Consider the following 57,671-nt stretch of genomic DNA (forward strand, 5'->3'; position numbering starts at 1 on the left):
AGGCTCAATACGAGTGAGGCTGTAGTTGCTGTCTATGTGTGCACGATATAAGCCACCACAGTCTTCCACGCGATTGGATAATTGCATGTCTCCCTCATCGTCAATCATGGTGTTATCGATATCAGCGATACCAATATACATAAACGCTTCGGTGACGATTTCATCGGCAATCATATCTTGGCCAGTGATTGCTTCCATGACGCGGTCATGATTGATACTAATGCCTTCGAGCTTACGCCACTCTGCGGTGGCTCCTTTTAAGCGAGCTGCTTGGCGAGACTCTAAAAAGGCCGCACGGTCATCCATAGGCTCACCAGCGGTAACAGGGCTTCCGCCTTGTGCTTCGCTTGGGTAATGAGTGGCACCATCAGCCCAAGCCTGTACGTCAGCCATGCTCATATAGCTGGTTTTACCTGCAACATAATCACTGGTATCAATGCCATCATAATCAGCAATCCAAGCTGCAATTGTGGTGTTATCGCCACTGGCCAGAGCCACCCATTCAACATCAAATCCTGTGACCGCTGGGTCACTAAGGCCTTCATCCTGAGTCAATTTTGCCCCGTATAATGTGCCAGCACTCAAATCTTCCGGGGTATCGGCGACAAATTTAAACAACACCCCACCGGTATCATCTTGTGACGAGTAGACGGTTTTTCTATCCGGCATAACCACCGAGTTTTCATGCTCATAGCGACCAATAGTGTAGTGTTTTACCACTTCTGGATTGGCGCTGGTGGGCGCGGTGATTTCAGCAATGTAACCATAACGGTAGGGGTTAGGGAAATCCGGTGCTGTAAGCATCTCAAGACCATCGGTACTGGTGTCTGCTGGATCATTCCAGCTGGCATCGGTGGTTGAGTCAACGCTTGAGCGCACAATCCACTCTTCTGAGGTTAATGGGGTGCCCCAAGGAGACACTGAACCAAAGCAGTTAGCAGCGGTGCCCCAAACATTATCGAAATCAACCATCATGGCTTCAGCGATTGACCAAGTACCTTGAGCATTTTTGTTTAGCTTTAAGCGGCTAACTCCCCCAGGGTATGACTCCCAGTTCGTGAATAAGTAGCCCTCATTGTCGCTAGTAGGGATAAAGCCGTTAAAATCTGGGTTTTCATTCTCAATAATTTTCTCATTACCGACCATGGAGTAATGTACACCTAACCCACCGGGCAAGCCTTTATCACCTAAATCAGCAAAGGTATCACCGGTCTGGCCTAATACTTGGTATTGGCCAACCGCTGACACTACGGTTTGACGCTCATAATCCGATTCTGGCACTGGTGAGCTAACGATATTTTTTGGCAGTTGGTTGAAGTTTACGCCCGCTAGTACGCCTACGGTACCACGATTAATAGCGCGGCCATTGAACTCATCCATGGCAGCATTGGTGTCATCAGGGTGCTGAACATTGAAAAACAAATCGCCCTGACGAGTTAAGAATGCCCCGGTCACTTCAGCTCCAGCAGGTACCGTTGCCAAGCGTGTTAATTTACCACTTGCTTGTGCATTTGCGCCGTCTTCGCCACTTGCTCCATCTTGGCCATCGGCGCCATCCTGTCCAGCTGGGCCTTGTTCGCCAACTGGGCCTTGCGGACCTTGTTCACCGTCGTCGCCATCGCAGGCTGCCAACGCTAAGACCATGGAAGCAGTCAAAAAAGATAATTTTAGCTTAGTATTAAGCATGTGAAACGCCCCTTCACTTATAGTTATTTAATCAATGTTGCAGTCGATACTGCGACCTAAGGTCTCGCTGCAGCGATATAATTGCCTGTTGAAAGCGGGGCTTATACTAGGGAGCGGTTATTGCAAAGTGATGGACAAAAGAAGACCTTTTTGTGGTACTTATAATACACTAATGTGACTTTATAACGTTTTTGTAGAGAGGTATGCGCATCCGCTATATCATAATAGAGGCGCTGAGTTTAGCTAAATATCAGCCATAGCAACGGCATTTTTTTGCTGGTTTTTTAGCTTGTACATGGCTTGATCGGCGGCAATCACTAGATCTTGTAAGGTGGTACCGTGCCCAGGGGAAGTGGCGATACCTATGCTGGCGCCGACACTCACTTGCTCGCCATTGTCCAATCGTGTGGCTTGGCTGAGCGCCTCTCGGAGTTTGTCGGCAAGGTGTAACGCCGGTGTTTGTTCAAGCGCATCGAGAATGATGACAAACTCATCACCACCCCAACGAATACATACATCCTCTTTGCGCACATGGTGTTGTAGTTGTGTTGCCACATGGCAAAGGATGTCGTCGCCTGCGTCGTGGCCATACACATCATTGATCGGTTTAAAGCCGTCAAGATCAATCAACATCAAGGTAATGTCTTGGTCGTTATCAAGGCGTTGTTGCGCCGCCTGTTCGCCTCCTAGGCGGTTAAATAAGCCTGTTAAACGGTCTGTGGTGGCTGCTTCGTTAAGCTCAGCGACCATTTTTTTGTGGCGAGTAATATCATTAATAAAAATCTGTAGGTAGGTATCTTGTTCCTTACCATAGCTGCGGGTTACAAGAATATGAGCCCAAATGCAATCTTGTTGGCAGTCAGTGCATAGCTGGTACTCACCGGTGGCAATATCATGCTGATCTAAGGAGTTGCGAATAGAGCGGATGATTTTTTCAGGCTCATTAAAAGTGCGCGCCACAAGCTGATACAAATCCTTTTCCAAAGGAATACCGAGGCGGTTAAACAGCCGCTCTGTGGACGCGTTATAAAGGATGATATTGCCTTCGCGGCGGGCGAGGATCATTGCCGACGCCGCATGCTCGAATAATAAGCGTAGCCGACCTTCTAGCTTTTGTACCTCAGAACGCAGAGCCCGCTCTTGGTTAAAGAGCCGCTCTGTTTGCGCAAGCATAGCGTTAATACTGTGGGTAATTTCGCCTATTTCACTGGCGTTGTGCGCGAATGGGGTATGCAAGCGATTATCGCCGCCGGGGGGGATGCCCTTAAGCTGAGTGTTAAGTCGCGCCATTGGCTTGGTAATTATAAAATAAGCCAAAATCGTAAAGGTGAGTAATACCGCGAGGGTTTGAAAGACCAATAGTTGCGCACTGGATTGCGCTATCGACCGTGCTCGCTGTTCTATCATTGACCACGCCGGCAATAGGCGCATTTGTCCGACCGCCTCATTGGCGAAAAAGGGATTATACAAGGTGAAGGTTTTTGCTTGCTGCCAATCACCTACGCCTTGACTGGCTAATGGCTGAGTGCCTTGGATTTGCGCGGCAAGAATACTGTCGTTTTTTAACAGGCCACTGATAACTTCGATTGCTAAGTCTTCGTCTTGCAAGTAAGCGGCAATAGAGGCAGTGCTTGAGACTGTCATATGCAGCTGAGCAATAGCAAGGTTGGCTTTCTCTACCTCCTGCTGGTAGACGCTACGGTAATAGTATTTCACTGCGATAACGCCAACGATTAACGAAGTGAGTACAAGCGCAATGGCTAAGCGCAGGATCAGGCTATGTTTATTGAACAAGAGTATAAACTACCTTCACGTCGTTAGTGACTTCTTTAAGCTTTACATAGCCGATGGCATTGTCAATTTCTCGGACCCTTTTTATTACCTCAGCGCTGCTTGCCATAGTTAAAGGCGGTTTTGCATGGCCACTGAACTTGACCCGTGACCAATAAGCATTAATGCTGCCAATCGGACGCTTAGTTAGACCTTGATAGAACTGCTCACGCAGCAATGAATCCGGTTGCATGTCCAAAGGTGCGGCATGTTCCCCAGAGGGAAAGGCGATAAGTCGACCCATATACAAGTCAACTAACTGCTTGGTGGTTAAACTTTGCGTAGGGTTTGCCTTATTAACTATAACGGCTATTTTTTCTTGTCCGTAGGCAACCGCGCTCAATAAAGCGTAAAGTGCGCACGTGATGATGAAGGCTCTCATACTAGAACACCCAATCAATCGTCGCGCTTACAACGGTGAATGATTCTGGCGTAGTAAGCAATTCGCGGCGTAGCATAAATTGGTTATCGCTGCTGTCTAAATCAATGTACTCGAGCTGCAGTTTAGCCGCCATATCAGCGCGAAAATCATAGCGGGTGCTGAGCGAGGTCGTTGACTGATCGTTGACGTAGTAGTTAAATCCGCGCTCAAGCTGAAAATGCAGTTCATCGGCGAGGGGGTTTGTTAGTCGTGGTTTATCAATCTGCTGGCGTTTGCCATGCGTCACTGAGTAACCCAGTTGCACCGTGAAATCTTGCCATCTTGTGCCGAACACGACATAACCGTTGTGCAAATGTGTGAGAATGTCTGAATCAGCACTGACACGGGCAATTTCCGATTGCACATAGTACTGACCGTTATCGTACTTTGTGCCTAAGGTCACGTACTGCAACCGTGTATTCACCGTTTTTAAACGCTTGGCAATATCTTGTGCTTGAGGCCAGATTTGTTCAGGCACACTTTGCGCCAGCTCGCGTAGTTGGGCGTAATGGTCGGGCTCATTATCGATATAGGCTTGGGTATAATTGGCTCGCCAAAGCCAGTTGCCTTGCTCTAGTGTGAGCGTAGCGCCGGCGATATCATCAAGAGCAATTCGCCATTGAAAATCGAAATTTGTAAGGTAATCCTTTGACTTGCCGTAATACCAGCGTGTGGAGAACATCCCCTGATCGGTGGCGTGGGCTGAAGATAGTTCGATACCATCAATGCTGCGATGGGGAATAAGGCCATAAAACTCAATGGGTGCGTGGGTCGCTGTATAGGCATAGCCTATGTTGCGATAAGGACTCATCATAAATAAATCAAACGCGGTACGCCCGGCTTTGATGGTCCAGTTTGGCTTTGGTGAGTAACTTAAAAATGCCAGTTGGGTAACATCGCCAAGGCTATAGTCGGGGTGGCTTTTGAGTACCCACTGACCCGTAAAGCCCCACTGAGTATTAAACTGCTTGTGTAACTGAATGCCTAATCGCGACAACGAGGAAAAGTCTAATTCAGAGTTTGTTTTACCATCGGTTACCGATACATCAGTACGAAACCCGTATTGCTCGGATTCATTATAGCTTACGCCGACAGTGGCAAAGCCGCTAAGTTGAGCGGGTTGTGCCAGTGCTGCCGCGCTACTAATAAGCAATGAAAAACCACTAAGTGAACGAAATAAGCGCATGATGCCTCTGAAATTTAGCCATAAAAAAAGGAGCCTGATGTGGGCTCCTTGCTTACGAATCGCGGCGAATTATAAGAAGGTTAGCTGCAACTGGCAACTAAGTGGTCAGTCCTGTTTGCTATTTGAGCACCTGAGTTGATTAAAAATAGTGCACTATGTACTTGAATTGAATGATGATTCCACCTAGCCTGAGAGCCTAGAAAAAAATATAAGAAAAACCCATGCAGTTAGTGAATTATGCGCAGTATGTAAAGGCTTTAGGGCCGGGAATATTAATGGCGACCGCCGCCATCGGCGGCTCACACCTGGTTGCTTCGACCCAAGCCGGGGCGTTATTTGGATGGCCGTTGTTATGGCTGATCATCGCCGTGAATGCGCTTAAATACCCTTTTTTTCGTTTCGGCGTGCATTACACCTTGGCGACCAACGACAACCTAGTCGAGGGTTACAAAAAGCAGGGGCCTGGATTTTTTTATAGCTTTGTGGCTTTGAACCTGATTGCAGCGGTTGTTAACACTGCTGGGGTACTGCTATTAACGGCGGCGCTGGCCCATTATATGCTCGGTGGAGCGCTTGGGTTAACGGCGTTATCAGCCCTGATACTGTTGTTTTGTCTGATATTGCTATTGTTAGGCCATTATCGCGCCTTAGACAGCGTGGCTAAAGTGATTATGGCGGTACTGGCGTTGAGCACGCTAGGTGCATTGGCCATTGCCTGGGTGCAAAGCGGCGGTGCACCGATGGCGATGAGCGCAGAGTTTCAAGCGCCCGACCTCTTTTCTCTGGCGGCGCTGAGCTTTATTGTAGTGATGATGGGGTGGATGCCCGCACCTATCGAAATCTCCGCGCTCAACTCATTGTGGCTGCAAGCAAAGCGGCGCAATACCAGGATAACTACAAACACTGGTTTATTCGACTTTAACTTGGGGTATGTGGTCACCGCGCTCTTGGCAGTGGTATTTTTTGCCTTAGGGGTGTTGATACAATACGGCAGCAGCAGTGAGATTGCTTTGGCTGGGGTCGCGTTTGCACAGCAGCTCATCGATATGTATACGCAAACCATAGGTGAGTGGTCGCGTTGGCTGATTGCCGCCGTGGCGTTCTTATGTATGTTGGGGACCACGCTTACGGTGCTAGATGGGTATGCCCGCACGCTGTTTACCAGTGCCAAGTTAATTAACCGTCAGTTGCTACCACGTCATCTCCACTCCTGGCTGATACTGCAAGCGGGTGCCGGGATGGCAGTGATCTTATTTTTTAAAAGCAACTTAAAAGAAATGCTTACCTTTGCCATGACCCTTGCCTTTTTAACCACGCCGGTATTTGCATGGCTTAATATGCGTTTGGTCAAACAGGCAAACATCAATCAACCAACTTGGTTAAAAGCGTTAAGTTGGTTGGGCATGGCCTATTTAATTAGCTTTAGCCTGGGTTTTGTCGCCCTAGAGTTTTGGTCGAGTTAAACACCTATTTAGCACGGTTTTTTTGTAAAGTCCGGATGTCTTGCATCTCCTTGAAAGAGCCATAGGAAAGAACTTTTTTAACAATTTTATCTTCACACAATGCTGTGTCTTTAACCCAAGCGGTGCGACCTGATTTATCGATTAGTAGCGTAAATGCAGGGCAAGGTTGATAGCCTAACGCCGTTGCTTTATCGCGCCAAAGCAGTTGGCTCGAAATAATAGTGGTGATGGCGACAACAGCAATAACACCTAAAGCGATGATCACCTTTCGCTCCATGACGGGGATTTTCTCGACTTGCTTCTTAAGACGATAATAGATCGTACCTAAAAGAAATATATTTGCGGCTATAAATACCAAACATAGGCTGACATAACCGATAGCGTAAGGTTTTTCTACTACTAATGGGTAGCTGTTATCCAGTAACGTAGAACGTTGAATAAGATCAGGTACGGTACTTGTGAATGTCCACCAAGTTGACCAAATCGTGAGCACAGAAAACCCAAGTATGATTGCTATGTGGGTATGAAGTGGTGGCAGTGGTTTCATCTTTCGGTGCTATATCCAATTCCATTTGATATTCAACACTATCTATGTGCGGTCGTATTAGAGCTGTTTAGGATTCTAAATACAACATGTGGCGACACTTTCGCTATTAAGTCACAAAAACTAAGCGGATAACGTTGTTTACAATGAGCGCTTAAGTTAACGCTTTAATTGCTGCACTAATACCATCAAGGGTGAGCGGAAACATGCGGCTTTGCTCGTTGCTTGCCATGAGTTGGTCTATCATCTCGATGGAGTGGTAATAACGCCAATGCGATTGTGGCTGTGGGTTGAGCCACACCACTTTGTCAAAATGTTGGGTAATACGCTGTAGCCATAACGCGCCAGGCTCTTCATTCCAATGCTCAACACTGCCTCCCGGGTAGGCTATCTCATATGGACCCATGGTGGCATCACCGACAAAGATGACTTTGTAATCGCTACCAAAGCGCTGCATCAGGTTGTGGGTATCAATGACCTGATCATGACGACGGTCATTGTCTTGCCATAGGTGTTCATACACGCAGTTGTGGAAATAAAAGAACTCCAGGTGTTTAAACTCACCATGAGCGGCGCTGAACAACTGTTCGCATAGGTGAATATGGTCATCCATGGAGCCGCCAATATCGAACAGCATAATGACATTTACGGCGTTATGGCGCTCGGGTGCCATTTTTACATCCAACATGCCCCCTTGTTTCGCCGTTGCCCGAATAGTCTCAGGTAAATCTAAGGTATCGCTGGCTCCGGTGCGGGCAAACTTACGCAGTTTTTTCAATGCCAGCTTCATGGTCCGAGAGCTGATATCTGCGCTACTATCGAGGTTACGATACTGGCGTTTATCCCACACTTTTACCGCGCGGCGCTGCCGTGACCCTGGTTGGCCAATGCGAATACCCTCGGGGTTATAGCCAAAGGCACCAAAGGGCGAGGTGCCGCCGGTGCCTATCCATTTATTACCACCGGCATGGCGCTTTTGTTGTTCTTCAAAGCGTTTCTTTAATTCTTCCATGAGCTTATCTAAACCGCCCATGGCCTCTATTTGTTCTTTTTCTGCAGCGCTTAAGTGCTTTTCAAACTCTTTGCGTAGCCACTCATCTGGAAGCGTATGCTGGGCTTTCAGCGCCTCGAGTAAATCGACATCTTCTATGCCTTCGAAATAGTCGGCAAAGGCTTTATCAAAACGGTCGAAATGAGTTTCATCCTTGACCATAACAGTGCGAGCAAGGTGATAGAAACCTTCGGTATCGGCAAATACCACGCCCGCTTTGAGGGCCGCTAACAAATCCAGCAACTCGCGCAGGCTGACAGGCAGACGATACTTACGCAGGGTGAAGAAGAACTCAATTAACATTAGCGGCGGCTCATAAACGCAAGCTTTTCAATTAACGACACATCCTGCTCGTTTTTAAGCAGGGCACCAAATAATGGCATTAACCCGCCTTTATCTGCGCTTTGTTGCAGCACCTCGGGGCTGATGTCTTCAGCCATTAACAGTTTAAGCCAGTCGAGAAGCTCGCTGGTGGAAGGTTTTTTCTTTAAGCCATCGACTTGGCGCAAACCAAAAAACACCTCTAGCGCCTCACGTAATAGCGTTTGCTTAATGTTGGGGTAGTGAACATCGACAATTTGCTGCATTTCATCAGGACTTGGAAAGTCGATGTAGTGGAAAAAGCAACGGCGTAAAAAGGCATCGGGAAGTTCTTTTTCGTTGTTGGAGGTGATAATGACAATAGGGCGTTGTTTAGCGACTACACGCTCACCGGTTTCATAGACAAAAAACTCCATCTTATCGAGCTCCAGCAGTAAGTCGTTCGGAAACTCGATGTCGGCTTTGTCGATTTCATCAATTAACAGCACCGGACGCGGACCTTGTTCATCGCTTGCAAACGCTTGCCATAACTTCCCTTTAATTATGTAATTGCCGATATCATGGACACGCTCATCCCCTAGTTGCGAGTCACGAAGGCGAGATACCGCATCATATTCGTAGAGCCCTTGCTGCGCTTTGGTGGTGGACTTTATATGCCACTGAATCAGTTCACTGCCTACGCTTTTAGCGAGCTCTTCAGCCAATAAGGTTTTTCCTGTTCCGGGTTCGCCTTTGATCAGCAGCGGTTTTTGTAGGGCAATAGCCGCGTTGACAGCTTGTTTTAAGGCGCTACTGGCAATGTAGTGGTCGGTAGAATCGAAATGCACGGAATAATCCTGTTACTGGTCTGACATCAATGTACTTAGTCTGCCATAGTTCGATTTGTACACCAAGTCATGCTGTGACAGCGCTCGCTAACACAGGTATAATGGCCGATATTGTTTCGCGCTGCGATAAGTTGCCATATTGAATGAATTACTTGTGTTTGGATGAATACGCAAAGGCTTGGGTGTTTAAGCACCAAGAGCTATTGATAGCCCCACAACAGTTGGCGCAGATAAAACCGATGACGCCAACCCGTTCTGCGGTGCTGTGGTCGACCTTTATCAGTCGGGATAAGGACCACCCGGATTTCTTTAGCGAAGATGATTGGCTATGCCAAGCGCAGCACTGGCAAGCGCAAGAGGTGTTTTGGGAGCAGGCATTCGAAGATGAAACAGCAATCCCTGAGCCGATTCTTAGTCATTTAGATTGGCAAGACAACACCACAGTCTATTTTTGTAATAGCCGTGATGAGGTTATCGAAACTCGGTTTGATGTGTTTAAACAACATTGGCAAAACTTTATGTTTTTAGCTGATGGCAGCATTTTGATCGGCAAAAAACGCCCTCAAGTGGTGCAATTCATGGAAACAGGTTTTGCCCGCCTAGGTGAGCAACCTAAATAGCGCGAGTATCTTGAAGCATCGGACAGATATCGTGCTTCTCAAATTTTGCACAACTATGGTATAAACTTAACCTCTACGACTAGGAGGTATTGTGCAGCAACCGTCATCGCAGCAGGCCGATTTATTTGCGCTGGATCAGCAGCGGGTGCTCTATGCTGAGTTGTGTAATGCCTTTTATGCTCGAGAACTACAGCGCTTAAGCCAACACCTTGAACCCAGCGGTGATGCGGCTCGTGTGGCGCGTATGCTAGCCAGCTTACCTTATTATGTCGAGCGCGCGGCGTTTCACATCGTTCGTGGTCATAGCCCGTTAACCTTAGATGGGCAAAATGGCAGTTGGATTGCCAAGCAGGCCACTAAGGCGCCAGTACCAGATAGCGAGAAAAATCATGCGTTTTATAGCCGCTTTGCGCAAATTGGCATGTTAGTCCCGGTATTGGTGGCGCAGCAAGGGATGCTGTATGTAATGCTCGATACGCTTGATCAAGTCAGTAGTAACCGAGTGCATTGCAATCAAAGCGGATGGTTTGATTTGCAGGGTCAGTATCAAGATAGCCGCATACAACATCAAAAAGTGACGCTGTTATGGCCTGGCAAGAAGCATTTTACGCCGGCCTGCTGTGGCCATCGTTGGCAGCAATATAAGGTCACATCGCCGCGCACATTAAGCTTGCGGGAAATGCTGTTAACAACACGAATAAACTGGAAAAACTTCAGGCAACCATTGCCTGTAAAGGATACATAATGCGCCTATTTCAATTAGGCCTCGTGGCTTTGTTCTTTTACTTACAGTATCTGTTATGGTTTGGTCATAATGGCATTGAGGATTACACCCGACTGCGTAAAGCGGTCGCCAGCCATGAGCTTACTAATCAACAATTAAGTAAACGTAATAAACTGCTTGAGGCAGATATCCAGGACCTGAAGTTGGATTTGGAGGGGGTAGAAGAGCGGGCCCGCCACGAACTGGGGATGATCAAACCCGGTGAGGTGTTTTACCGCGTTTTACCGAGCAAGCAATCGCTTAGAAAAGAATAATAGTTACTGAATTCATATGACGACACAACCTCGCATTGTTGCCATCGTTCCCGCTGCGGGAGTGGGCTCCCGAATGCAATCAAGCACACCCAAGCAATACATCGAACTGCAGGGCAAGACAGTCTTAGAGCACACCCTGAATAAGCTTATGAAAGTAGGCGAGATCAGCGCCATTAAAGTGGCCATCAGTGCAGCTGATGATTACTTTTCCACGCTCGCCATCAATAAACAGGTTATTAGTACCGTCGCCGGAGGCCGTGAGCGCGCAGACTCGGTGTTGGCGGCGCTGGATGCCATAGAGCAACAAAGCCCTGATTGGGTCTTGGTGCATGATGCGGCACGTCCTTTAGTGTGTGCACATGACATCGAGAATCTGATAGCGCAATGCTGCGCTGCAAAGCAAGGTGGCATTTTGGCCGCCAAGGTGCGCGATACGATAAAGCGCGGGTGCAAGCGCGGCTGCAATAGTGAAGATGATGGCGAGTTTATCGACATGACCATACCGCGAGAGCATTTATACCAAGCGTTGACGCCGCAATTCTTTCCTTATGAGCTTTTGCGCCAAGCGCTGCGCGATGCGCTTGCTGCGGGTGCCAACATTACTGACGAAGCATCAGCCATGGAGTGGGCTGGACATCCGGTACGCTTAATAACCGGACGCAGTGATAATTTCAAAATAACCACGCCAGAAGACTTACAGTTAGCAAACTTTCTTTTGGCCCAACAAGTAACGGAGTTTGTATGATCCGCATTGGTCATGGCTATGATGTACACCGCTTTGGTGGTGAAGGGCCGCTAGTGATTGCCGGCGTGAGCATCGATTATGAGCAAGGCTTTATTGCCCACTCCGATGGCGATGTTGCTATTCATGCCTTATGTGATGCCTTACTTGGGGCGTTGGCATTGGGGGATATCGGCAAACACTTTCCTGATACCAGTGCCGAATTTGCTGGTATTGATAGCCGTATACTGCTGCGCCGGGTGATGCAGGAAGTGAATAAAAAGGGCTATGCGGTGGGCAATGTTGATGTCACTATTGTCGCTCAAGCACCGAAAATGCGCCCTCATATTGATGCTATGCGCCAATGTTTAGCCGATGATTTACAGGTACGCATGGATCAAGTCAATGTTAAGGCAACGACCACTGAAAAGCTCGGTTTCGCAGGGCGCAAAGAAGGGATAGCCAGTCATGCGGTGGCACTGTTGGTCGAATCGTCATGAGTGACGCAGTATCACCCTGGGAGCAGCCTCTAGCTGAGCTAAACTATTTATACGGCAAGCCAAGCGCAAAAGCGCTGTTTAAAGAGCACGCCGAAGACTTTATGGTCGACGAAGAGCTTGGATTTGAGCTCGATGGTGAAGGTGAGCATGTTTGTATTCATATAATCAAACGTGGTGTTAATACACAGGCGGTCGCCAAAGCCATTGCCAAGCTTGCACAGGTGGCTCCCAGAGAAGTGGCTTACGCCGGGCAAAAAGATCGCCAAGGTGTGTGTAGCCAGTGGTTTAGTGTCCCTGTTCCGATAAAAAAGCATATTGACTTCAGTGCCCTAAATGATGAGTCAATATTTGTTACTGAGCAGCAACGCCACGGTCGCCGTTTGCGTCTCGGTTGTCATCGGGGGAATCACTTTAAAATACGCTTGCGTGAGGTCGATGAGCCATTAGCGGTGCTTAGTCGTATTAACGCCGTGCGTCAGGGAGTGCCCAATTACTTTGGTGAGCAACGTTTTGGTCATGGCGGGCATAATCTCACCATGGCGCAGCGGATGTTCCAAGGTGAGCGTATCCGCGATAAAAAGCTGCGCTCGATGGTGATCTCCGCCGCCCGGTCATACATTTTTAATCAGATCGTTAGTTTGCGAGTAGCCGAGCATGGTCTTGCCAAAACCCTGCAACATGAAGTGTTTATGCTCAGTGGCAGTAACGCCTTTTTCACTGATGCCATTACTCCTGAGAACATCACCCGCTTAGTACAAGGTGATATTGAGCTGTCTGCCCCCATGGTGGGTAAGGGTGATAAGGCACTGGTGGCGCAAGAGCGTCAATGGTTGGCACCATTTAATGAGTGGTGCGCGGGGTTGGCGCAATTAGGGCTTAAAGGGGAGCGCCGTATGCTGCGTCTTTACCCTGAAAACTTAACTGTCGCAGCGCCAAGCGAGAATGTCATAGAGCTGAGTTTTAGTCTAAAAAAAGGCTGTTTTGCTACGGCGTTACTCAGAGAGCTGGTTGACTATCGACAAAGTGAGAACAGTATTACAAGGAATCACGATGAGAATATTGCTAAGTAATGATGATGGTGTGCATGCCAAGGGAATAGCCGCTTTATATCAAGCGTTGCAGCAAATTGCTGAGGTTGATGTGGTGGCACCCGATCGAAACTGCAGTGGTGCCAGTAACTCATTGACGTTAATGAACCCACTGCGTGCCCATAAGCTAGATAATGGTTTTATCAGTATCAATGGCACGCCGACCGACTGTGTACACGTTGCTTTGAATGCATTGTTGGAGCAGCAACCGGACTTAGTTGTTGCGGGCGTAAACCATGGTGCTAACTTGGGTGATGACACCCTTTATTCTGGCACAGTTGCCGCCGCCACCGAAGGCCGACACATGGGCTTACCAGCCATTGCTGTGTCGCTTGTAGGACCAGAGTGTGAGCACTTTGAGACGGCAGCACAAGTGACGGTTGATATAATCAAAAAGCTCAAGAGCCATCCATTACCGAAAGACCAAATTATTAATATTAATGTTCCTGATGTGCCTTACCGTGAGCTTAGAGGCATTAAAGTGACGCGATTGGGTGCTCGTCATAAAGCAGAAACCATGACCGCACAGCGTGACCCTTGGGGGCGTAAGGTGTATTGGTATGGCTCGCTTGGCCCTGAACTAGATGCGGGGGCGGGCACTGATTTTGATGCGATTCGTCAAGGCTATGCCGCAGTGACGCCAATGAGTGTGGATATGACCGCTCATGAAAGCATTACTCCCTTGCAGGAATGGCTGTTGGAGTCTGGTGATGATCGGTAATCTGCAACGCAGTGCAAGTTCACTGGCAGAGTTGTTAGCCAAAGAGGGAGTGACTGATCAGCGCGTGCTTGAGGTTATAGCACACACCCCTCGGCATGTATTTATAGATGAGGTGCTAAAACATAAAGCCTATCAGAATACCGCTTTACCAATCGGCCAAGGGCAAACTATTTCGCAACCCTTTATCGTCGCGCAGATGACCGCACTACTGCGCCAGCATGGCGTGAGCTCTAAGGTGTTGGAGATAGGTACCGGTTCTGGTTATCAAAGCGCTATATTGGCACAGCTGTTTGACAAGGTGTATTCGGTAGAGCGTATCAAGGCGTTGCAGTGGCAAGCAAAACGCCGCTTGCATCAGCTTGATTTGTATAACGTCAGCATGAAGCATGGTGACGGTTGGCAAGGCTGGGCATCTCAAGCGCCATTTCAGGGCATTATAGTGACTGCCGCAGCATCCAGTGTTCCCGAGCAGCTGCTCCAGCAGCTTGATGATGGCGGCGTGATGATTGTGCCAATAGGCGATGCTGAACAAAAGCTAATGGTATATACTCGCCATGGAAATCAATTTAATCAACAAGTTATGGCCGATGTACGTTTTGTGCCCTTGGTACCTGGCGACATAATATAAGGAAGTTTTCTTGCAGTTATTTACCCCTTTGTACGATGCCGCCTTGCGTTGGGCTGCTCACCGACATGCTGAGCGCTACTTAGCAGGGATGAGCTTTGCCGAATCGGTATTTTTCCCCGTTCCCCCTGACGTTATGCTGGCACCGATGTGCTTAGCGAAAACTTCACAAGCTTGGCGTTTCGCTATTTTGACCACCTTAGCCTCTGTTATTGGCGGAGTATTAGGTTATCTTCTTGGTTTTTGGTTATTTGAACCCTTAGTTGAACCATTTATCCATTCTATGGGTTGGCAAGATAAATTTGCCCAAGCACTCGCTTGGTTTGAACATTATGGCGTGTGGGTGGTGTTTATAGCTGGCTTCTCGCCGATACCTTATAAGGTCTTTACCATAGGCGCCGGTTTATTGCAGATGGCCTTTTTACCTTTCTTGTTGGCATCGGCAGTAGGCCGAGGTGCACGCTTTTTTCTTGTCGCTGCATTGATGAAGTGGGGAGGGGCGCGTATGGAGCAAAAACTGCGACAATACGTGGAAGTGCTTGGTTGGCTTGTAGTTAGCTTGGCCATCGGTTTATATTTGGTTTACCGCTAAGCTATGCAAGGGCGCTTTATGCAAGTGAAATACACCAGTTTGATAGTACTGGTTTGCTTGTTATTGAGCGCTTGCTCGTCCCGAAATACACCCGCACCGGTTTCTGTCCTAGACACTGGTCGGGCCAAAGTGTCACGAAAAATTCATATCACGGGTGAGCACTATCGTGTGCAAAAAGGCGATACCCTCTACGCCATTGCTTTTAGTGCTAACAAAGATGTCCGGGAAATCGCGCAAATCAATGGTATTAAGCCGCCGTACACTATTTACCCAAAGCAGTTGATTTACATCGAGTCGCAATGGCTAAAAAAGAAAAAGCGAGAAAAATATCGTAACTCGAGTAAAAAGTCTACAAAATCAACACAAAAAAATAACAAAAAATTAAAGAAAGAGGTTGCGAAGCCGATACAACGGGAGTATGTTCGAAAACAACCTAGTAAAAAAACTGTTAGCAAAAAAGTACGTTCTGCTAACAAGTCAGCTCAAACTTTGAGCTGGCAATGGCCAGCACAGGGAAAGGTCACGCAGCGTTTCTCTAACAAAGAAAATGGCTATAAAGGGGTGCAGATAGCCAACCGAACAGGGACTTCTGTTCGCGCTGCCGCCGATGGTGTGGTCGTGTATGCGGGTGATGCGCTACGGGGATACGGTAATTTAATCATAGTGAAACATAACGATGATTATCTTAGTGCGTACGCACACAATTCGCGTTTACTAGTACAGGAAAAACAGGATGTCAAAGCTGGGCAAAAGATTGCCGAGATGGGCAGCTCTGAGTCCCCTGTTACCGCTCTTCGTTTTGAAATCCGGTATCGAGGCAAAGCAGTCAATCCGAGCAAGTACTTACCCTAGCTTTACAAGCACGAAACAGTAGTAAGGTGTTTGGGATTTTTACCGCGCTACACCGGAGGGTACTCTGATGGGTCACACTGCAAAACTTGAAACCACACAAGACAACGCCACTGATACAAATGTTATCGACGAACCAAAGGAAGAACTCCTAGAGCAAGTAGAGGAAAGTAATGCTGAGGAAGAGATCTTTGCCAAGGACGATAATGTTAAAAACCTCGATGCAACGCAACTTTACCTAAGTGAAATTGGCTTTTCGCCGCTGTTAAGCGCCGAGGAAGAAGTCTACTTTGCACGTAAAGCCTTACGTGGCTGCGAAGCATCAAGAAAACGCATGATTGAGAGCAACCTACGCCTGGTTGTGAAAATTGCCCGACGTTACAATAATCGTGGTTTAGCACTACTCGATCTGATTGAGGAAGGTAATCTGGGGCTGATCCGCGCCGTGGAGAAGTTTGACCCAGAGCGCGGTTTTCGCTTTTCAACTTATGCAACATGGTGGATAAGACAAACGATAGAGCGTGCGATAATGAACCAGACACGCACTATTCGCCTACCGATTCACGTGGTTAAAGAGCTTAATGTTTACTTGCGCACGGCCCGTGAACTGACGCAGCAACTGGATCATGAACCAACGGCAGAAGAAATTGCAGAGCGTTTAGACCGACCAGTAGAAGACGTGACTAAAATGTTGCGTTTAAACGAAAAGATTTCTTCCGTTGATACCCCGATTGGTGGTGACAACGATAAAGCATTACTGGACATTATTGCCGATGAGAAGGGCAGTGGTCCCGAAGGGGAAGTGCAAAGTAAAGATATCAACGATCATATCGTGCATTGGCTTGATGAGCTAAACCCTAAACAGCGGGAAGTTTTGGCTCGACGCTTTGGCTTATTAGGATACGAGCCATCCACCCTTGAGGACGTAGGCCGAGAAATTGGCCTCACCCGAGAGCGGGTAAGACAAATTCAAGTGGAGGCATTGCGCCGATTAAAAGATATGCTCCATCACGAAGGGCTTAACACCGAGAGTCTATTTGAACAAATGTAATGACTGATTACCCACAAGCCGCCTTTTAAAGGCGGCTTTTTTATGCACTTAATTAGCAGGGCAACATACAAAAGGCCTCGCAGCCCAAGAGCTTTCCCAGATACTCCAACACTCATTGTTAATGTACCCATTGGTGGTGAGATAAATTCAAGCTCACTGAAGTCTCTTCTGTTGAGATTCGTCGATTGTTAACAATGACTTTGTTTAACACAAAAAATACACAATTGATTAACATGTTTGTTTTGGTTAGTCTGGACCTGATTAAAAAACAAACGAGGTGATTTATGAAATCCAATCGGCGATATATACCTGCTGTGGTGGCAGCATTCATGGCGGCGCCCACTGTGACTTGGGCCTTAGACTGCAGCCCACTGACGGCATGGAATAGCGATGATGCTTATAACAGTGGTGCTCAAGTTGTATACCAAGATAAAGCATATGAAGCGAACTGGTGGACACAAAATCAAGACCCAGCCACTCACTCAGGAGACTGGCAGCAATGGCGTTTACTGGGTCAATGCGATGGTGCCAACCAAACGCCAATAGTCGAGCTTACTTCGCCTCTTAATAATAGTTCTTTTGGTGAAAATGACAGCGTTGTCTTAAAGGCGCAAGCAAGCGACAGTGATGGCAGTGTCAGCGCCGTTGAGTTTTTCATCAATGGAGTTTCACTGGGTGTCGATAGTGCTGCTCCATTTGAGCTAAATTGGCAAGCCTTGGCCGGAGAGCATACTCTGCTCGCTCAGGCGCGAGATGATCAGCAAGGCGAGGGCGTCAGCGCTGAAGTAAAGATTTCGGTGCTTCCCGCTGACGGGAATGCTGCGCCGACAGTGACGTTAACTGCGCCGACGGCGCAAACCCAAGCGCGTAGCGGTGAGCAAGTGACCTTGAGCGCGACTGCCGATGACAGTGATGGTGTTGTTACGGCGGTAGATTTTTATGTTGATCAAGTACAAGTTGGCAGCGATAACAGTGCGCCCTATTCTATACAATGGCAGGCCGAGTCGGGGCTTCATCAGTTTCAAGCCAAAGCCACCGATGATGTCGGTGCCCAGAGTATGAGTGCCAGTGTGCAAGTCAACGTTGATGCTGGCGCAGCTGGCATCTGTCAGGGGACGCCTAGTTATGTTGCAGGCACCAGTTATAGCCAAGGGGACACCGTCGAAAATGTTAATCACGCCTATCGCTGTGACGTCGCTGGTTGGTGCTCTTCAAGTTCGGCTTGGGCATATGAACCTGGAGTCGGCCAGCACTGGCAGGATGCTTGGACCGACCTTGGTATTTGCGCAATTGCTCCGGATATCACCATTACCTCGCCCAGTGCGAATGCCACATTATTACAAGGGCAAAGTACGGTGATTAGCGCCGATGTTAGCGACAGTGACGGCAGCGTCAGTGCGGTTGAGTTCTCTGTTGCAGGCAATGTGATCGCCACAGATACGAGCGCGCCTTACCAAGCGACATGGCAAGTGCAAGGGCTCGGTGAAACGGCGGTGACGGTTGCCGCGAGTGATAATGAAGGCAACCTTAGCGAGCAGTCGGTGCTGGTCACTGTCACTGATCAGCCCTTGGTGGTGAGCTTGAACTCTCCTGCCAGCGGAGAGCAGCTGCGCTTAGGGCAAAGCCTGACACTGGCTGCTGATGCAAGTTCAGCGCTCGGCAGTATTACCGAGGTGAGCTTTGCTGTGAATGGACAAATCGTTGGCAGTGACAGCAGCGCCCCTTATACGTTGAATTATACCCCTGCGAGTTTGGGCCAGTATGCAGTTAGCGCCCTTGCCAATGACTCTCAAGGTAACAGCGCACAAAGCACGGCCGCGACAATTAATGTGATTGACACCCCAGCGGGGAAAAAACACAAGCTCATCGGTTATTGGCATAACTTCGTTAATCCGGCAGGCTGCCCTATTCCCTTGTCCGATATTTCCAGTGCTTGGGATATCATCGATATTGCCTTTGCCGAGAATGACCGCAATGCCACGGGTAAAGTTGTCTTTCACCCCTTTGAAGAGGACATTCGTTCCGATTGTCCGCCGATAGACCCGGTTAAATTTAAGCAAGACATAAAAGATTTACAAGCACAAGGAAAGGTCGTGGTATTGAGTCTTGGCGGCGCCGAAGGCACGATTACCCTAGAGACAGATAGTGACGAGGCGAACTTTGTCGCCAGTTTGACTAACATCATCAATGAATGGGGCTTTGATGGCCTAGATGTCGATTACGAGAGTGGTTCCAACCTAGTTCATGGCTCACAGATCCAAGCGCGGTTAGGGCGTGCCTTGAAGCAAATTGAGCAAAACATCGGGGGCGATATGTATCTTACAATGGCTCCGGAGCACCCTTATGTACATGGGGGCATGGTCGCTTACTCTGGCATTTGGGGGGCGTATATTCCGCTCATTGACGATGTGCGTGATACCCTGGATTTACTCCATGTGCAACTCTACAACAATGGTGGCCTACCTAACCCCTATGAGCCGGGCTCTGCACCTGAGGGGTCGGTCAATATGATGGTCGCGCATGCAAAAATGTTGATAGAAGGGTTTACCCTTGCTAATGGTCAGCAATTTGCGCCGCTGCGTGATGACCAAGTTGCTATCGGTCTGCCGTCTGGGCCGCAATCGGCTAATTCAGGGCAAGCACCCACGCAAAACATTATTGATGCGTTGGATTGCTTAACCAAGGGGCAAGCATGTGGCACCATTACACCCAGTAACCCGTATCCACACTTTGGTGGGGTAATGACCTGGTCGATAAACTGGGATAAGTACGATGGTTACAATTTCTCTGGTCCCATTGGCGATAAGCTCACTCAGATGAACAATGGCCAATAACCCTGAGATATAAAAAAGCCCGCTTAATTGCGGGCTTTATTGTTGCTATAGCAGCTCTTTTAACCGGTATAACAGCTCATGAGCCTGACGTGGGCTTAGATCGTCGGGGTTAATATTACTGAGCTCATTCTCAACCTCACTGGGCTCGGGCTCCGCCAATAAATCCAGCTGCGCTTGTGTGCTCGAGGTGTTGGCGTTAATTGCTGGTTGTTGCTCTAATTGTTTGAGCTTGCGCTTAGCGCTGTTGATCACCGCCTTAGGCACGCCCGCTAATGCTGCGACCTGTAAGCCAAAACTCTTACTTGCAGGGCCTTCTAAGACTTTATGCATAAAGGCAATGGTATCGTTGTGTTCAATGGCATCTAAGTGCACGTTAACTAACCCTGATTCACGCTCGGCAAGCTCTGTGAGCTCGAAGTAATGGGTGGCAAATAAGGTTTTGGCATTAATTTTGTGAGCCAAGTAATCTGCCGTGGCATAGGCAAGCGACAAACCGTCATAGGTACTGGTACCGCGACCAATCTCATCCATTAACACCAGCGAATGGGCTGTGGCATTGTTTAAAATGGTGGCTGTTTCGGTCATCTCAACCATAAAGGTTGAGCGGCCAGAGGCGAGATCGTCGCTGGCACCGATACGGGTGAAAATACGATCGACCAAGCCGATTTTCGCCTGTGCCGCTGGCACAAAGCTGCCAATATGAGCCATTAACACAATCAGTGCCGTTTGGCGCATATAGGTTGATTTACCGCCCATATTCGGGCCGGTGATCATCAACATACGGCGCTGATTATTGAGCTCCACCGGGTTGGCGATAAAGGGATCTGTCATCACCTGCTCAACCACAGGGTGGCGCCCTTCACTGATGACAATGCCGTCGCCTTCGTGCAGCTCGGGTTTCGCGTAGTTAAGCGTTTGCGCGCGCTCTGCTAGGTTATTCAGAACGTCTAATTCACTTAATGCCGCCGCCAATTGTTGCAATGCATCCAGGTGCGGGGCAATGAGGGTGAATAGCTCATCATAGAGCTGCTTTTCCAGCGCCAGCGCTTTAGTTTGGCTACCTAGCACCTTATCTTCGTGCTCTTTGAGCTCGGGGATAATATAGCGCTCGTTATTTTTTAGGGTCTGACGGCGGATATAGTGGCTTGGCACTAAGTGAGAGTTGGCGCGGCTAATATCAATATAAAAGCCATGTACCTTGTTGTAGCCAATCTTCAAAGTACTAATACCGGTGCTCTCGCGCTCCCGCTCTTCCATGGCGGTGAGCACATCGGTGGCCCCTTGCGAGAGGTTACGCCAATGGTCGAGCTCATCGTTGTAACCCTCAGCAATCACTCCACCATCGCGGATCAACACCGGTGGGTTATCAACGATGGCGCGTGTCAGTAATTGAAGTAGTTCATCATTGGGGTGACTGGCGGTGGCAATTTGTTTTATCCGCTGGCACTGACTGGTCGCTAACATATTCTGTAGCTCAGGCAGTTGCTCCAGCGCTGCGCGCAAGCGAGAGAGATCGCGTGGGCGCGCATTGCCTAGCGCTAATCGGGCAACGATACGCTCAACATCGCCTACAGCACGTAGCAGTGGCTGCAACTCCATATGCCAGGCTTGGTCGATGATGGTGCTAATGGCATTAAGGCGAAGGTTGAGCTCCTTGCGACAGCGAATAGGGTTATGAATGCGACGTTTCAATAACCGCGAGCCCATGGGGGTTGCGGTTTTGTCGAGCACGGCCGCGAGGGTGTTTTCCAGACCGCCACTGAGATTTTGCGTCAGCTCAAGGTTTTTGCGGGTGGCGCTGTCGAGTACCACGGCCTGCGTATCTTGCTCGAGACTAATGCCCTTAATATGGGGCAGGGCGGTACGTTGCGTGTCTTTGACATACTGTAATAGGCAGCCAGCGGCAGTCAGTGCTAACTTCGCTTCATGAACACCAAAGCCAATCAAGTCTTGGGTGCCAAATTGCTGACATAGTGCGGTAACGGCAGTATCTAAATCGAATTCCCATTCCGGACGTCGACGAGTGCCTTTAATATGCTCTATAAGCGCCATATCAGCAAAGGTTTCTGGATAGAGTAGTTCGGCCGGGTTAAGGCGTTGCAAAGTGGATTTAAATGCGTCATTGTCAGCACATTCAACGACATTAAAGCGTCCGGAGTTGATATCTAAATAGGCAACGCCAAAACGGCCTTGTGGGTTTTTATACACACTGACTAATAAGTTGTCTTGACGCTCTTTTAATAGCGCTTCGTCGGTGATGGTGCCCGGGGTGACAATACGCACGACTTTGCGCTCAACCGGGCCTTTGCTGGTTGCCGGATCGCCCACTTGTTCGCAAATGGCCACCGATTCACCGAGCTGTACTAGGCGAGCGAGGTAGTTTTCCACCGCATGGTAGGGGACACCAGCCATGGGAATAGGCTCGCCGCCGGCTTTGCCACGATAGGTCTGTGATATATCAAGCAGCTCGGCGGAGCGAATGGCATCATCAAAAAACAGCTCATAAAAATCGCCCATACGGTAAAACAGCAAAATATCGGGATGTTGCGCTTTTATTCGCAGGTATTGCTGCATCATCGGGGTTTGTTGTTTTATATTATCTTCACTGTAGAGATTTGCTGACATGCACGCACTCGAATAAGGATGGTTATGAATTTACAGCACCAGTCAACGAACAATACGAAAACCCTTGCTGCCCAGCTCGGCGCTATTCTAGCGGATAAGCAGATGATGATCACTACCGCTGAATCATGCACCGGGGGTGGTATTGCTTATGCCATTACCGATACCCCCGGCAGCTCGCGCTATTTTGCCGAAGCGATGGTGACTTATTCCAATGAAGCTAAGCACGAGCGCTTGGGCGTGAGCAAGCAAACATTGGCCGATTATGGCGCGGTAAGTGAACAAACCGTGCGTGAAATGGCTATTGGCGCAGCACAAGCCGCAGAGGCTGATGTGGCGGTAGTCACGTCAGGCATTGCCGGTCCTGATGGCGGCAGTGATGATAAACCGGTGGGGCTGGTGTGGTTTGCGGTGTTCTTTAATCAGCAGGTGAGCGTGCAACAGCAGGTATTCACCGGCGATCGCGCGTACGTGCGCGAGCAAGCAATAGTTCATGCTCTGGCGATGACGGTAAAAATTATAGAATCTGCTTGATACTGTAATTCCATACAGTATACTAAGACACATTAAGCCAGCGTGTGGCACAGAACGATTTTGGAGAACAGCATGAACGATAACAAATCAAAAGCCTTAAGTGCAGCGGTTTCGCAAATTGAGCGTCAATTCGGTAAAGGCTCAATTATGAAGCTCGGTGATAGCCAGGCTTTGGATATTGAAGCCATTTCTACCGGCTCACTGGGAATCGATATCGCTCTAGGTATAGGTGGTTTGCCGACCGGGCGTGTTGTTGAAATTTATGGCCCAGAATCGTCAGGTAAAACAACCCTTACATTACAAGTCATTGCTCAAGCTCAGCGCGATGGTAAAACCTGTGCTTTCGTCGATGCCGAGCATGCCCTAGACCCTGTCTACGCCGAAAAGCTGGGTGTTAATGTTGAAGAGCTACTGGTTTCGCAGCCGGATACTGGTGAGCAAGCGTTGGAAATTTGTGACATGCTAGTACGCTCAGGCGCCGTTGATGTGGTCATTGTTGACTCGGTAGCTGCACTGACACCAAAAGCTGAAATTGAAGGCGAAATGGGTGACAGCCACGTTGGCTTGCAAGCACGTTTAATGTCACAGGCGCTGCGTAAGTTAACGGCAAATATCAAACGCTCAAACACCTTATGTGTGTTTATCAACCAAATCCGTATGAAGATTGGTGTGATGTTTGGTAACCCTGAAACCACCACCGGTGGTAATGCCCTGAAGTTCTACTCGTCTGTACGTTTAGACATTCGCCGTATTGGTTCAGTGAAAGACGGTGATGAAGTGATCGGCAACGAGACCCGCGTCAAAGTAGTGAAAAACAAAGTGGCGCCGCCATTTAAGCAAGCCGAGTTTATCATCATGTATGGTGAAGGTATCTCCAAAGAGGGTGAGCTGATTGATTTAGGTGTGAAGCACAAGCTCATTGAAAAGTCTGGTGCTTGGTATAGCTACAACGGCTCTAAAGTCGGCCAAGGTAAATCTAACTCTATTAAGTTCTTAAAAGAGAATGTTGAGATTGCCAATGAGATTGAAGGTAAGCTACGGGAAATGTTGCTGCTTAAAGCAACCATTAAACCTGAAGACGGTGAAACCAACCTGCTAGCTGCTGAAGCGCAGAGCGAGTAAGACAGCAAAGCACTGAATAAGAGTAAGCGAAACCAGCCTAAGGGCTGGTTTTTTTATGGCTGGAGTTTCATCGCTAGCACACCTGCCATAATTTTTAGCCAGACTTTAAGACTAATAACCAGGCATAAAAAAACGCCAAACACAGAGTTTGGCGTTCTACTGTTTAACTAAGACAGGGAATTAAAGCTGCCAGTTAATAGAGAAGGCATAGTGACGCGGTGCACCGTAATAGCCCTGGGCCCAGTAAAGGCTGTGCAGGTACTTTTCATCGGTCACGTTGTTAATATTAAAGGTTGCACTGATGCGCTCAGTCACTTGGTAAGTGGCCACTAAATCAAGTAGGCCATACGCACCTTGTGTCGTCACTGTAGGAATAGTGCCATTGCTTTGCACTCGTGACGTTTTGGCTTGCCAGCGATAATTGGCACCAAAGCTTAAACCCTCAATTACAGGGACCTGATAATTCAGCGCCACTTTAACTTGGTCTTCTGGGGTGTAATCACGAACTAGCTTACCTTCATTGACGTCATCACCGGCTTCAATATCTACATGGCTGTAGCTGAAGCTAGCACTTAAGTCATCAGTGAGACGACCACTGAGTTCAAGCTCGTAGCCATCGCTATTGATCCCTTCAGCAGCGTAGTAAACCGTGTTGTCAGGAGTTGAAAGAGCGGTGTCAGGCAAGGCAATACCATCTTGCAAAGCATCGAAAATAGCAAAAGTGGCAAACAACTGACCATCTAGCAACTGTGCTTTAATCCCCAGCTCTTTACTCTCACCGGTGATTGGGTCTAAAGCCATGCCGGTTTGATCTTGCTCTGATTGTGGCGCAAAGGTTTCAGTGTAGCTGGCATACACGGTGTAATTCTCTGCAAAGTCGTAGACAGCACCAATATAAGGAATAAACTCTTCTGAGCTGTTCACTTTGGAATTACCGTAAGATAGGCCCTCAGAATCCCACTCGGTATAACGACCGCCAGCAAGAATGGCTAAAGGCTCAGTGATTTTGAAGCGTGCCGACGCGTAAGCAGATTTTTGGTCAGCCTCGACTTTAGAGCCGTTGTAAGCATCCTCGAGTGTTGGAATAGGTGCGTTACCTTCAAAGTCCTCCAGTGGTGGCATCGCCGGGAAGCCATTGCCTGTGGTGTAGTCGTAAAGTGAACTATCTTGGTAGTTCATATCGGCGCTACTGACACCAAACACTAAGTTATGAGTTTGTCCAAACAGTGAGAAATCACCTGTGGCGTATAGATCATAAAGGTTTTGCTGATCTTTATAGTCGTATTCACTGGCGTAGCCGGTTAATCCCAGCCCGGTTTCAGCATTTGGGGTGCCGTAGACATAAAATAACTCGGAGTCTTGCTCATTGGTCATGTGCGCGTAGCGAGCGCGTATAAACCAAGAGGTTCCCAAACTTTGCTCAAGCTCAACAAAAATATGTTCGTTATCGTTATTCCAATAAGACCAATCAGCGGCCGTGCTTGTGGATACGTCGAAGTCAGTCGCCGTGCCATCATCATAAAACAGTGGCAAGGCACCCCAAAGAGGGCTATCGGCATCTTTTGACTGACGAATATAATTCACTGATACCTTAGTGCTGTCAGTGAGCTGGCCTTCATAGGCGATATAACCCAAGGTTAAATCTGTGGCGTAGCGGTCCAAGTAGGAGTCTGAACGCTGCTTAGTGACCACTGCGCGCATTGCGTGGTTATCAGTTAAGGCGCCAGAAACATCCACCTCTAAACGGTTTTTATTCCACGAGCCAACAGATGCAGAGGCGCTGGCTTGAGTCGTATAGGTAGGCTTTTTCAGGACCATGTTAACGGTCGCTGCAGGAGTCCCCGCGCCAGTCATAATACCGTTGGCACCACGGACAATCTCAATGCGATCGTAAATAGAGGTATCAAGGGTACCATGCACATCACCACCATCTTGAGGGATACCTAAACCATCAACTTGGAAGTTGGTGATATCAAAACCACGGGCTTTAAAGTAAGTACGGTCTGTTTCGATTTGCTCAACAGTGACACCCGGCGTTGACTCTAATACAGCGTTAATATCGTCCAGTGAAAAGTCATCCATTAATGCACGAGACACCACAGAGATAGACTGAGGCGTTTCTTTAATGGTGATGCCGAGTTTAGAAGCCGAGTCCGCTTGTTCGGTGATGTAGTTTTTATGGTGCTGACCATACACGGAAACACGTTCAATATCTTTGTCTTTTGCTTGCTCAGCAAAAGCTGAAGTACTCAGGGCAACGGCGCAAAGCGTTGCTATTTTACTTAAAGTAAAGCTTTTCTTAGACATAATCTTTTAGCACAGAGAGTTAAAAATCGTGCATAGACTAATCTAAGTGAGAATGATTTGCAAACACACTTTTGTTGCGAAAAATAAAAAGCCGCTCTCAATAAGCGGCCAAAAGTCATCCAATGTCTGCAGAGCAAGGCTCTCGTTTAAAGTTTAAGCCCTACTAAAACGCATATTTTGCAGAAAACTGTAAGCGGTCTAAATCACCATCGGCGCCGCTTTCGGTTTCTCGCTCTGCATGTTTAAACTCAACTCCGAAGGTGAGTTTCTTAACCGGCGAGTACAGTAAGTTGGCACTGTAACTGACGCTGCTTTCGGTAGGGTCGCCACTGAAGGCGAGTAAATCGGTATTGTTATCAGCGCTGAAGAACGAATAAAGGAAAGTCGATCTGAAGTGATTATTCCAATGGTGTTGATAGCCAATAAACCCTGAGGTTGAGTCAATCGCATCAAGTTCATCACCATCGAATACCGCACCATGGGCGACGTTAAGGCCGACATAACGACCCAATCCTTTGCCTTGAGTCAGCATAAACTTAAGGTTGTCAGAGCCGAGATTCACGCGCCCTGCAACACTTACCCCAAATGAGGTTTCGTCTTCATCAAAGCCGTTTTGCTTGTATGTTAGCTGACGCGCCAACGCAGTAACAGCAATATGGCCCCAGTCCGCTTTGTGATTATAGCGGGCAGTGAAATCAGGCATGCTGGCATCGTCGGTTTCTACTCGAGCACCATTGACGGTGATAGAACTTTCTGGGTTTTCGGCCGAAAATGCCCAATTACCAACGCTATAACGGACTTGTGCCTGACGAGCGAACACCGTGCCCTCCGCTGGGCCAACGAAATCAAGTGTTTCTGGCAACGCGCTGACGTTTTGGAAATTAGACCATGCTTGACCAAATAACCAGCCATCGTAGGTAATAAAGGCTTGGCGTAGACGCGGTGAGTAGGAGTTGGTGACACGTTCGTTGCCTCCAACAGAGCCGATAAAATCTAGCTCGATTTTAGTTTTTACTGTTTTACCGTTACTCACTTTGGTACTGGTACCAAAATTAAAACGAGATTGTCGGGCATGCATATCAAATACTGCATCGGTATCTGCGTCTGGCCCGACGGGGGTGGTACTGGGAACATAAAAGTCACGGCCAATACTGTCGCCAGAAATGGTGCCAGCGGAGTAATCACTCCACATGGCATCAACTTTGACGTAGCCGCCATAGCTAATATCGGTGTCGCCAATCGTGGCCGCGTGAGCACTACCCACTACCGAGCCAAGCGCAGCGCACACCGCCATAAAGGTTGTTGTTAGTCGTTTTTGTGTTGTCATAATGAAGTTGTCCTGTTGCAAGCTAGCTATGAAAACATGGTCGTTGCCATGATTTTGAGCAATTACCTATTGGTCTTACGACTAAGGTATAGCCGAACTCTGAGTATGTGGTTAGTTAACTTGCTGAGTGTAGGCAGGTTTGTGGCCAATTTGTGGGATTTCATACTAAGGTCTAATACTGAAACATTCAGCCCTGAGTAATGCTGTGGGCAAGCCTACAGGCAACAAAAGATATGGAGACGGTTATGTCACAGAGCATTTATCCGGTTTTTGATAACATCAAAAACAACGCACTAGTCGATAACGAAAAATACAAAGCACTATATCAGCAGTCCATAGATGACCCCGAGGGCTTCTGGGCCGAACATGGTAAGCGTTTGCACTGGTATACCCCCTATACAAAGGTAAAAAATACCTCTTTTGATAAAGGCCATATCAGCATTAAGTGGTTCGAAGACGGGCAACTCAATGCATCATATAATTGTATTGATCGTCATTTAGAACATAAAGCCAATAAGACCGCATTGATTTGGGAAGGAGATGACCCGAGCCAAAGCGAGCATATTAGCTACCAGCAATTGCATGATGAGGTGTGTAAACTGGCTAATGGCCTGCGCAAACTAGGCGTTAGTAAGGGCGATCGTGTGGCTATTTATATGCCGATGACGCCGCAGGCTGTCTACGCGATGCAAGCATGCGCGCGTATTGGTGCCGTGCACTCGGTGGTGTTCGGTGGTTTTTCGCCTTCTGCAATCGCCGATCGTATCAACGACAGCGGCGCTAAAGTGGTGATCACCTCAGATGAAGGTCGCCGTGGCGGTGGCACCGTGCCATTGAAAGCCAGTGTCGATGAGGCTGTGAGCCAAGAGTCAGTGACTACGGTCGAGCATGTTATTGTGCATCAACTTACCGGTGGTGACGTGCAGTGGCACAGTCACGACCTGTGGTGGCACGATTTAGTCGCCGATCAGCCTAGCCACTGCGAGCCAGAGGTGATGGACGCTGAAGATCCTTTATTTATTCTTTATACCTCGGGCTCCACGGGTCAGCCTAAAGGGGTCGTGCACTCTACTGGCGGTTATTTGGTGTATACCTCCATGACCCATGAATATGTATTCGATGTGCATGATGACGATGTCTACTGGTGTAGTGCTGATGTCGGCTGGATTACTGGTCACAGCTATATCGCTTATGGGCCTTTGGTTAATGGCTGTACACAAGTGATCTTTGAAGGTGTGCCGACCTACCCAAGTGCAGGGCGCATGGGGGAAGTAGTCGATAAGCATCAAGTGACGATTCTGTACACTGCGCCTACAGCCATTCGCGCGCTGATGGCAAAAGGCGATGAACCCACCGCCAGTTCAACACGCTCATCATTGCGGGTATTGGGTTCGGTGGGCGAGCCCATTAACCCAGAGGCCTGGGCATGGTATTACGAAAATATTGGTAATAGCCAATGTCCTATTGTGGATACTTGGTGGCAAACCGAAACTGGCGGCATCATGATCACGCCGCTGCCGGGTGCAACCGATATGAAGCCTGGCTCAGCGACACGACCTTTCTTTGGTATTGCCCCAGCACTTTACGATGCCGAGGGAAATAACCTTGAGGGTGCGGTTGACGGTAACCTTGTTATTCTCGATAGCTGGCCGTCGCAAGCACGCACGGTGTACGGCGATCATGAGCGTTTTGAGCAAACCTACTTCTCAGCCTATCCTGGGGTGTACTTCACCGGTGATGGTTGTCGTCGTGATGAAGATGGCTATTATTGGATCACCGGCCGCGTAGATGATGTACTTAATGTGTCAGGTCACCGCTTAGGTACCGCAGAAATTGAAAGTGCCTTGGTGGCGCACGAGGCTGTCGCCGAGGCTGCCGTGGTTGGTTATCCACATGACATTAAAGGGCAGGGGATTTACGTTTACATTACCCCAAATGATGGCGTGCAGGTTAGCGATGAATTGACTAAGGAAGTGCGGAACTGGGTGCGTAAAGAGCTTAGCCCCATTGCCTCTCCGGATATGATTCAATGGTCGCCGGGACTACCTAAAACCCGCTCAGGTAAAATTATGCGTCGTATTTTGCGTAAAATTGCTGCCAATGAGCACCAGCAATTAGGCGATACCTCGACGCTGGCGGATCCTGGCGTGGTGGACGATCTCATTGAAAACCGTCTAAATCGTTAATTAGGCGTTAAGAACTTGATTAACGAACGATTCTAAACGTAGACTATCGGCTGTCATCAAGCGATGACGGCCGATTTTTTTAGGAGCACAGCATGAGTCAGTTTTTAATCGCGGACGATCACCCATTATTTCGTGAAGCATTAAAAGGGGCACTGACAAAGCAGTTTACCCCCCTAGAAGTATTTGAATCTGATACCTTCGACAGTACCTTGGCGGTACTCGATGAGCAGCCAGAGCTAGACATTTTATTGCTGGATTTGCATATGCCCGGTAATGGCGATTTGTATGGCTTAATTCGCATCCGTGAAGATTATCCTGACCTTCCTATCGCTGTGGTTTCTGGCAGTGAAGATTTACACATAGTATCAAAAGTGATGGGCTACGGTGCCATGGGCTTTATTCCCAAATCATCTTCGGCACAGCAAATTGCTGATGCTATATCGCACATGTTGGAGGGCGATACCTGGCTGCCTGAGGAGATCAAAGACAAGGTTGAGGCGATCAGCGGTGAGGATAAAGAGCTGGCGGCTCAGGTCGCTTCATTGACACCGCAACAGTATAGAGTGTTAAGCTATTTGCACGAAGGTTTATTGAATAAACAAATTGCTTATGAGTTGAATATTTCTGAGGCGACAGTGAAAGCGCACATTACGGCGATTTTCCGCAAGCTCGGTGTCTATAATCGTACCCAAGCGGTGTTAATTGCCTCAAAGCTACAGTTGGAGCCTCTTGAAAATCAAAGCGAATAATCGCCACTGGAGGAACTATGAGCGCAATTACGGATCTGCACACGTTGTTAGCTAATCTTGAGCCACAATTACAGCCCCAAGAGTATGTTTTTTGCTGTGTACCGGGGTTGTTATCTGATTATACTCAGCTTAATCCCCTTGCTGCGTTTAGTGAAAAAGAGGGTATGACACTGGTACTTGAGGCCAATGCGGCGCAACAAGCCGGTTTTGATAGTGCCACCACCTACCGGCAAATCACCCTAAATGTTCATTCTGCTTTAGACGCAGTGGGCCTCAGTGCTGCCGTTGCGGACACCTTAGCTGCGGCGGATATCAGTGCCAACATTATCGCTGCGTTTTATCATGATCACGTGTTTGTTCCCAGCAACAAGGCCGGGCAGGCATTATCGGCACTGCAAGCGCTGAGCGCCGATAACCAGTAAAGCTTAGTCAAATACCACCGTTCGGTTACCATTTATGAAGAGCTTGTGCTCGGCTGCAAGCTCAAGTGCCTTACAAAATACCTGTTTCTCTACGTCGCGGCCTTTTTTAGCCATACTCAAGGCGCTGTCAGCGTGAGTCACCGGAGTGACCTGTTGCATAATAATGGGGCCTTCATCAAGTTCATCAGTAACAAAGTGGGCTGTGGCGCCAATGATTTTAACGCCACGCTCAAACGCTTGGTGGTATGGCTTAGCGCCAATGAAAGCAGGCAAGAAAGAGTGGTGAATATTGATTATTCGGCCACTAAAACGGGCGACAAATTCGGGGCTGAGAATACGCATGTATTTGGCAAGGCCAATCATATCCGGCGCATACTCGGCGATTTTATCGCCAACTAAAGCATCATGCTCGTCACGGCTTAGGCCCTCATGGCTAATACAGTGAAAAGGCACATTGAACCCAGCAGCTAAAGGCGCGAGGTCGGGGTAGTTGGCAATCACTGCCTGCACTTCAATATTTAATGCCTGCTCGAAGCACTTAAGCAACACTCCACCAAGGCAGTGTGCCTCTTTGGTGGCCAGTAGCACCACCTTGGTTGCTTCACCGCCATGCAGGGAAAGCGCAGAACCACTGGGTAGTGATGCCTGCAATTCGGCTAGTAAATCAAGATTATCAAAGTTTCCGTCCAGCTCAGTGCGCATAAAGAAACGCCCATGCTGCTTATCAACAAATTCGTTGTTGCGGGTAATATTCAGGTTATGCTCAAAACACAGCCCGGTAATTTTCGCGATTAACCCCTCTTCGTCGGGGCATTGCGCCAATAGTACTTTTTTCATTCCTCATTCCTAATGTGTGAACACATTAGGCATTATGCCCTAAAGAGAATGATTTAACAGTGCCTTTAACTTTGCGGGTTTTACTGGCTTAGAAAGATAGTGAACACCCGCTTCTTTCGCTTTTTGTTTTACTTCGTCATCGCGTACTGCGGTAATTAAAATAGCCGGTATGGGGCCACGCAGGGCGCGTATTTTTTCGATAAGACTTAAGCCGTCTTCATCATGACCAAGTTGATAGTCCATTAGAATCACATCGATAGCCCCCCCGTTTTGCACCCATTCGAGTGCTTGCTCGCCACTGGAGCAACCTTGGCTGTTGGCACCCCACTTATTTAGTAAGTGGGTCATGGCGGTGATGTTTTCAGCTTCGTCATCAACGACCAGTACATCATAATGAGCTTGTGCGCGGGCACCGGTGTGTTGCTCTGTAGGGCTGCTGATACGCTGTGCGTTGCCATAAGGAACTTCTACCTTAAAGCAGCTCCCTTGGCCTAAGGTGGAGCGCATTGTCAGCCGGTGTGAGAGCAGCTCTACCATGCGCTTGACAACGCCGAGACCGAGGCCAACGCCTTTATTATCGCCAGATTCAACGCGATAAAAGTCGTCGAATATCTTTTGTTGTTCACGCTCGCCAATGCCCAGTCCGGTATCCCATACCTCAATACTTAAATGGTGTTTACGGCGACGACAAGCAATAAGCACCTTGCCGCGCTCGGTATATTTAACGGCATTAGAAAGTAGGTTTTGTAGAATTCGGCGTAAATAAGTGATGTCGCTATGAACCACATCATTGCGCGAGCGCAAGGTAATTTCGAGGCCCTTATCGGCGCATAAAATGGCGTATTCATTGACCAGCGGCGCTAATATATCGTCGATATGAAAATGCTTCGGACTGGGAGTCATCGCGCCCTGGTCGAGTTTGGCAATATCGAGCAGGGCTGACATCAAATGTACGGTGCTATCGAGGCTATCGCCGAGTTTATCTAAGCTGCTGGCGTTATGCGGGGTTAATGTTTGTTCATCAATTGCCGCAAGGTAGAGGCGCGCCGCATTCAGCGGCTGCAAAATGTCATGGCTGGCTAGAGCGAGAAAGCGGGTTTTACTGTCATTGGCGCGCTCAGCTTCTTGTTTGGCCGCTTTTAGGGCTTGCTCGGTTTGCTCCCTGCTGGCCATTTGTGTTTTCAGATCTTGGTTGATTGCGCGGATCTCTTGCGTGCGCGCTTCAATGCGATTCTCCAAGTCCATGTTCACTTCTTCCAGTGCGTTTTGTGTTGCCATGTGTGCGGTAATATCTGAAAAGCTGGTCACAAAACCACCGTCTGGCAGTGGGTTTCCTATCATTTCATACACCTGACCGCTACGCCGATGGCGAATGAAGTGATGTGAGCTGCCATTACGCAGGTGGCGGACGCGCTTTTCCACATGATGCTCAATTTCCCCCGGGCCGCACTCACCACGTTGCGCATTGTAGCGAATCACTTCTTCAATCGGTTGGCCCTGTTGTAAGAAACCTTCGGGATAGTTAAACATTTCGGCATAACGCTTGTTCCACGCGACTAAATTTAAGTCTTTATCGACCACTGAGATGCCATGACTGAGGTTCTCTAAAGAGGTAAAGAGTAAGTTTTGGTTAAACCGCAACGCCTGGGTGGTTTCATCAAAGAAGTTGACCACCTCCTCAAAGGCTAATTGCTTACCACTGGCCACCGTTTGTATCAATGCTTGCGCCGATGATGCCCCCAGTACCCCGGTAAGAGCGCGCTCACAATAAGCAATAAATTCATTAGAGGGCTGGGCATTATTGTCATTGAGCTCGTCGTTGGCTTGGTAGTGGCTTAATACTTGGCTACTGCGCTGGGCGCCTAAAAAGGTTTGCAGCAGCACCTTAAAGTCATAAATCGTGGCATTAACGTGTTTGTTTAGTCGTTTGGCGAAGTTAAGCTGCTCTTTGGGGTTCACAAAAGCGGCGGCCTGAATACGGTCTATCAATCGCTCCTGAGCTCCAAGAGAGAAGCTGATATAACAACAGATGTTAGCGAATAGCGCTATCAACGTTCCTTGAGTAATCAATTCTTGCTGCGCGGTGCTATCTAACACTGTGGGAGTGTTCATAATGGGCAGCATTAAAAACAGCATCCAGCAGATCACCCCGGCAGTCAGCCCGGCATACACGCCATATGCATGGCCTCGGCGCCAGTATAAGCCGCCAACAATAGCCGGAAGCAACTGAGTTACCAACGAAAAAGCAACCAACCCCATAGACGCTAATGTTTCGCCGTGACCAAATACTTGTTGGTACAGGTAGGAAAGCAGCAGGATGGCGGCAATAGTAAAGCGCCTGACTAACAAGATGCGGGCACGATAACTGCGGTTAATCTGGTTGCGGCGAAACTTACGCTTGAGTATCAGTGGCAGCACCACATCGTTAGACACCATGGTGCTTAGGGTCAGTGTCGCCACTACAATCATTGCGGTCGCGGCCGATAGTCCACCGATAAACACGAAGGTAGTGAGTAACCAGTGTCCAGTACTTAACGGAAAGGCGAGAACAAAGCTATCAGCACTGTGCCCGTGGCCGATTTGCGGCATGATGGCGGCGCTGGCGATGGGTAGGATCATAGCGCCAATAAGCAAAAGGTATAGAGGAAAAGCCCAGCGTGCGGTCTTTAAATGACGGATATCCTGATTATCAACCACGGTGACGTGGAACTGACGTGGCAAGCAAATGATTGCAGCGGCGGCCATCAAGGTTTGACCGATAAAGCCAAAGCTGAGCATATCGGAGCTTTGCCAATGCTGCCAGATTGCGTCAAGGGAGACAGAACCGGGCAACGAATAAAGGGTGTACACCGCAAGGCCTGCGACGAAAATGAGTGCCAGCAACTTTATCAAGGATTCAAACGCCACCGCGAGCATCAGTCCCGAGCGGTATTCGGTGACATCGACCTTGCGGGTACCAAAGAAAATGGCAAAAACGGCCATGATTAGCGCACCACTAAGCGCCAATATAGTGCCGGATACCTGAGCCCCGCCGGGGAGTAACAAAAAGCTGCTGGAAAGTGCTTTGAGTTGCAACGCAATGTAAGGAATGGTGGCCATCAGCGCGATAAACGTGACTAAGATAGCGCTCAGTTGGCGTTTGCCATAGCGCGCAGAGATAAAATCGGCAATGGTGGTGATATTTTGTTTTTTACTGACCAATACCAGTTTGCGTAAAAAGCCCTGACAGAAGATAAACAACAATGCCGGGCCCAGCAAAATAGGCAGATAGCTCCAACCGCTGCTTGCCGCTGTGCCCACTGAGCCATAATAAGTCCACGAGGTGCAATAAATCCCCAAAGACAGTGCGTACACAAAGGGGTGGTGACTAATGTATTTGGCCCAAGGCGTAGTTTTGTCGCCCCAATTTGCCAGCCAAAACAGCAAAGAGATGTACACCAAGGATACGAAGATAAGAGCGAGGGTCATAAGCCGCAGCGTTATTGTTATTAGTAGCAAATACCATAGCAAACCCACAGCCTATTTAGCAGTGATTTTTAAGTGCTCAGCGCATGCGACTTAAGGTTATTAGACTAATGTATTAAGCCCTTGTTCACCTTCGAAAAACGTCCTGAGTTTATCTATATTAAACTCTAAACTCATGAAAATTATAACTTTATTTTAAATCGTGTTCTCGATGTTATTGACGTTAAGTTTTTGTTACGACTAAGGTCTGAATTTCCTCTGGCGCTGGCGTTGCTAGATTCAAAAGTGATGATAACAACCAGTCATACTTTTAGTGTGACGTGAAGGGGATACGAAAATGGCTTTTAAAGATGCAGATCACGCTAAAGCCTATTGGAACGAAAACCTCAGTCTAGTGTTTAAATTGCTAGTGGTGTGGTTCGTGGTTTCATTTGGCTGTGGCATTTTGCTAGTCGACGTACTCAATGAGGTGCGTTTCTTCGGGTTTAAACTGGGTTTTTGGTTCTCGCAACAGGGCGCCATTTATACCTTTGTGGTTCTTATTTTTGTCTACGCACACAAAATGAATGCGTTAGATAAAAAATACGGCGTAGACGAATAAGGAGCGCAGTGATGGATGTTCAAACGTTAACTTTTTTAATTGTTGGCCTTAGCTTTGCCATGTACATCGGTATTGCTATTTGGGCTCGAGCGGGCTCAACCAACGACTTCTATGTAGCTGGGGGCGGCGTACCACCTTTGGCAAACGGAATGGCAACCGCTGCAGATTGGATGAGTGCTGCGTCGTTTATCTCTATGGCGGGGATTATTTCTTTCGCCGGTTATGATGGCGGTGTGTATCTAATGGGCTGGACCGGCGGTTATGTGTTACTTGCGCTGTGCCTTGCGCCTTATCTTCGTAAGTTCGGTAAGTTTACCGTGCCGGACTTTATTGGCGATCGCTATTACTCACAAGCGGCGCGTATGGTGGCCATCTTCTGCGCTATCTTCATCTGCTTTACTTATATCGCAGGGCAAATGCGTGGTGTGGGCGTAGTGTTCTCACGCTTCCTTGAAGTAGACATTGAAACTGGCGTCTACATTGGTATGGTGATTGTGTTCTTCTATGCCGTATTAGGCGGTATGAAAGGCATCACTTACACCCAAGTAGCGCAGTACTGTGTACTTGTTTTTGCTTATTTGGTTCCGGCAATCTTTATCTCGTTGATGATGACTGGTCACTTGCTGCCACAAACTGGCTTTGGGGCGACACTGAGTGATGGCTCGGGAGCTTATATGCTCGATAAACTCGATGGCCTCAGTACCGAGCTCGGGTTTGCGCAATACACCGAAGGCTCCAAGAGCATGATTGATGTGTTCGCTATTACCGGCGCCTTAATGGTTGGTACTGCGGGCTTGCCTCATGTAATTGTTCGCTTCTTCACTGTACCTCGAGTGCGTGACACCCGTATCTCTGCGGCTTGGACTTTAGTGTTCATTGCCATCGTGTATACCACGGCACCGGCAGTTGCGTCTTTCGCGCGTGTTAATATGATTGACACTATCAATGGCAAAGATGGCAGCGGAACGCTATACAGCGAAGCCCCTACGTGGATTAAAAACTGGGAAAAAACCGGCTTAATCACGTTCAATGACAAAAATGATGACGGCCGCATGTACTACTCAGCAGGGGATGTTAACGACCCAAGCAGTGCCAACGAGGTGAGTGTCGATCGCGACATTATGGTGCTTGCTAACCCAGAGATCGCTGATTTACCGGCTTGGGTTATCGCCTTGGTTGCAGCCGGTGGTATTGCTGCGGCATTGTCGACCACTGCGGGTTTATTATTGGTCATTTCAACCTCGGTGTCCCATGACTTGTTGAAGCGTACCTTGAAGCCAAATATCAGCGACAAGCAAGAGCTACTGGCAGCGCGATTAGCGGCAATGGTGGCCATTGGCATCTCCGCCTACTTTGGCATTAACCCGCCCGGGTTCGTGGCATCGGTGGTGGCCTTCGCCTTCGGCTTGGCAGCGGCCAGCTTCTTCCCTGCGATTATCATGGGCATTTTCTCTAAGCGCATGAATAAAGAAGGGGCGATTGCCGGTATGGTAACGGGTATCGGCTTTACCGCTGCGTACATCATCTACTTCAAGTTTATCAGCCCCGACCTAAATAGCGCCGAGCACTGGTTGTTCGGTATCTCCCCTGAGGGCATTGGTTTGCTCGGTATGGTGGTGAACTTTGTGGTCGCCGTTGTGGTTCAGCGTATGACTGCTGAGACACCAGAAGAGATTCGTGAGATGGTCGAGGGGATCCGTAACCCGAAAGGATCAGGCACCGCTCACGCGCACTAATGTGTGAAGCACACAAACAAGCCCGGCCTTAGACCAAGGTCGGGCTTTTTTTGTCGCTGTTTTCGGCCTAGATTTAAGCTATATGCAGGATGCGGTGTTTATCTATGGTTGGCCAACACGCTAAGCAGTAGGTAGACACAGCAGTGATCAGTTGAGGTGTGGATAGTGAGCCCACAGCATCAAGATATTATCGATTTTGTCATTGAACAGGCCCCGTTTAATACGTTAGAGCGCTCTGCCTGTGAATACTTTTGTCATCACCTTGAAGTTATTTATGTCACGCGAGAGAACCAGCATCAGTGGCTTGATTCTGACGACCCAAAACTATTTCTTATTCGCAGCGGTAGCCTAGAAATCGTCGCACCAAGCGGAGAAGCGGTCGCGCGCTTAAGTGCGGGTGATTACTTCGGCTATCCATCGCTACTCAGCGGTGAGGCCATTAAAAACCGTATCGAGATAAAGCAGGAAGCTCTGGTATATATTCTCAGTCAGTCCAGTTTTGATTATTTGCGCCACGAATATAAACCCTTTGAGCAGTACTTTGTCCGTGCACACTCGAATCGCCTATTGTCATCGAAATATCAACACCACAGTGATAGCTGGTCAGAACGTAAAATAGCCGAACTGATGACTCGCCAAGCCGTTACTCTGGGCCCTGAGGCCAGTATTAGGCAATGCGCCCAACTGATGAGTGACCAGCGGGTGTCATCGATTATGGTAACCCACAGCGAAGACACCAAGTTGCTCGGGGTGGTCACCGACCGCGACTTGCGCACTCGAGTTCTGGCAGCAGGGGTGGACCCTGAGCAACCTTTGCAAGCCATTATGACCGCCCACCCTAAATACATTTTCGAGAATAACCGGGTATTTTCGGCTATGCATTTAATGCTCAAGCACAATATTCACCATTTGCCGGTACTGAACGAGGCGCATCAGCCGGTGGGCATGGTGACCGCGACCGACTTATTACGGCAGCAAAAAAGCGATCCCGTGCAGCTCATCGGTCGCATTTATAAGGCGGCGGGGGTTGCCGATTTAAAACGCTATGCCGGTGAGGTACCGAGTCTACTCGATAGCTTTGCTTATCATATCGAAGACACCACCTTGGTGGGTAAGCTACTTAGTGGTATTAGTGATGCGTTGACCACGCGATTGATTCAATTATACCAACAACGCCATGGCGATGCGCCTAAGCGTTTTAGCTGGATTTGCTTCGGCTCACAAGCACGGGAAGAACAAACGCTGCACTCTGATCAAGATAATGGTTTGCTGTTGCCCGACCAATTGAGCGATGCTGAGGCTGATTATTTTCGTGGCATGGGCGAGTTTGTGTGTGAGCAGCTCGATGTTTGCGGCATTGTCCGCTGCCCAGGGAACATCATGGCCAGTAATCCGCAATGTCGGCTATCGATATCGGCCTGGTTAGAAAAGTTTGCTCGCTGGCTCGGTAGTCCCACGCCTGAGGCCATGCTCAACTGTAAAATCTTCTTTGATATTCGCTTTATCACCGGCTCCAGTGATTTGTTTGCGGCATTTACAACGTCGCTTGGCAAGCAAAACCGCGATCAGCTTTTTTACCGGGCTCTGGCCAGTGAGCTGAACCAAAATTCGGTGCCTATCGGACTGTTCCATCAACTAAAAACGCAAACCGACGCCCAGCATCACAAGTTTATCGACCTGAAAAAGCGCGGTATTGTGATTATTAACGACATTGTTCGCCTGTATGCACTGCAAGAGGGTATCCGCAGTGCCAATACCCTAGAGCGCTTGGATGCGCTGATAAAAACTCGGCAGTTATCGAAAAAAGACATTTTTGATTTAAAAGACTGCTGGCGCTATTTAACGCAATTGCGTCTTAAAGCTCAGCTGGATAAAGAGCCGGTGCCAAGTAACTGCATTAACCCCGATACCTTAACGTCGCTCGAGCGCCACCAACTTAAAGAGGCATTTTACTTGGTGCGCCAAGCCCAGCAGGCGGCGAGCTTTAAGTTCGCGCGAGGGAGTTTGTAATTATGACTTACGCATGGTGGCAAAAGCTCAAAGCGATGTTTGGCCAAGACCATTTTGGCTTTACTGATAGTTGGCATCGTCATCGATATGTGGTGGTGGATTTAGAGCTAACAGGCTTAAACCCTAAGGAGCATGAAATTGTATCCATGGCGTGGGTGGTGATCGAAAATCAACGTATTTGCCCGCGCCAAAGTGCCCATATGTTGCACAGTGGGGTGTCGCAGCTAGCGCAATCGCCCATTTATCACGGTATCACCGCGTCGCGTTTAATCAGCGAGGGCGATTCCATGGCGGCGATACTGACCGCTTTTGATGCTGTCTGCGAAGACAGTATTTTAGTGTTCCATAATGCTTTGCTCGATGAGCGTTTTTTGCGTTGCGCTTACAAACAGCAGGGGCAAAAGTTTCGTTACTTGACGTTGGATACCCTGAAAATTGAGCAACGCCGTTTAGCGCGGCAGGGCACGGAAGTGGCGCTTGATGCATTATCGCTCAGTGCCTGTCGGCGTCGCTACCAGTTGCCGGTTTATCGGGAACACAATGCGTTGAGCGATGCGTTGGCCACTGCGGAACTGTTTCTTGCCCAAGTTAATCACATGAGTCGGCAGCAAAGGCTGCCGCTCAGCGCGTTGATTACTGCTGGTTAATTAAAGGTAGTTCGGCTTGTTGCCATTTTAAGAAATCACCCTCTAAGTGGTATAGCTGGGTAAAGCCTTGCTTTTTGAGCGCCTCCAGAGCAATACCTGCGCGACGACCACTGCGACAATACACCACAATGGCTGTGTCTTTGTTGAGTGTGGCGCCATTTTCAACAATCTCGCTATGGGGGATGTTTACCGCACCTTTGATATGTCCTTGCTGATACTCTTGTTTTGAGCGCACATCAAGCAGCGTCATTGGCGTGGCACTGAACCTATCCGCCATAAGTTGTTGCTGCGTAACCGTCTGTGCTGACTCAGCGTGCAGTGCGGGTGCAAAAACGAGGGTGCACAAGGCGAAGGCCAGCGATACCCCGAATGCAGTGAGTTGTGATGCGATTGTTTTTATCATAATAGCCCCTGTTGTTGGCGTGATTAGTCGTTTACAAAGCGATGACACCAAGTGTGTATGACCTATTCCACTTTGGCACAACGCGTAGTGTTAAGGGTGATCATAGTCGCGAGCATCCACTGGCTGCAAGGTTTTCAGCTTCCCGCCAGCACAATCACCATTTATGTATACGGCTACCACCACCGTATTGAGCACATGTTTCCCTTGATTAGCCATCGCTTGGTATTGTTGTTTCGTGTTAATATAGCCCCATTTAAAAGCATATAGCGGCTGATTCTGAGCAGCGGCTTGTTATACTATCACAGTTGTTTTTTATAAAAGAGTGAGTCGTCGTGGCTGAAGTAAGAGCTAGGGTCCAATTAAATGTGGGCAAAAACAGTGATATCCCGGCAGAAATTGTCTCATTTTCTGGGCTAAAAGATGGCCAAGAGCATGTTGCACTAATTTTTAATGAGGCGGACAAGCATCAACAGACACCGCTTATTCGCATGCACTCTGAGTGTTTAACCGGCGACGTTTTCCACTCCAGTCGTTGTGACTGCGGTGAGCAGCTCAATGAAAGTATCGAATTAATGCACCAACAGGGCGGAATATTGTTATACCTGCGTCAAGAGGGGCGAGGCATAGGGTTGTACAATAAGCTCGACGCCTATGTTTTACAGTCTCAAGGTATGAACACCTATGAAGCCAACAACCACTTGGGCTTTGCTGATGATTTGCGTGAGTTTTCCGATGCGGTACTCATGCTTAAGGCGTTGGCTGTGACGCAGGTCAAACTGATGACTAATAATCCTAAAAAACTCAGTGCGTTAGCTGATAATGGCATCGATGTGAAAGCTGTCGTGGGCACGTCGGCGCATATTAAGGTGGGCTTAACGGGAAACCAAGCATACTTAGAAACCAAAATTAAGCATGGCTCGCACATGCTCGATATCAAAAAAATACAAAAACCATAAAGCACGACGCAAAGAAAGAGGAAACGCAGTCATCATGGCTATAGAAATTCGCGTACATAGCGCCAAAGCTGGCGGGCGCTGGATAAAGCAGGGATTGGATATATTTGCCAAGCAGCCTTTCACTTTTATGTTTATGTACCTGCTCATTGCTGTTTTAGGGTTAGTTGGGCTGGTGGTACCGCTGTTGAAGATTCCAGCCGCGCTGGCGACGCCTTTTCTAATGGCTGGTTTTTATCAGTCAGCACTTGCGCGCCAGCAGGGGAAAAACGTTGCCTTTGCCGACATCATCGATGTGTTTTCACAAAAAGGCCGACGTATGGGCTTGTTCCGGGTCGGCTTGTACCAAATGGGTGCGGGGATCTTACTAGGCTTGCTAGCTAGCGTGTTATTTGCGGATATGGCTGCGGTGGTGAGTGACCCGAACATGAACCCAGAGCAGGCGCTACAGCTATTAGCACAAAGCCTGTCATTTCCTTCGTTAGCCTTGTTTTTGGTAATAACCAGTATTTACCTGTGCGCCTTTGCATTTGCCATACCATTAGTGTTTTTTGGCGGCCACACGTCGATGTGGGCGGTGATGAAAGCCAGCTTGATGGCGTTTTATCATAATGCCGCAGCGATGACGGTGTACGGGCTTATTATGGGTGTTTTGATGCTGTTGTGTGCAGTATTGTCCTTTATTCCTCTTCTGGTTCTAATGCCGATTTGCTACATTAGCCTTCTGGTGGCGTTTCAGGCGATTTTTGCGCCGCAACTGGGCGAGCAGGATGCACCCACAGCGCCGCATGTTAATGCCATTAGCGACACCACCGACAATGGTCGGTTTGACGCCTAATGGACGATAGCGAAAAGCAAAAGCAAAAAAATTACGTTCTGTGGCTGTTAGGACGACAGGACTACAGCCGCAAAGAATTAGAGCGCAAGTTAAGCCAGCGCCAAGTGCCGCAGGCGTTTAGCTGCGAATTACTGGACTGGTGTGAGCAACATGGGTTCTTAGATGACAACCGGTTTTGTGCCGGTTTTGTCCGTCGCGCTGCGGACAAGCGCCATGGCCCGCGACGCATTATGGCTGATGCGCAGCAAAAGGGGCTGGCAAAAGAGCAAGTTAGCGAAGCCATCGATGCCTTAGACATAGATTGGTTTGAACTCGCTCTAGAAGCTTATACCCGGAAGTTCCGGACAACAGATAAACAATTAGATTACAAAGAAAAAGCTAAGCGCATGCGTTATTTAACAGCGCGTGGGTTTGACTACCAACAGATAGAATTTGCACTTGCAAGTGAAGCGAATGACGAGTGAGAAAAACGCAATGCAGCATTTGACGACCGCACAGCTAAGACAAAAGTTCTTAGACTATTTTGCCAAGCACCAACACCAAATTGTGCCTTCGGCTTCATTAATTCCTGGTACTGATCCAACGTTGTTGTTTAACAACGCCGGCATGGTGCCTTTTAAAGATGTATTTTTGGGCGCGGAAAAGCGCCCCTATACGCGAGCGACCAGCGCCCAACGTTGTGTCCGCGCAGGTGGTAAACACAACGACTTAGAAAATGTTGGTTACACTGCCCGTCACCATACCTTTTTTGAAATGCTCGGTAACTTTAGCTTTGGAGATTATTTCAAAGAGCAAGCTATTCAATTTGCTTGGACTTTTTTGACCGAAGAGCTCGGCTTGCCTAAAGAGAAGCTGTGGGTGACGGTGTTTACCGAAGATGATGAAGCCGCCGATATTTGGATTAACAAAATTGGCGTGCCAGCTGACCGCGTCTCTCGCATTGGTGAAAAAGATAACTTCTGGTCCATGGGCGATACCGGTCCGTGCGGTCCGTGCTCGGAAATTTTCTACGATCATGGTGAAGAAGTCTGGGGCGGTCCACCAGGGACGCCAGAAGAAGATGGTGACCGTTATATTGAGATTTGGAACTTGGTTTTCATGCAATATAACCGCCATGCCGATGGCACGATGGAAGCCTTACCTAACCCATCTATTGATACAGGCATGGGTCTTGAGCGTATCGCCGCCATTATGCAGGGCGTGCATTCAAACTATGAAATTGACCTATTCCAAGCGTTAATCCAAGCGGCAGCAAAAGTGACGAATGCGCAGGATTTAGAAGATAAATCATTGCGGGTTATTGCCGACCATATCCGTTCGTGTGCGTTTTTGGTGCTAGATGGTGTCATGCCTTCGAATGAAGGACGCGGTTACGTGTTGCGTCGTATTATTCGTCGCGCTGTGCGCCACGGCAACAAACTGGGGGCAAAAGGCACCTTCTTCCACCAACTGGTGGGTGCGCTGATTGAACAGATGGGGGATGCATACCCTGAGCTTGCCAAACACCAGAGCATTATTGAAAAAGTACTGCGTATTGAAGAAGAGCAATTTGGCAAAACTCTAGAACGCGGCTTGGCTATTTTGGAAGAACACTTAAGCGCCCTAGAAGGCGATGTTATTCCCGGCGATGTGGTATTCAAGCTCTATGATACCTATGGCTTTCCAGCGGACTTAACCGCTGATGTCGCTCGTGAACGTTTTATGACCATTGATGAGCGTGGTTTCCAGCAGTGTATGGATGTGCAACGTAAAAAAGCACAACAAGCTGGCAAGTTTGGCGCTGATTACAACACGCAACTGCGCTCTGATAAGTCGAGCGACTTCAAGGGTTATGAAGCCGAGCATTACAGCGGCACTGTGGTCGAGTTGTTCGCTGCTGGCGATAAGGTATCGGTATTGGAAGATGGTCAAGAAGGTATCGTGATACTTGATCGTACGCCATTTTATGCTGAGTCAGGCGGTCAGGTGGGTGACACCGGCGTGCTGAAAGCCGGTAATGGAGAGTTTATTGTTACCGATACACAAAAACTCGGCAATGCCATTGCGCACTACGGCAAAGTAAGTGGGCAAATGGGGGTGAACGATAAAGTGGATGCGCGTATCGATGCTGAGCGCCGTGACCGCATTAAGAAAAACCACACTGCAACCCACCTTATTCACGAAGCATTGCGCCAAGAGTTGGGTGAGCATGTAAACCAAAAAGGCTCCTTGGTTGAGCCTGATCGTATGCGTTTTGATTTCTCTCATTTTGAGGGCGTCACGCGTGAGCAACTACAACGCATCGAACAACAAGTGAATATTGAAATTCGTCGTAATTTTGCTTTGCAAACTGAACTGATGGCCATTGATGAGGCAAAAGCAAAGGGCGCTATGGCGCTATTCGGCGAGAAGTATGACGATGAAGTACGTGTCGTGAGCATTGGTGACTACTCTATCGAGCTGTGTGGTGGTACCCACGTGCAGCGCACTGGCGACATCGGCTTATTTAAAATCGTCTCAGAGGCGGGTATTGCCGCTGGTGTACGCCGTATTGAAGCGGTCACCGGTGATGATGCATTGAATTATGTTGCTGAGCAAGAGAACAAACTGGCGCAAATAGCGGCATTACTCAAAGCGGATAATGCCTCGGTGCTTGATAAAGTATCGGGTTTAATTGAGCGTAGCAAAGGCCTTGAAAAGCAGGTGGCGCAGCTTAATGACAAGCTCGCCAGTGCAGCGGGCGCCTCGTTGCTTGATAGTGCTATTGATGTAAACGGCGTTAAGCTGCTTGTGGCGAACGTTGCTGGCACCGAGAGCAAAGCGCTGCGTGGTATGGTTGATGACCTGAAGAACAAAATGGGTTCAGGCATTATTGCTTTAGGCGTTGCCAACGGCGAAAAAGTCAGTTTAATTGCTGGCGTCACCAAAGATCTTACTGGTCAGTTTAAAGCCGGAGAGTTGGTTAACCATATGGCGGCACAAGTTGGTGGTAAAGGTGGCGGTCGCCCTGATATGGCACAAGCCGGTGGCTCGCAACCAGAGCACTTAGATAGCGCACTGGCCAGTGTTCAAGCATGGGTGAGTGAACGTGGATAAACAACAGGCGCGTATTTATTCGTGGCACTGTTAGTTCAAAAGTTTGGCGGCACCTCGGTAGGCTCGATTGAGCGTATTGAGGCCGTCGCCGATATCATTATTCGCCAACGTCAGCAGGGCCACCACATTGTGGCTGTGGTGTCAGCAATGTCAGGCGAAACCAATCGATTATTAGCGTTAGCTGAGCAAGTTGATAGCTCCCCCAGTCCTCGTGAACTTGATGCATTAGTCAGTACCGGAGAGCAAGTAAGTGCCAGTCTTCTAGCGATGGCACTGATCCGCCGAGGCTACCCCGCCATCAGCCTGTTGGGCGATCAACTGGGTATTCGCACCGACAACCTCTTTACCAAAGCACGTATCAATGACATCAACAGTGCCCGCTTACGTCAAGAAATTGAACATGGTCGCATTGTTATCGCAGCAGGGTTTCAAGGCCGTGATTTGGAAGGAAATATTACCACTCTGGGGCGCGGCGGTAGCGACACTTCGGCAGTGGCCATTGCCGCTGCGATAAATGCTCAAGAATGTCAGATCTATACCGACGTTGACGGCGTATATACGACTGATCCTCGTATCGAACCTGGGGCATGGAAGCTGTCGAGCGTGTCAGTGCAGGTCATGCTAGAGATGGCTAGTTTAGGCGCGAAGGTATTGCATATTCGTGCAGTGGAAGCGGCTGCGCATTATAAAATGCCATTGCGAGTGTTATCCAGCTTTAGTGTTGGGGAAGGGACGCGCGTTGATTACGAGGATGAAGGTATGCAACAACAGACTGTTTCGGGAATTGCCTCCAAGCGTGAGCAAGCGCTTATCTTTATAAATGATTGCTCAAACGATGGTTCTACTTTAGCAAATATAGTGGAACTCTTGGCTGAAAAAGGCATCGAAATAGACATGATTAACCAAGTTAATCAAAAAGTTGGAAAAGTAGACTATGCTATAAGTGTACCCAGCTTAGAGTTGCAACAAGCAATGAGTTTATTGCAAGAAAGTGATGCTTTAAGCGGGGCCAAAATAGATAGTCGTGACGACCTCGCCATGTTGTCTATAGTTGGCGCAGGGATAAAAACGAACACGCCAATTACGGGGCGATTTTTTCGCGTGTTAGCCGATGAAAATATTGATGTAGTCGTCGCTAGCTCAGGAGAAATAAAGCTTTCAGTTCTTATTGAAAGAAAGTACTTGGAATTGGGCGTACGTGCATTACATGCGGCTTTTTTAACGGCAAGTGAATAATCGCTTTTAAGTTTTACTTACTTTTAGAGTGATTATTCTTTAGAATGCCGGAGACGGAATTTTTTACTAATTTGGAACTATGGGAGCAAGCGAATGCTAATTCTTACTCGTCGAGTTGGTGAAACCTTAATGATTGGTGATGAAGTCACAGTGACTGTTTTAGGCGTTAAGGGTAACCAAGTGCGTATCGGTGTGAATGCACCAAAGGATGTGTCTGTTCACCGCGAAGAGATTTACATGCGAATCCAAGCCGAAAAATCGGACTCAAATCCGGGCAACGCATAAATAAACGAATTCATAAAAGCCACTATCAAGTGGCTTTATTTTTATCAAAGATAAATGCAATCACTTCCTCATTGAGCACTCGTGCAGGAAAATAGTGCCTAGCTCCCTTATCGGTGACAATAATTATTCCCTTCTGCGTACTCAATACCTCTTTAATTTGTGGCCATGAGTATTGCTTCTTATGGGCATTAATCTCGGTACTAATTCCTTGCTCATCAACCCGTAGCGTTACTTCATTTCCAGCAGCTCTTGTTAATCGCTGTCGTGCCACCCACCAAGGTTGCTGATATTTGTAGGCAACCACTTCTAAAATAGCTAAAGCAAACAAAAAATAACCAAGGTAGTTATTTTGCAACTTGAACATGCTAAAAAGAGCGAGTCCTACGAGTAAGAGCACCAGTGGATATTTGAGTTGGCGGCGATGGCTGAAGGGCAAAGACTGCTCAAAGCTTTCGTGGTAGTAGTCTTTATCTAAAATATAGCTAGTGTGGTAATTCATAGTACTCGTTATACGAACTTGATTAATATAGAGGCAGGTATGCGCGCGATTTTTATGGCATTAACGGCCGCGCTTTTCAGCACTACGGTTGGCGCCCAACACCAATTTTTGGTCTTTGGCGATATGCCATATTCTCCTATCGATGAAGCGCTGCTCACCCCACCTGCAGGGCCATTATATCAAGGCGTGCGGCAAACCCCACATCATTTTATTGTCCACGTCGGCGATATTAAGGCTGGAGCTGTCGCTTGCACCGATCATGTTCTGCGCGGCAACTACCAGCTGTTATCTAATCTTAGTGAGCGGCCCTTTGTCTACACACCGGGTGACAATGATTGGACCGACTGCGATAGGAAAGGGCTTAGCACACGCTATGATGAGCTAGAGAGACTAAGCTTTATACGGAAAGAATTCGCTGTTCATACAGTCGCCTTACCCGGCTATGAACGCCAGCCTGAGCTGCCCGAAAACCAGGCTTGGCGAATAGAGCAAGTGCAGTACCTGACTGTGCATGTGGTAGGTACCAATAATGGTCGTGCGCAAATTCTTAAGTCTCATAAAAAACAAGCGCTGCAGGCTGTTAAAAAGCGAGATCAGCATAATATTCAATGGCTAAAACGCCATGCTGATAAAAACCTAACCGCCATGGTTGTCTTTTTTCAAGCGGATATCTTTCGCTCAAGTAGCGGTCAGGGAGTGTGCAGTGACAATAACCGAAAATGTGATGGCTTTGCTGTCTATCGTCAGTACTTAGATAAGCTCGCTCAACACAGTGATTATCCTATTTTAGTGGTGCATGGCGATACCAGTGAATTTTGTTTTTCACAGCGTCAGTCGCAGCTTTGGCATCTTAATGCACCTGGCGATTTTCAGGTTTTAGATATTGCTCATGTAACCGTTAATGTAGATTCAGCACAGCCTTTTCAGGTGTCCCCCTTATTGACAACTAGCGCTATTCCTCGCTGTGAAGATGACGGTTAGCTGCTGCGGCAGGTAAGCATAAAAAAGCCGCGCTAGGCGCGGCTTTTGTTAACACTGCGAATTAGAACTGGAACCTTAGGCCCAGTTTAAACTTGCGACCAAGCACGTCATAGTTACTTGGGAACGTGTTACCCGAGTTAGAGCTGGTATCACCTGCCTCATTACCCACAACCGGTGGATCTTTCTCGAACAGGTTATCTATACCTAAACTTGCGGTGATATTATCGGTAAGGTGATAATTGGCATACAAGTCAAAGTAATCGTAGGAATCGATACTTCTAAACTCTGGGAAGTAATCGTCGGCAACGACTGGCTCTGCGTCAATGCCGTCAATGTGACGCCACTGCAATGACAGGGTAAAGTCGTCCATCGCCCACGTAGTACGTTGCACCCAGCGCATCTCTGCGAGGGGATCACAGCTGGCACTGTAATACCCTTTACAGTCGATAATTCGCGCTGTATCAGAGCTTTGCGATTCTTGAGTTAGATACTTGTTGATGGTTCCTGAGAACTGCAGCTCACCCATGTCCTCAAGTGGCACGAAGAAATTGAAGCCCAGTTCAACCCCCTCAGCGGTCAAGTTCTTGAGGTTGGTAGTGAATTGTTCAATCCCGGCACCAGCAACGGTCAAATCGCCACCCACACGTTGTATTTTGGCACACTCTTGTGCATCACCTAACTTGTAACAGGCATCGAGGATTTCTTGTGCTGAAAACTCGCCGATGATGTCATCAATATCAATATCATAGTAATCTAAACTGATAGTGAAGTTTTGCAAGGTATCGAACTCTGGAGTCCAAACAATACCTGCTGTAAAGGTGCTTGCTTCTTCAGCGTCAGGTGGATTAAGTGGATCGCTTCCGGAGATCACTTGCACTTGACCTGATATCACATCTTGCACGTTACCCACTTGCGCATCGGTCATGCCAGTGGAAATACACAGCTGGCGCAGTTCAGCGCTGATGTTACCGGCGTTGGCAACCGAGCAAGGGTCGCTAGTCGCGTTATCAAGGCCAGTTACCACAGGAGAGGCGATTTCACCCACGTTCGGAGCTCGCGTCGCTTGCTGTTGCATAACACGTACTAATACGCTGCTAACTGGGCGCCAGTTGAAACCAAGCTTCCAGGTTTCATTAGAGCCCACGGTATCGTAGTCTGCCCAACGGAAACCAAACTCCACATCAAGCGTATCAGCAAATGCCATACCGTCTAAGACTGGCAAGTAACCTTCCATGAACAGCTCATCAACACTGAAGCCACCTTCAATAGGCAACTGGTTACCTCCAGCACCACCCTGACAGCTCGCTGGTGCAAGTTTCAAACATTCATCAGGCTCAAATAAGCCTTTTTCTTTGCGGTACTCGTAACCAAAGCTCATCGATAGCGGTGCGCCGGCGCCCGGCACTTCAATAAACTCAATCGGACCATTGATGGTCGCAGTTGCGATACGCTGGCTGTACTTTTGCTGCTGTAATGCAATAGCTGTAGCATAACCGGCCATTTCATCGGTAATGGTGCCAAAGCCACCAAACAGGTTGATGGGTACGCACGTTGGGTCGCCGTTTAAGCAGGTGACACCGTCTTCGGTTTCAAGGGCATTTTGGATGTTAGTTAGGTTGGTGTAGCCACCGCGTACGGTGGTACGGTTGGACTCACCATATTGGAAACTAACATCATACTCCCAGTCGTCAAACACATAACCTTTCACGCCAGTGACAAACTGGAACAACGAGGTGTCGTAGCGCTCTGTACGGGGGCCGAGTTCGAGTGTACGCCGACGTAACTGCACAGTTAAATAGTCCTCAGAGTCGACGACGCCATTGCCGTTGACATCATTCCAGTTACTGTCACTTAAGAGACCATCAGCGAGCGCGTTGTTGCCCGTATCAATCATAAATTGCTGTGCTTGATCGCCAATTAACGGGTTAAATAGGGGCAATTCGAAACTAGCACCAAATGTGCCTGATGGCGCAACCTGTGTATCTACCGAGATCGAGCTGTAAGTGAGTGATGAATAAACTTCATGATCGTCGGTGAGGTTGTAACGAGCGAGAGCCGTACCTGAATAGCGCTCGGACGGTGTCTGATAGAAGTTGTAGGGGTTGAAGTTGAACACGCTACAGGTATCGGCAGCAAGTGTGCCATCATTTCTAAATTGGCCTGCGGTACCCGCTCCGACAATACCAAAGCGTGTGGGCATGGCCGTTGTAGAACCACCACTTTCTACTGAGTTAGGGGCCTCACACTCAGAGGGCGCTGGAACGGGCGGTTGACCATTGAGGAACTGCTCATAGTTAGCGCCTGATGCGGTTTCGATACCAAGTAAACCCAACGGACGATCGCCAAGGAGCACTTGGTCACGCTTCATCCAGTCCAATGAGAGTACGACGTTACCTCTGTCATCAGCGAGGTTAGAACCGATGGTAAGCGATATATTACTTTTATCGCCGTCACTTTCGTCTGTTTGCTGGTGCGAGGTGTCTAAGGCTATCCCTTCAAAATTATCTTTAAGGACAAAGTTAACCGCCCCGGCAATGGCATCAGAGCCATAAACGGCCGAAGCACCACCAGTAACTACATCGATGCGCTCTACCAGTGCTGAAGGGATCACCGAGGTATCTACCGAACCGTTGTAGTTATATGGGATCATTCGCCGGCCATTAACCAGTATCAATGAACGCTGAGAACCCAAGCCTCTTAAGTTGACCGTTGCTGCACCGCCAGAGCCGTTGTTCACGTTACTGCCGTCACCGGGAATAGTGGATGGTAAAGTACGAAGAATTTGCTCTACTTCAGGTTCTTGTTGGAAGCGCAGCTCTTTCTCGCCAATGGACGTGATGGGGCTGGCTGAGACAGCGCCAGGCTGGCGAATACGACTACCAGTGATGGCAATGACCTCGATATCCTTGGCTTCTTCATCCCCCGCAGCGAGTGCTTGAGGCATAACGAATGAAGAAATACCTACGCCGAGCGCTACTTGTAGCGACAGCGCCAGTTTAGATTTTAACATTGTTTTTCTCCCTAGTTATTAGTACGACTAATACTTCAGGGCCAATCAAACTGCGGTTGTTCCTATTTAGCGTCATAAGCTTAGTCCGATTTGTTCAAACCTGCCAATGACTTAGAGTCAAAAAATAGAACAAAAACCCTCAACGTAAACAATGTAAAATTAAACTTGGTATGACCAATTATCTGTTTTGAAGTTCTCAGCATCATTCATGGCTAATGAAGATGATTTTTTCTCGTATAGATTTTATTTATATCCGCTATTTTTATTATCTATAAAGCTAAAACAACGGTATTGTTGGCGGTTTTTAAGTCTCCTTCCAAGAATTTCTAGGTTATAAATATTGGTATTACCAATTTACACTTATGTAGACATTCTCTTTTTTTTTGATATGGTGTTGGTTAAATATCAATAAAAAGTAACTAGATTTGCACTGGGGTGAGCATGGATATTACAGCATTGTTAATTGAAGCCGCTTGGCTTATGGCGACTGGTATGGTGGTGGTCTTTGTATTTCTACTCATATTGATAGGCGCTTTACGTCTAATGTCATATATCTTTGCCGATACAGAACAAGCACAAGCCAATCAACAAGCTAGCGCCACTACCAAGCATCACAGTAAGCGCCCTTCAAAGGCGCATATTGCAGCTATTGCTGCGGCTGTGCATCAGTATAAGAAGCAATAATAAGGGTCAATTATGTCTAAGTTAAAGCTTACCGAATTAGTACTGCGAGACGCGCATCAATCTTTATTAGCAACACGCATGCGCTTAGAGGATATGCTCCCGATCGCTGATAAGCTTGATCAGGTTGGGTTTTGGTCAATGGAGTCATGGGGTGGGGCCACCTTTGACTCCTGTATCCGTTATTTAGGTGAAGACCCTTGGCATCGTATCCGCGCCTTGAAAGCGGCGATGCCTAATACTAAACAGCAAATGCTACTGCGTGGTCAGAACTTACTCGGTTATCGCCATTACAGTGACGATGTTGTGACTAAGTTTGTCGAGCGCGCTCACGCCAACGGCGTTGATGTGTTTCGTATCTTTGATGCGATGAATGATGTGCGTAATTTAGAGACGGCAATCAAAGCCGCTGTAAATATTGGCGCCCATGCGCAAGGCACTATCTCTTACACCGTTTCACCGGTCCACACGCTGGATATGTGGTTAGATCAGGCCAAGCGCCTAGAAGATATGGGTTGTCATTCTATTTGCATTAAAGATATGGCAGGGCTGTTAAAGCCCTATGATGCCGATAAATTGATCCGTGGCTTAAAGGAAACCGTGTCTTTACCCATTGCTATGCAATGCCATGCGACCACAGGACTAAGCACTGCAACCTACCAAAAGGCTATTGATGCCGGCATTGATATGCTTGATACGGCAGTTTCTAGTATGAGTCAAACCTATGGTCACAGCGCCACCGAGACCTTGGTTGCTATTGTCGAGGATACCCCGCGTGATACCGGTTTGGACCAAACGTTACTCGAGGAAATTGCGGCTTATTTTAGGGAAGTACGTAAGAAGTATGCGCAATTTGAAGGTAGCTTGAAAGGCGTTGATGGCCGCATCCTATTAGCGCAAGTGCCCGGTGGCATGCTTACAAATATGGAAAACCAGTTAAAAGAGCAAAACGCAGGCGATAAGTTAGACGAGGTACTCAAAGAAATCCCCAAAGTCCGCAAAGACTTAGGCTACTTACCTTTGGTCACCCCCACCTCACAAATTGTTGGCACTCAAGCCGTGTTGAATGTGCTTACCGGTGAGCGCTACAAATCTATTACTAAGGAAACCGCAGGCGTTCTTAAAGGTGAGTATGGAGCAACACCCGCACCGGTAGATAGCCAATTGCAACAGCGTGTTTTAGAAGGTGCAGAGGCAATTAGTTGCCGTCCTGCCGACCTCATTGAGCCTGAGCTAGACAAGCTGACGGAGGAACTAGATGCTCATGCGAAAGAGCAAAAGCTCGAGTTAGCAGACGAGGTAGTTGATGACGTTTTAACCTATGCACTATTCCCGCAAATCGGTTTAAAATTCTTAGCGAATCGAAATAACCCTGATGCTTTCGAGCCAGCGCCCAGCGCCGAGCAGGAGCAGCCAAAGGCTGTGACAAAGGCGGCACCGACAAAGCAAGGGCCAGAGCGTTATAGTATTAGTGTCGATGGTCAGGCCTATGATGTCGTCGTTGCCCCTGGTGGTGAGTTGGAGAGTGTGCGTGCTGTTGAGGGTGAAGGTGAAAACCCACCGCAGTCGGCTGCGATTAGTGGCGGGGAAACGCTGAATGCACCGCTAACGGGCAACGTTTTCAAGGTTTTAGTCAAACCTGGTCAGCACGTGAGTGAAGGTGATGTGGTTATGATCATGGAAGCGATGAAGATGGAAACTGAAGTGCGCGCATTGCACGGCGGTGAGGTCAGTGATGTGTTAGTGCGTGAAGGTGACTCCGTGAGCGCTGGCGATGCCTTAATTGCATTGGTTTAGGAGGGGGTATGGAAGGAGTATTAAATCTCTGGCATGCCACCGGTATTGCCAACTTTTCCGTCGCTCAACTGGTGATGATCTTAGTCGGTTGTGGGCTGTTATATTTGGCGATAGCGCGTAATTTTGAACCATTACTATTGGTGCCAATTGGCTTCGGGGCAATATTAACAAATATCCCCGTGGCTGGTATGGCAGACCCTGGTGGCATTCTGTATTACGTGTATTACATAGGCATTGACTCCGGCGTCTTTCCGCTGCTTATCTTTATGGGGGTGGGGGCACTTACCGACTTTAGCGCGTTGATCGCGAACCCGCGAATGCTACTTCTGGGCGCTGCGGCGCAATTTGGTATTTTTGCGACCTTGTTTGGTGCTATTGCTTTGAACTTTGTGCCGGGCTTTGAATTCACACTCAAAGATGCATCTGCTATCGCCATCATTGGCGGTGCCGATGGTCCGACTGCTATTTTCTTAGCCTCTAAATTAGCCCCGGACTTGCTCGGTGCTATCGCAGTGGCGGCGTATTCTTATATGGCATTAGTGCCCATTATCCAGCCACCCATCATGCGAGCATTAACCTCCGAGCAAGAGCGTAAAATTGAGATGCCGCAGTTACGAGCGGTTTCAAAAAAGGAAAAAATTATTTTTCCACTTATGGTTCTGGCGTTAACTGCGATGTTTTTACCGGCAGCAACGCCGTTGGTGGGAATGTTCTGTTTGGGCAACTTAATGCGTGAGTCAGGTGTTGTCGATAGGCTCAGTAGCACAGCGCAGAATGAGCTGATCAATATAACGACTATTTTCCTTGGCCTAGCAGTGGGCTCAAAGCTAGCTGCTGAGCAATTTCTGACGGTGGAAACCATTGGTATTCTAGCGTTAGGGGCTTTGGCATTTTCTATTGGCACGGCGTCAGGTGTATTCATGGCAAAAGGGCTGAATAGATTATCGTCATCACCCATTAACCCCTTAGTAGGGGCAGCAGGTGTATCTGCTGTGCCTATGGCTGCTCGCGTGGTCAATAAGGTTGGCTTGGAAAACAACCCACATAACTTTTTATTGATGCATGCCATGGGGCCAAACGTTGCTGGCGTCCTTGGTAGCGCTGTGGCTGCAGGTATTTTACTGGCTTTGGTGGGCTAACCTCTGCCGAGAAATTTATCTATTTAGGCACTTCCTAGCCATTTGCGCGTCCTATTCGAATTCGGTGGGGCGCGCTTTTTTATGGCTGAGGCCAGTTTCATAGTTTTGCGATTAAGTGTTATAAGTGCATGCTAGAGCATGAGCTGGGACTAACAAAGCAGTCCATGGCTAGCCATAACAGTCAAAATAGGGAGCGGCTATGAACGCTATTATCATCATCATTGTATTATTTGTTTCGCTGGCTATTTTGGTGCCGTTACTAGAGCGCTACCAACATCAGTTAGGGCTCAATAAAATGATGCGCTTTCGCAAGTATATCTTGCCACTCGTTGGCATAAGCTTAGTGGTGCAATTGCTTTATATGTTATTTAGGTAAGGACTTGTGATATAGCAGACATAAAAAAAGCACCCTAAGGTGCTTTTTTATGTCGATGATTAGTTCATCGCCAGCTGCATTTCTCGCTCTCTAACCAGCTGCGCAAGCAGTGTATCGGCTACTGGTTTGAACTTGGCTAATTCGCCAGCGGGAAGCGGCTCAGATTTTGGCAGTTCAACGGTACGAGGATTACGATGTACACCGTTTACAAGGAACTCATAGTGTAAGTGGGGGCCGGTAACGCGACCGGTGGCTCCGACAGTGCCAATAAGCTGACCTTGTTTCACTTTTTGGCCATTTTTTACTTTGCGTTTATTTAAGTGCAAGTACTTAGTTACATAGGTATTGCCGTGTTTAATGAACACATAATTACCATTAAAACGGCTGTAACCTGCTTTAATAACTTTGCCGTTACCGGCGGCTACCACGGGCGTACCTGTGCGCGCGGCGTAATCAATACCACGGTGTGGCTTCACCGTTTTAGTTACTGGATGGAGGCGACGCGGATTAAAGCTTGAACTGATGTATTTAAAATTAACTGGCGCTCGTAAGAAGGCTTTTTTCATGCTTCGACCTTCAGGCGTGTAGAAGTTACCATCAGTGTGGCGCACTGCGGCATAACGTTCGCCTTGGTTGATAAATTCAGCAGCGATGATTTTCCCTGTGCCAATATACTCGCCGTCAACGTGGTGTGTTTCATACAGCAAGCTAAACTGATCGCCTTTACGCAGATCGTTGGCAAAATCCACGTCCCAGCCAAAGATGGTGGCAAAGTTCATAATTTGCTTCTCACTTAGCCCTGCCGAGATACCGGCTGTCCATAGGCTGCCATTGACTGTACCAGACGCTGTTTTAGTGAGGGTTTCAATTTCTTTGGAGTCGATAGAGGTATCGTAGCGTCCCTCTTCGTTAAGCGTAACAAACAAGGTGTCGGTTTTGCTCAGTACATATTTGAGCTGCTGCAACTCACCCTTGTCGTTTTTTGCAAAACTTAACACTTCACCTGGGTGAATTTTGGTTAGTTTTTTCGTTTCTTCATTGGTATTAACCAATTTATACAAGGTTTGCGCGGAGAAGCCTGCACGTTTAAAAATCAGGGCAAGGTTGTCACCGTTACGTACTTGGTAATCGGTGTGCTCATAGGTTGGTAAAGTCTGAGCTTGCTCGGGGGAGTTCAAATCGGTGATTTGTTCGTCTTCCTCAAGCTTAACTTGAAGCTCGTAACGCTTACCCACTTCCAATGGCTTTGCGTCGTTATCCTTTGATGCTGTGGCTCTTTCCGTAGGTATCAACATCAGGGCAATAATCGTGACAAGAAAGCCCACAATGAGCAATTTGTGTTTTTTGGGGAGCTTGTGAACCACGTTTACCATAACCTACCTTTTTCTGTTGTTAAGGAAAACAAATCTAACCAAAGGCTGAGCATATACGTTATAAAGGGCAAATACCAGTATTTTGTGCATTTAAACCCGGCGCGAATTGCGCTAGAATCGCGCGGTTAGCACATTTTTTTATCGGAGAAATAAATGACAGACTTGCAGACAGCGCTGGCAGAAATTAAACGCGGTGCTGAGGAAATTTTACTTGAGGAAGAACTCGCTGAACGCCTTAAGTCAGGGAAAAAGCTACGAATTAAAGCTGGGTTTGATCCTACAGCACCAGATTTACATTTAGGTCATACGGTGCTTATTAATAAGCTAAAAACGTTTCAGGACCTTGGCCATGAAGTGATCTTTTTAATTGGCGACTTTACTGGAATGATAGGCGATCCAACGGGTAAAAACGTGACTCGTAAACCTTTGACCCGTGAAGATGTGTTAGCTAACGCCGAAACCTATAAAGAGCAAGTCTTTAAAATCCTCGAT

Annotated in this window: 50 protein-coding genes (2 of these 50 cut by a window edge); 34 read left to right on the forward strand and 16 right to left on the reverse strand. The window is 48.1% G+C overall.

Annotated elements, in window-relative coordinates:
* The 4 genes from MHM94_RS09535 to MHM94_RS09550 form a co-directional block, all read right to left on the reverse strand.
* On the reverse strand, positions 1–1,686 hold the 5' portion of the coding sequence (locus MHM94_RS09535) for an alkaline phosphatase PhoX (RefSeq protein WP_235419826.1). The gene continues 174 nt to the left of window position 1, outside the view; the window shows 1,686 of its 1,860 coding nt (coding positions 1–1,686); its start codon is at positions 1,684–1,686; its stop codon lies beyond the left edge, outside the window.
* Positions 1,687–1,929: 243 nt separating this feature from the next.
* On the reverse strand, positions 1,930–3,480 hold the full coding sequence (locus tag MHM94_RS09540; RefSeq protein ID WP_235419827.1) for a sensor domain-containing diguanylate cyclase: 1,551 nt from the start codon (positions 3,478–3,480) through the stop codon (positions 1,930–1,932).
* Positions 3,470–3,898, reverse strand: a complete 429-nt coding sequence (locus MHM94_RS09545; protein WP_022946452.1) for a hypothetical protein — start codon at positions 3,896–3,898, stop codon at positions 3,470–3,472. The genes MHM94_RS09540 and MHM94_RS09545 overlap by 11 nt, the downstream gene beginning before the upstream one ends.
* Before the next feature lies 1 nt (position 3,899).
* Positions 3,900–5,123, reverse strand: a complete 1,224-nt coding sequence (locus tag MHM94_RS09550; protein WP_235419828.1) for a porin — start codon at positions 5,121–5,123, stop codon at positions 3,900–3,902.
* Between the two features lie 221 nt (positions 5,124–5,344).
* Between MHM94_RS09550 and MHM94_RS09555 the strand changes: the two genes are divergently transcribed.
* Entirely contained in the window at positions 5,345–6,586 is a 1,242-nt protein-coding gene (locus MHM94_RS09555) for a divalent metal cation transporter (protein ID WP_235419829.1), read from the forward strand.
* Between the two features lie 4 nt (positions 6,587–6,590).
* On the opposite strand, the gene MHM94_RS09560 is transcribed toward MHM94_RS09555, so the two are convergent.
* The 3 genes from MHM94_RS09560 to MHM94_RS09570 all read right to left on the reverse strand — a co-directional run bounded on the left by MHM94_RS09560 (position 6,591) and on the right by MHM94_RS09570 (position 9,329).
* Positions 6,591–7,133 (reverse strand): hypothetical protein, encoded by a 543-nt coding sequence (locus MHM94_RS09560; RefSeq protein WP_235419830.1) that lies wholly within the window; start codon positions 7,131–7,133, stop codon positions 6,591–6,593.
* 151 nt (positions 7,134–7,284) lie between these two features.
* Positions 7,285–8,484 carry a VWA domain-containing protein gene (locus MHM94_RS09565; RefSeq protein WP_022946456.1) on the reverse strand — a complete coding sequence of 400 codons (1,200 nt, stop codon included), beginning with the start codon at positions 8,482–8,484 and terminating at the stop codon, positions 7,285–7,287.
* Positions 8,484–9,329, reverse strand: a complete 846-nt coding sequence (locus MHM94_RS09570) for a MoxR family ATPase (protein ID WP_235419831.1) — start codon at positions 9,327–9,329, stop codon at positions 8,484–8,486. Before MHM94_RS09570 ends, MHM94_RS09565 begins: the two co-directional genes overlap by 1 nt.
* Before the next feature lie 143 nt (positions 9,330–9,472).
* On the opposite strand from MHM94_RS09570, the gene MHM94_RS09575 reads away from it, so the two are divergent.
* The 12 genes from MHM94_RS09575 to MHM94_RS09630 all read left to right on the forward strand — a co-directional run bounded on the left by MHM94_RS09575 (position 9,473) and on the right by MHM94_RS09630 (position 19,968).
* Positions 9,473–9,949 (forward strand): DUF2947 family protein, encoded by a 477-nt coding sequence (locus tag MHM94_RS09575; protein WP_045978503.1) that lies wholly within the window; start codon positions 9,473–9,475, stop codon positions 9,947–9,949.
* Positions 9,950–10,040: 91 nt separating this feature from the next.
* Positions 10,041–10,694 (forward strand): hypothetical protein, encoded by a 654-nt coding sequence (locus MHM94_RS09580; protein ID WP_235419832.1) that lies wholly within the window; start codon positions 10,041–10,043, stop codon positions 10,692–10,694.
* Positions 10,694–10,987 (forward strand): cell division protein FtsB, encoded by a 294-nt coding sequence (ftsB, locus tag MHM94_RS09585; protein ID WP_022946460.1) that lies wholly within the window; start codon positions 10,694–10,696, stop codon positions 10,985–10,987. The genes MHM94_RS09580 and ftsB overlap by 1 nt, the downstream gene beginning before the upstream one ends.
* A gap of 16 nt (positions 10,988–11,003) precedes the next feature.
* The gene (ispD, locus tag MHM94_RS09590) at positions 11,004–11,732 is read left to right on the forward strand and encodes a 2-C-methyl-D-erythritol 4-phosphate cytidylyltransferase (RefSeq protein ID WP_053910676.1); all 729 of its coding nucleotides are present in this window, start codon (positions 11,004–11,006) and stop codon (positions 11,730–11,732) included.
* On the forward strand, positions 11,729–12,208 hold the full coding sequence (gene ispF, locus MHM94_RS09595) for a 2-C-methyl-D-erythritol 2,4-cyclodiphosphate synthase (RefSeq protein WP_235419833.1): 480 nt from the start codon (positions 11,729–11,731) through the stop codon (positions 12,206–12,208). The genes ispD and ispF overlap by 4 nt, the downstream gene beginning before the upstream one ends.
* On the forward strand, positions 12,205–13,278 hold the full coding sequence (locus tag MHM94_RS09600; protein ID WP_138508972.1) for a tRNA pseudouridine(13) synthase TruD: 1,074 nt from the start codon (positions 12,205–12,207) through the stop codon (positions 13,276–13,278). The genes ispF and MHM94_RS09600 overlap by 4 nt, the downstream gene beginning before the upstream one ends.
* Positions 13,259–14,017 (forward strand): 5'/3'-nucleotidase SurE, encoded by a 759-nt coding sequence (surE, locus tag MHM94_RS09605; RefSeq protein WP_045978508.1) that lies wholly within the window; start codon positions 13,259–13,261, stop codon positions 14,015–14,017. The genes MHM94_RS09600 and surE overlap by 20 nt, the downstream gene beginning before the upstream one ends.
* Complete coding sequence (locus MHM94_RS09610; protein ID WP_022946465.1) at positions 14,007–14,645, forward strand: protein-L-isoaspartate(D-aspartate) O-methyltransferase; 639 nt, start codon at positions 14,007–14,009, stop codon at positions 14,643–14,645. The genes surE and MHM94_RS09610 overlap by 11 nt, the downstream gene beginning before the upstream one ends.
* Before the next feature lie 10 nt (positions 14,646–14,655).
* Positions 14,656–15,234 carry a YqaA family protein gene (locus tag MHM94_RS09615; protein ID WP_045978509.1) on the forward strand — a complete coding sequence of 193 codons (579 nt, stop codon included), beginning with the start codon at positions 14,656–14,658 and terminating at the stop codon, positions 15,232–15,234.
* Positions 15,235–15,237: 3 nt separating this feature from the next.
* Positions 15,238–16,086 carry a peptidoglycan DD-metalloendopeptidase family protein gene (locus MHM94_RS09620; protein WP_022946467.1) on the forward strand — a complete coding sequence of 283 codons (849 nt, stop codon included), beginning with the start codon at positions 15,238–15,240 and terminating at the stop codon, positions 16,084–16,086.
* A 67-nt stretch (positions 16,087–16,153) separates the two neighbouring features.
* Positions 16,154–17,134: an RNA polymerase sigma factor RpoS gene (gene rpoS, locus MHM94_RS09625; RefSeq protein ID WP_022946468.1), complete on the forward strand. Its 981-nt coding sequence runs from the start codon at positions 16,154–16,156 to the stop codon at positions 17,132–17,134.
* A 284-nt stretch (positions 17,135–17,418) separates the two neighbouring features.
* Positions 17,419–19,968, forward strand: coding sequence for an Ig-like domain-containing protein (locus MHM94_RS09630; RefSeq protein ID WP_235419834.1), 2,550 nt, complete (start codon positions 17,419–17,421; stop codon positions 19,966–19,968).
* A gap of 45 nt (positions 19,969–20,013) precedes the next feature.
* On the opposite strand, the gene mutS is transcribed toward MHM94_RS09630, so the two are convergent.
* Positions 20,014–22,593 carry a DNA mismatch repair protein MutS gene (gene mutS, locus MHM94_RS09635; protein WP_152441119.1) on the reverse strand — a complete coding sequence of 860 codons (2,580 nt, stop codon included), beginning with the start codon at positions 22,591–22,593 and terminating at the stop codon, positions 20,014–20,016.
* A 24-nt stretch (positions 22,594–22,617) separates the two neighbouring features.
* Here mutS and MHM94_RS09640 point away from each other — a divergent pair, with 24 nt between their 5' ends.
* Together MHM94_RS09640 and recA are read left to right on the forward strand one after the other, a co-directional pair.
* A complete protein-coding gene (locus MHM94_RS09640; RefSeq protein ID WP_152441118.1) occupies positions 22,618–23,124 on the forward strand; it encodes a CinA family protein in 507 nt (168 codons plus the stop codon).
* 72 nt (positions 23,125–23,196) lie between these two features.
* Positions 23,197–24,246: a recombinase RecA gene (gene recA / locus MHM94_RS09645; RefSeq protein WP_152441117.1), complete on the forward strand. Its 1,050-nt coding sequence runs from the start codon at positions 23,197–23,199 to the stop codon at positions 24,244–24,246.
* A 180-nt stretch (positions 24,247–24,426) separates the two neighbouring features.
* On the opposite strand, the gene MHM94_RS09650 is transcribed toward recA, so the two are convergent.
* Both MHM94_RS09650 and MHM94_RS09655 read right to left on the reverse strand, forming a co-directional pair.
* The gene (locus MHM94_RS09650; RefSeq protein WP_152441116.1) at positions 24,427–26,553 is read right to left on the reverse strand and encodes a TonB-dependent siderophore receptor; all 2,127 of its coding nucleotides are present in this window, start codon (positions 26,551–26,553) and stop codon (positions 24,427–24,429) included.
* A gap of 163 nt (positions 26,554–26,716) precedes the next feature.
* Positions 26,717–27,847, reverse strand: a complete 1,131-nt coding sequence (locus MHM94_RS09655; protein ID WP_235419958.1) for a DcaP family trimeric outer membrane transporter — start codon at positions 27,845–27,847, stop codon at positions 26,717–26,719.
* Positions 27,848–28,125: 278 nt separating this feature from the next.
* On the opposite strand from MHM94_RS09655, the gene acs reads away from it, so the two are divergent.
* The 3 genes from acs to MHM94_RS09670 all read left to right on the forward strand — a co-directional run bounded on the left by acs (position 28,126) and on the right by MHM94_RS09670 (position 31,237).
* On the forward strand, positions 28,126–30,066 hold the full coding sequence (acs, locus tag MHM94_RS09660; RefSeq protein WP_235419835.1) for an acetate--CoA ligase: 1,941 nt from the start codon (positions 28,126–28,128) through the stop codon (positions 30,064–30,066).
* Between the two features lie 92 nt (positions 30,067–30,158).
* A complete protein-coding gene (locus MHM94_RS09665) occupies positions 30,159–30,815 on the forward strand; it encodes a response regulator transcription factor (RefSeq protein ID WP_151172338.1) in 657 nt (218 codons plus the stop codon).
* Positions 30,816–30,832: 17 nt separating this feature from the next.
* Positions 30,833–31,237, forward strand: coding sequence for an ACT domain-containing protein (locus tag MHM94_RS09670; protein ID WP_235419836.1), 405 nt, complete (start codon positions 30,833–30,835; stop codon positions 31,235–31,237).
* A 3-nt stretch (positions 31,238–31,240) separates the two neighbouring features.
* Here the strand turns inward: MHM94_RS09670 and purU are convergent, their stop codons facing one another.
* Entirely contained in the window at positions 31,241–32,074 is an 834-nt protein-coding gene (gene purU, locus MHM94_RS09675) for a formyltetrahydrofolate deformylase (RefSeq protein WP_235419837.1), read from the reverse strand.
* A 39-nt stretch (positions 32,075–32,113) separates the two neighbouring features.
* Positions 32,114–35,542 carry a PAS domain-containing hybrid sensor histidine kinase/response regulator gene (locus MHM94_RS09680; protein ID WP_022946946.1) on the reverse strand — a complete coding sequence of 1,143 codons (3,429 nt, stop codon included), beginning with the start codon at positions 35,540–35,542 and terminating at the stop codon, positions 32,114–32,116.
* A gap of 334 nt (positions 35,543–35,876) precedes the next feature.
* Between MHM94_RS09680 and MHM94_RS09685 the strand changes: the two genes are divergently transcribed.
* The 4 genes from MHM94_RS09685 to MHM94_RS09700 all read left to right on the forward strand — a co-directional run bounded on the left by MHM94_RS09685 (position 35,877) and on the right by MHM94_RS09700 (position 40,533).
* Entirely contained in the window at positions 35,877–36,140 is a 264-nt protein-coding gene (locus MHM94_RS09685) for a DUF4212 domain-containing protein (protein ID WP_022946945.1), read from the forward strand.
* An 11-nt stretch (positions 36,141–36,151) separates the two neighbouring features.
* Positions 36,152–37,876, forward strand: a complete 1,725-nt coding sequence (locus MHM94_RS09690) for a sodium:solute symporter family protein (RefSeq protein ID WP_022946944.1) — start codon at positions 36,152–36,154, stop codon at positions 37,874–37,876.
* A 165-nt stretch (positions 37,877–38,041) separates the two neighbouring features.
* The gene (locus MHM94_RS09695) at positions 38,042–39,886 is read left to right on the forward strand and encodes a DUF294 nucleotidyltransferase-like domain-containing protein (RefSeq protein WP_152441112.1); all 1,845 of its coding nucleotides are present in this window, start codon (positions 38,042–38,044) and stop codon (positions 39,884–39,886) included.
* 2 nt (positions 39,887–39,888) lie between these two features.
* On the forward strand, positions 39,889–40,533 hold the full coding sequence (locus MHM94_RS09700) for a 3'-5' exonuclease (protein WP_235419838.1): 645 nt from the start codon (positions 39,889–39,891) through the stop codon (positions 40,531–40,533).
* Here the strand turns inward: MHM94_RS09700 and MHM94_RS09705 are convergent.
* Positions 40,520–40,936 (reverse strand): rhodanese-like domain-containing protein, encoded by a 417-nt coding sequence (locus MHM94_RS09705; RefSeq protein ID WP_235419839.1) that lies wholly within the window; start codon positions 40,934–40,936, stop codon positions 40,520–40,522. The two genes, MHM94_RS09700 and MHM94_RS09705, sit on opposite strands and share 14 nt — an antisense overlap.
* Before the next feature lie 332 nt (positions 40,937–41,268).
* Between MHM94_RS09705 and ribA the strand changes: the two genes are divergently transcribed.
* From ribA to csrA, 6 genes are all read left to right on the forward strand, one after another.
* Positions 41,269–41,892: a GTP cyclohydrolase II gene (ribA, locus tag MHM94_RS09710; protein WP_022946939.1), complete on the forward strand. Its 624-nt coding sequence runs from the start codon at positions 41,269–41,271 to the stop codon at positions 41,890–41,892.
* Positions 41,893–41,926: 34 nt separating this feature from the next.
* Positions 41,927–42,727: a BPSS1780 family membrane protein gene (locus MHM94_RS09715; RefSeq protein WP_235419840.1), complete on the forward strand. Its 801-nt coding sequence runs from the start codon at positions 41,927–41,929 to the stop codon at positions 42,725–42,727.
* Positions 42,727–43,191 (forward strand): regulatory protein RecX, encoded by a 465-nt coding sequence (locus tag MHM94_RS09720; protein ID WP_022946937.1) that lies wholly within the window; start codon positions 42,727–42,729, stop codon positions 43,189–43,191. Before MHM94_RS09715 ends, MHM94_RS09720 begins: the two co-directional genes overlap by 1 nt.
* 10 nt (positions 43,192–43,201) lie before the next feature.
* The gene (gene alaS, locus MHM94_RS09725) at positions 43,202–45,802 is read left to right on the forward strand and encodes an alanine--tRNA ligase (RefSeq protein WP_045978616.1); all 2,601 of its coding nucleotides are present in this window, start codon (positions 43,202–43,204) and stop codon (positions 45,800–45,802) included.
* Between the two features lie 21 nt (positions 45,803–45,823).
* Entirely contained in the window at positions 45,824–47,038 is a 1,215-nt protein-coding gene (locus MHM94_RS09730; RefSeq protein WP_022946935.1) for an aspartate kinase, read from the forward strand.
* A gap of 93 nt (positions 47,039–47,131) precedes the next feature.
* Positions 47,132–47,323, forward strand: a complete 192-nt coding sequence (gene csrA, locus MHM94_RS09735) for a carbon storage regulator CsrA (protein ID WP_022946934.1) — start codon at positions 47,132–47,134, stop codon at positions 47,321–47,323.
* Between the two features lie 25 nt (positions 47,324–47,348).
* Here the strand turns inward: csrA and MHM94_RS09740 are convergent, their stop codons facing one another.
* Positions 47,349–47,822 carry a YcxB family protein gene (locus MHM94_RS09740; RefSeq protein ID WP_138587894.1) on the reverse strand — a complete coding sequence of 158 codons (474 nt, stop codon included), beginning with the start codon at positions 47,820–47,822 and terminating at the stop codon, positions 47,349–47,351.
* A gap of 39 nt (positions 47,823–47,861) precedes the next feature.
* Between MHM94_RS09740 and MHM94_RS09745 the strand changes: the two genes are divergently transcribed.
* The gene (locus MHM94_RS09745; protein WP_235419841.1) at positions 47,862–48,803 is read left to right on the forward strand and encodes a hypothetical protein; all 942 of its coding nucleotides are present in this window, start codon (positions 47,862–47,864) and stop codon (positions 48,801–48,803) included.
* 61 nt (positions 48,804–48,864) lie between these two features.
* Here MHM94_RS09745 and MHM94_RS09750 read toward each other — a convergent pair whose 3' ends face one another.
* Positions 48,865–51,813, reverse strand: coding sequence for a TonB-dependent receptor (locus MHM94_RS09750; protein ID WP_022946931.1), 2,949 nt, complete (start codon positions 51,811–51,813; stop codon positions 48,865–48,867).
* A gap of 441 nt (positions 51,814–52,254) precedes the next feature.
* Here MHM94_RS09750 and MHM94_RS09755 point away from each other — a divergent pair, with 441 nt between their 5' ends.
* From MHM94_RS09755 to MHM94_RS09770, 4 genes are all read left to right on the forward strand, one after another.
* A complete protein-coding gene (locus MHM94_RS09755; RefSeq protein WP_235419842.1) occupies positions 52,255–52,497 on the forward strand; it encodes an OadG family transporter subunit in 243 nt (80 codons plus the stop codon).
* A 12-nt stretch (positions 52,498–52,509) separates the two neighbouring features.
* Entirely contained in the window at positions 52,510–54,291 is a 1,782-nt protein-coding gene (oadA, locus tag MHM94_RS09760; protein ID WP_235419843.1) for a sodium-extruding oxaloacetate decarboxylase subunit alpha, read from the forward strand.
* A gap of 8 nt (positions 54,292–54,299) precedes the next feature.
* Positions 54,300–55,430, forward strand: a complete 1,131-nt coding sequence (locus tag MHM94_RS09765; RefSeq protein WP_022946928.1) for a sodium ion-translocating decarboxylase subunit beta — start codon at positions 54,300–54,302, stop codon at positions 55,428–55,430.
* A gap of 199 nt (positions 55,431–55,629) precedes the next feature.
* A complete protein-coding gene (locus MHM94_RS09770; protein ID WP_022946927.1) occupies positions 55,630–55,806 on the forward strand; it encodes a hypothetical protein in 177 nt (58 codons plus the stop codon).
* 59 nt (positions 55,807–55,865) lie between these two features.
* Here the strand turns inward: MHM94_RS09770 and MHM94_RS09775 are convergent, their stop codons facing one another.
* A complete protein-coding gene (locus MHM94_RS09775) occupies positions 55,866–57,179 on the reverse strand; it encodes a peptidoglycan DD-metalloendopeptidase family protein (RefSeq protein WP_022944145.1) in 1,314 nt (437 codons plus the stop codon).
* Positions 57,180–57,332: 153 nt separating this feature from the next.
* Here MHM94_RS09775 and tyrS point away from each other — a divergent pair, with 153 nt between their 5' ends.
* Positions 57,333–57,671: the beginning of a tyrosine--tRNA ligase gene (tyrS, locus tag MHM94_RS09780; protein WP_045978528.1), read on the forward strand. The gene runs 864 nt beyond the window's last position; the window shows 339 of its 1,203 coding nt (coding positions 1–339); the start codon lies at positions 57,333–57,335; its stop codon lies off the right edge, out of view.

It is taken from the genome of Pseudoalteromonas sp. CNAT2-18.1, from assembly GCF_022347865.1.
Classification (GTDB): Bacteria; Pseudomonadota; Gammaproteobacteria; order Enterobacterales; family Alteromonadaceae; genus Pseudoalteromonas; species Pseudoalteromonas ruthenica.

Coding starts and splice junctions, on each gene's coding strand:
- acs (WP_235419835.1), top strand. CDS start 28,126: ATGTCACAGAGCATTTATCCGGTTTTTGATAACATCAAAAACAACGCA.
- MHM94_RS09765 (WP_022946928.1), top strand. CDS start 54,300: ATGGAAGGAGTATTAAATCTCTGGCATGCCACCGGTATTGCCAACTTT.
- MHM94_RS09545 (WP_022946452.1), bottom strand. CDS start 3,898: ATGAGAGCCTTCATCATCACGTGCGCACTTTACGCTTTATTGAGCGCG.
- MHM94_RS09560 (WP_235419830.1), bottom strand. CDS start 7,133: ATGAAACCACTGCCACCACTTCATACCCACATAGCAATCATACTTGGG.
- MHM94_RS09610 (WP_022946465.1), top strand. CDS start 14,007: ATGATCGGTAATCTGCAACGCAGTGCAAGTTCACTGGCAGAGTTGTTA.
- rpoS (WP_022946468.1), top strand. CDS start 16,154: ATGGGTCACACTGCAAAACTTGAAACCACACAAGACAACGCCACTGAT.
- MHM94_RS09720 (WP_022946937.1), top strand. CDS start 42,727: ATGGACGATAGCGAAAAGCAAAAGCAAAAAAATTACGTTCTGTGGCTG.
- MHM94_RS09740 (WP_138587894.1), bottom strand. CDS start 47,822: ATGAATTACCACACTAGCTATATTTTAGATAAAGACTACTACCACGAA.
- ispF (WP_235419833.1), top strand. CDS start 11,729: ATGATCCGCATTGGTCATGGCTATGATGTACACCGCTTTGGTGGTGAA.
- MHM94_RS09550 (WP_235419828.1), bottom strand. CDS start 5,123: ATGCGCTTATTTCGTTCACTTAGTGGTTTTTCATTGCTTATTAGTAGC.
- MHM94_RS09705 (WP_235419839.1), bottom strand. CDS start 40,936: ATGATAAAAACAATCGCATCACAACTCACTGCATTCGGGGTATCGCTG.
- recA (WP_152441117.1), top strand. CDS start 23,197: ATGAACGATAACAAATCAAAAGCCTTAAGTGCAGCGGTTTCGCAAATT.
- MHM94_RS09750 (WP_022946931.1), bottom strand. CDS start 51,813: ATGTTAAAATCTAAACTGGCGCTGTCGCTACAAGTAGCGCTCGGCGTA.
- MHM94_RS09680 (WP_022946946.1), bottom strand. CDS start 35,542: ATGACCCTCGCTCTTATCTTCGTATCCTTGGTGTACATCTCTTTGCTG.
- MHM94_RS09630 (WP_235419834.1), top strand. CDS start 17,419: ATGAAATCCAATCGGCGATATATACCTGCTGTGGTGGCAGCATTCATG.
- MHM94_RS09700 (WP_235419838.1), top strand. CDS start 39,889: ATGACTTACGCATGGTGGCAAAAGCTCAAAGCGATGTTTGGCCAAGAC.
- alaS (WP_045978616.1), top strand. CDS start 43,202: ATGCAGCATTTGACGACCGCACAGCTAAGACAAAAGTTCTTAGACTAT.
- MHM94_RS09655 (WP_235419958.1), bottom strand. CDS start 27,847: ATGGCGGTGTGCGCTGCGCTTGGCTCGGTAGTGGGTAGTGCTCACGCG.
- MHM94_RS09650 (WP_152441116.1), bottom strand. CDS start 26,553: ATGTCTAAGAAAAGCTTTACTTTAAGTAAAATAGCAACGCTTTGCGCC.
- MHM94_RS09685 (WP_022946945.1), top strand. CDS start 35,877: ATGGCTTTTAAAGATGCAGATCACGCTAAAGCCTATTGGAACGAAAAC.
- MHM94_RS09745 (WP_235419841.1), top strand. CDS start 47,862: ATGCGCGCGATTTTTATGGCATTAACGGCCGCGCTTTTCAGCACTACG.
- ftsB (WP_022946460.1), top strand. CDS start 10,694: ATGCGCCTATTTCAATTAGGCCTCGTGGCTTTGTTCTTTTACTTACAG.
- MHM94_RS09715 (WP_235419840.1), top strand. CDS start 41,927: ATGGCTATAGAAATTCGCGTACATAGCGCCAAAGCTGGCGGGCGCTGG.
- MHM94_RS09770 (WP_022946927.1), top strand. CDS start 55,630: ATGAACGCTATTATCATCATCATTGTATTATTTGTTTCGCTGGCTATT.
- mutS (WP_152441119.1), bottom strand. CDS start 22,593: ATGTCAGCAAATCTCTACAGTGAAGATAATATAAAACAACAAACCCCG.
- MHM94_RS09575 (WP_045978503.1), top strand. CDS start 9,473: ATGAATTACTTGTGTTTGGATGAATACGCAAAGGCTTGGGTGTTTAAG.
- MHM94_RS09600 (WP_138508972.1), top strand. CDS start 12,205: ATGAGTGACGCAGTATCACCCTGGGAGCAGCCTCTAGCTGAGCTAAAC.
- MHM94_RS09640 (WP_152441118.1), top strand. CDS start 22,618: ATGAATTTACAGCACCAGTCAACGAACAATACGAAAACCCTTGCTGCC.
- oadA (WP_235419843.1), top strand. CDS start 52,510: ATGTCTAAGTTAAAGCTTACCGAATTAGTACTGCGAGACGCGCATCAA.
- MHM94_RS09565 (WP_022946456.1), bottom strand. CDS start 8,484: ATGTTAATTGAGTTCTTCTTCACCCTGCGTAAGTATCGTCTGCCTGTC.
- MHM94_RS09775 (WP_022944145.1), bottom strand. CDS start 57,179: ATGGTAAACGTGGTTCACAAGCTCCCCAAAAAACACAAATTGCTCATT.
- surE (WP_045978508.1), top strand. CDS start 13,259: ATGAGAATATTGCTAAGTAATGATGATGGTGTGCATGCCAAGGGAATA.
- MHM94_RS09755 (WP_235419842.1), top strand. CDS start 52,255: ATGGATATTACAGCATTGTTAATTGAAGCCGCTTGGCTTATGGCGACT.
- csrA (WP_022946934.1), top strand. CDS start 47,132: ATGCTAATTCTTACTCGTCGAGTTGGTGAAACCTTAATGATTGGTGAT.
- purU (WP_235419837.1), bottom strand. CDS start 32,074: ATGAAAAAAGTACTATTGGCGCAATGCCCCGACGAAGAGGGGTTAATC.
- MHM94_RS09665 (WP_151172338.1), top strand. CDS start 30,159: ATGAGTCAGTTTTTAATCGCGGACGATCACCCATTATTTCGTGAAGCA.
- MHM94_RS09670 (WP_235419836.1), top strand. CDS start 30,833: ATGAGCGCAATTACGGATCTGCACACGTTGTTAGCTAATCTTGAGCCA.
- MHM94_RS09555 (WP_235419829.1), top strand. CDS start 5,345: ATGCAGTTAGTGAATTATGCGCAGTATGTAAAGGCTTTAGGGCCGGGA.
- MHM94_RS09620 (WP_022946467.1), top strand. CDS start 15,238: ATGCAAGGGCGCTTTATGCAAGTGAAATACACCAGTTTGATAGTACTG.
- ispD (WP_053910676.1), top strand. CDS start 11,004: ATGACGACACAACCTCGCATTGTTGCCATCGTTCCCGCTGCGGGAGTG.
- MHM94_RS09690 (WP_022946944.1), top strand. CDS start 36,152: ATGGATGTTCAAACGTTAACTTTTTTAATTGTTGGCCTTAGCTTTGCC.